The following is a 56,912-nucleotide window of genomic DNA, read 5'->3' as shown; positions in this document are numbered from 1 at the left end:
GATTGATCGTTTAAATGCGGAGTAAGAACGATTCCGCCAACAGTTTTTTCTTTGAAGAGCTAAGTATACAGTTTGAAGTTTTTATTTACTCGGGCTAGCGCCCTTTGGAATGCTCACCACAAAAAAAACACGCGAAAGACTGAAATCAGTTTCTCGCGTGCTTCACTAGTTAATTATCGTCTTTTTTCTCTACCGTAAACAATGGGCTTACGGATAGATTGTTATGAATCCGTTTCACAGCTTCACCCATCAATTCAGAACAGCTGATAATCTTCAGTTGTTTTGGATGACGTTCATCTGGTGTGAAAACCGAATCAGTAATACAAATTTCAGTAATTTCTGATTGATCTAAGCACTCCTTGGCAGGCGGTGACAACAGTCCGTGAGAAGCACAAGCGACAACATCCTTAGCACCAGCTTTTTTCAAGGTGCTGGCAGCTGTTTGGAAAACTTCACCCGTGTTTAAAATATCATCTACCATGATGCAGACCTTACCGACAACATCCCCAATCACATAACCGCTCTCAGGATTGCCTTCTTCGGTTTCATCGACAATGGCAATGGTTGTGTCTAAGTATTCCGACAAGCTGCGGGCTCTTTGTACACCACTGTTTTTCGGTGATACCACTACATAATCGTCCCCTACCATGTTTTTCTCACGATAATAATGAGCGAAAAGTGGCATCGTAAACAAATTGTCTACCGGAATATCGAAAAATCCTTGGACCTGAACAGTATGCAAATCTAATGTCAGCACGCGAGTCGCGCCGGCATCTGATAAAAGATTGGCGATTAATTTTGCCGTAATCGGCTCATGCGGCTTCGCTGTTCGGTCTTGTCGTGCATACCCATAATAAGGTAAGACTACGTTTACCGTTTTGGCACTTGCCCGCTTCATTGCATCGATCATAATCAGCAATTCCATGTAGTAGTCGTTCACTGGTTCGTTGGTGGCTTGTACTATATAAGTATCGTACCCCCGCACGGTTTCCTCTACGTTAATGGCAATTTCTCCATCGCTAAATTGTTTCACTGTACATTTTCCTAATGTTGTTCCACAAACAGCTGCAATCTTTTCTGCTAATGGCTGATTGCCATTCAAACCAAAGATTTTGTATTTATTTTCGCTATTCTGCTCAGTCATGGTGTCCCTCCAAGTTTTTTGTACCCCTAGTTTAACACAAGTTATTGTATTTTTTCTGTTTTTTAATTTTACGGAAAAGAAATTGTTCCATTTGCCCAATGTGCTGGAATAATTTTGTTATAACTCCCCCAATTGTCATGAATTTTATAAAAGCGTTTTCCATTACTTTTTTCCAAGAAACCATAGGCTACTACCCAATGATTGCCGTAGGTACTACCCAATAAACGCAAAATGCCGATCATCACTGGTTTTCCCTGTGAAATCCGCTTAGTGCTTCGTTGCCAGGCACCGGTAGTGGTAAAACGTACGCGAGCTTCCACCTGATATTTTTTCAAAAAACGATTTAAGCCAAAGCTGATTTGAGCTGGAACCGTTGGTAGATCAATCGGTTGAAGCATTGGCTTCATCGCAGCAATCAATGCCTGATTGTCAGTTGAACCTTTTTCTCGCAGGCTGGTGGGCAAAATAGCTTCATTTAGATAATCTTGATAATAGGCCAAAAGCACACTGCTGGCATAAGTACCGCACAAATAACCACTGGGAGTGCGCCAAGAGCGGTAAGTTTTGAAGCACTCTTCTGGTAATTCCACCCAAGAATCTAAAGGATACGTCATATTTTTGGCTCCTTAAGTTTTTTTGTTTTGAGTATTTGTCCTGTCTATATCATAATAGAAAGGAAAGAAAGGGGCACGTACTTTATGGACAAACTTATGATAAAAAAAGATTTATACGAAGCAGTCAATGGAAAATGGTTAGAAACGGCTGAAATACCGGCAGACAAACCGGCAACAGGCGGTTTTCAAGATTTGGTGGATGAGATCGATGACCTGTTAATCGCCGAAACGACAAAAATGGCAGAACAGCCAGACACCATTCCTAATGAGTTAATGAAGGAATACATCGCCTACTATCGCTTAGCCAGTGATTTTGACAAGCGGGATGCCGATGGGATGCAGCCGTTAAAACCGATTATGGAACGAATTGAACAACTGAATTCCTTTGAGGACTTGAATGGTCAATTGAAGGATTGGACACTTTCTGGTCTGCCTTTGCCATTTGGTTTGGATATCGATGCCGATATGAAAGATACGACTACGAATGCCATGTTTGCTGGGGTTCCTGGGTTGATCTTGCCGGATAAAACTTACTATGAAGAAGGTCATCCGCAAGCTGAGCAATTATTGGCAATTTTCAAAGATATGACTTTGCAGCTGTTTGATATGGCTGGCTATGATAAAGACGAAGCTGAACGGATTACTGATGAAGCCTTAGCTTTTGATCGTCTGCTGGCTCCCCATGTGAAAAGCGCTGAGGAAAATGCCGACTATAGCAAAATGTACAATCCACAAACCGCTGAAGAATTCGTCGCCCACAGCAGTCACATTCAAATGGATAAGCTAATTGAGGCGTTGATCGGTCAGTTGCCAGAAAAAATTATTGTGACCGAGCCTTTGTATTTTGATGAAATGGACAGCTTTGTCAATCCTGAAAACTTCTCTTTGATCAAAAGCTGGATGTTGGTCTTGAGTTTGAACTCTTTGACTGGTTACTTAAGTGAAGAAGCTCGCCAAGTCGGCGGCATCTACAATCGCGCCTTGTCTGGCGCAGCCGAAGCCCGTCCACAGAAAAAAGCCGCCTTCTACTTGGCATCTGGCCGTTTTGATCAAGTCGTCGGTGATTATTATGGCAAGAAATATTTTGGTGAACAAGCCAAAAATGACGTGAAGCAAATGGTGGAAACCATGATCGCCGTCTACCAAGACCGCTTGGCAAACAATACGTGGTTAAGCGAAGATACTCGAGAAAAAGCTATTCTAAAATTAAGCACATTAGGCATTCATGTGGGTTATCCTGATGAAATTCCGGCTTTGTATCGTAAGTTTAAAGTAACTCCTGCGGAAGATGGCGGGACTTTGTTGGATAATGCCTTAGCCTTTAGCCGAATGGGTCGTGAGGATCAATTTAAGAAATGGAACCAACCGGTGGATCGTGAAGAATGGGAAATGAGTGCAGACACCGTGAATGCTTATTATCACCCATTCCGTAATATCATTGTGTTCCCAGCAGCGATTTTACAGGCACCTTTCTACAGTCTGGAACAATCTAAGAGTGCTAACTACGGCGGGATTGGTGCAGTCATCGCCCATGAAATTTCCCACGCCTTTGATAACAATGGTTCACTATTTGATGAACTAGGAAACTTGAACAATTGGTGGACTGTTGAAGATCGCGAACACTTCCAGGAATTAGCAGATGCCATGATTGCGGAATTCGACGGCTTGAAAATCGCTGGCGGCAAAGTCAACGGCAAGCTGACTGTTTCCGAAAATATTGCCGATGCTGGGGGATTGAGTTGTGCCTTGGAAGCTGCCAAACGTGAGAAAGATGTCGATCTGGAAGCCTTTTTCGTTAACTGGGCTACCATCTGGCGCATGAAAGCTCGTCCTGAATATGCACAATTACTTTTGGCAGTCGATGTTCACGCACCAAACAAATTGAGAGCCAATGTTCAAGTACAAAATATCGATGAGTTTTACGAAACTTTTGGTGTGACTTCGGAGGATGAGATGTATCTGGCACCGGAGAAACGGGTAAGTATTTGGTAATTTAAAAGCTAGACAAAGCTAGTTTGGGAAGCTGGTCATCGATGATACAGTTAGGCAAACTACCAAAGTGCTGTTTTCTCACGTATCGAAAAGCACCGTCACTTTTATAATGAGTGATGGTGCTTTTCATTTACCATCTATCAAATTATTGGATCTAAATCCAGTTTGGACCCAATAATTTGATTTTAACAACCAAAAAACCAGCCAAGCCGAGCGCATAACAGCGCTCATCCTTAGCTGGGTTTCATCCGTTCAAATTAGTTTTTAGGTTTTTTAGAATCGATAGCGTATTGACGACGTCCGCCTGGTTTTGGTACCAAGTCGCCGATCATGTTGCCAAATCCGCCTTCAACGCGTAGTTCGTGACCGTTAGTGTAGTCAGAACGGTTGCTTGCCAAGTACAATACTGCGTTAGCGATGTCTTGTACTTCACCGATACGACGGTTAGCAGTCATTCTTCTACGGCCTTCTTCTACTTCTTCGTCTTCGTAGAATTTCGTTGATAATGGTGTTTTAACGAAACATGGTAATACGCAGTTACTACGTACGCCATATTGTCCCCACTCGCCAGCGATCATCTTAGACAGCATGTTTACGCCAGCTTTACTTGGGCTGTAAGCACCTGAGTAAGTTTCTGGGCTAAGAGAGGCGATAGTTGAAATGTGTACCATACGACCAGATTGTTGTTCGATCATTACACGGCCGATGCGTTGTGAAACTAAGAAGTAACCAGTTAAGTTTACATCGATGGTGCGTTTCCACTCATCCAATGCTAAGTCTTCTAATGGACTGAATGTTAAGATCGCAGCCGTTTGAACTAAAACGTCAATGCGGCCAAAGTCAGCTTTAACTGCTTTTGCTAATGCGTCTACTTGTTCTTCAACTGTTGAGTTGCATGAATAGCCTTTTGCTTCGATGCCGTAAGTGCTTGCTAATTCTTTTGCATAGCTTTGTGTTGCTTCTTCGTTTAAGTCAACTAAAGCTAATTTTGACCCTTGTTCCGCAAAGTCATTTGCGATTTTGCGTCCCATTCCGCCTAAAGCACCAGTGATGACTACTACGTCGCCAGCTAAATCTAACCAAGTTTTTTCCATTGTTTGATTTCCCCTTTGTTGTTATTCTCTATAACCTACTATACGTTACTTTAAGCAATTAAACTAATTGCTTTTTTCAATTGATTCATAGCTTCAAGTGATAAATCAGCCCACCCGCTTCAACAGCTGAGCGGCAAAATCTTCGCTAAATTCGGTATCAAAATTGTAGAGCAGCACGGAATTGAATAAAAGTGGTGAAAAGGTCAGCCCATAGATTTCTTTAACAAAAGCCGTAGCGGCAATCTCACTCAAGGCGTGAATTCGAGCTGTTTTTGAAAACGGACCAATTTTGTACTGAATATGTTTTTCTGTGGTATACAATTTATCACGGTTTTCCAAGTAATGAAACAATTCATGGGCCGATAAAATATCCGCAATCGAGGCCTGCGCCGTTAAAAACTGCAGGTCAACTTCGTGATCAATCAGCTTTTGTCCAGATTCGATCAGGGTTTCATTCAAGGTAATCCGATCCGGCAAACGAATCTCCGCCAAGGTGTAGGCATTCTTAGTCTTGTTGGAAGTTTCCTTCGTATAAACTACCTGAATACCTGCCTGTTGCAAAAATCCAGTCAGTGGTTTCCCTTTCAGAGGCTGAGCGGCCTGTTTACCGCAAGCAACGGCATTACGCAGCAGCTCGGCCTTCGCTTCTTCGGGAATCCTCCGATACAAATTGTCTTGTTTCAGCAAATAGCCCTCGTAAGATTCATCCGGCAACTTGCTTAATTTTAAAATCGTTTGGACAAATGTTTCTGTACTCACAGCTTTGCTCCTTAAAACAGCGTTCAAGCAGAAGGCTGTTTGAGTTATTACAAATCAACAAGCAGCGAAGCTTGAGCAATTGGTGCTCTCAAGCTTCGGCTAACTCTTATTTGAATCGGTTGGCGGCGATGATGATAATTTCATCCGTGCCAATAATTTCGCTCATTTCAATATCAATCAGCATGGTCAGCTGAGTGAAGTCAGTGCTGGTGAAATCAAGCAAACGTGGTCCCACACAGAAATAGAAATCGGGGCGGATAATCAGATCACTTTGATAGTTGGCCATTTCTTCCCACAATCTGGTAACAACTTCCAAATAGCTTTGAATCGTCGTTTTGACCACTTTAGCATGTTGGCGCTGTACTCGAATAAAGCCTTTTTTATCAATCACTCGTACTGCATTACCGGTTTTTGGTGAAGAAGCGCCAAAAATGTGAAACTGGTCGGTTTTGTCCACTAAACGTACTTCTTCAGCTGGCAAGCGGAAATCCTGAATAGCGATTTCATAAGCTTCTTCTTCTGAGGCAGCACTTTGTACTTCGGTTGCCTGAGCGGCGGTAGACCCCGATGCTCGGGCAGTGATTTTTTGAGTTTGCGGATCGATTTCAATGTGGACTTCCACACTGTCTTCCATTGCACCACTTTCGATGGCCATATTGATAACTTCTTGTTTGATTGATTGAATATCATTTTTGGTTGGGCTTGGAACAATCCGTTCTACCACGTCTTGCACGGCTGCCAAGGCAACCCCGATAGAAGAGATAACTTCGGCATTTTCTGGAATCTTGTAGTTCAAGTTCATTCGTTCGGCTGCGTGCTTGATTAGTGATGCAACACCACCGCCGACACCTACCAAGGTCATTTGGTTTGGTTCCAACTGGTATTTCTTGGCATAAGACTCGATTACTGGAACGATCTTGTCTACCGCTTTGCTTAAAATTTGGCGGGCCACTTCTTCTACTGACTGGCCTAAATAATCGGCTAGCGGCTGCATGGCTTTACGGGCTGACTCGACATTTCCGTAAGAGAAATCTTCTTCAGTTACATAGCCTAGAACATTAGCCGCACAGGAATTCGTAATAGTGATGGCTTTGCCGCTAGCTAAGCGAATCGCTACATAATCCTCAGGATCGCCTGGTTTTGGCGCAAACAATTCTAGTTTGGGATCAACGATTTCTTCTTCCGGTGTGTAAACGGCATATTCCAAGCCGGCAATATGGGCACTCCGCGGTCCCACATCTTTGACGCCGCTCTTAGTTACCCGGATCATACTACCGCCGGCAACTCCCAGAACACGTACATCCAATGAGTTTACATAGGTTTTATGACCAGAAATTTCAGAATAGTCAATCACTGGTCGTCCGTTTTTAATGACACCAAGGTTTGTAGAGGTTCCACCTACTTCAAAGTAAATCCCGTTTGAGGTGCGCAGATACATCAAGGCACCCATTACACTAGCTGCGGGACCGGAAAGCATCGTTAATACCGGACGTTTCTTCATTTCCACGACATCCATCAGACCGCCATCGCCACGCATGATCATCAATGGCACGTCAACCCCAGAAGAACGCACACTTTCTTCAGTTGAGTTAGCAGTTTCTAACATTTTCGGCAAAATAGAAGCATTGATAGTAGCTGTCCGCGTCCGGCGAGACAAGCCATATAGTTTGGTCATTTCCGAAGCAAGGGTCACTTGGACGCCTTTTTTCTTCGCTACTTCGGCAATTTTTTCTTCATAGGACAGGTTGTCTACCCCAAAGGCTGCAGAAGCAACTAGGACTTCCATGCCTTTAGACAGCAAGTCATCAATTGCTTTAGAAATCGTCTCTTCATCTAACTGCTTTTCGCTGATGAAGGTAGGGATAATGTGAATGCTGCGTCCAGTTCCAAGGTCGATATCCTTTAGATTCGTTTGAGCTTTGGCCAGCCAACCTTCAATCCCAGCTTTTGCAGTACTGATGATGCCGATTTTTGCTACATCACCTTCTAAAAGGGCATTGGTTGCTTGCGTGGTACTATGAGCAACGAATACCACTTCTTCAGGTGCAATATTGTATTCAGTTAAACATTTAAGAAAGGAATTGACGACGCCTTCTGCTACTCCTTGTTCACTGTCGTGAGTGGTTTTGACAGAAGATTTCCCGATAATTTCTTGGGTATCATTATCAATTGCTACGGCTTTTGTATGGGTTCCGCCTACGTCAATCCCTATTCGAACTCTTCGTTTCATTTAGAGATTCTCCTTCGTTTTTTAGATTTATAACGGATTGTTCAGGAAGAAATTGGCAAGCTCTAGAATCAGCGCCACTGTTGTTCCTGGAATCAATGCCACCTTCATATAATCAATTCCGTTGATCCGGTTGAAGCCAAGACCCCAAGCGTTCCAAGAAATCGTGATATCGAAATGGGCCATCCCAATCAATACCGAAGCAAATAACGGATACAAGAAGGTTGTCGGGTAGTTAGTGGTTTGACTCACCACAGCGAGTAACGCTGCCCCCGAACCAATTAGTGACAAAGGACCCTTGAACCAAGTCAATGGAGCCAAAATCCCAAACAAAATACATAAAGCTAAAGGAGCGGTAGGAATAACTCCGCCGATAACTACTTTGAAATAAGGAGCAGCAAAGAACGCTGCATCATTAAACATTGCCAGTGTGATCCAGAAAGCCACGAGCGAAGACGTATCCTTCACGCCTTCAGTGAAGATCCGAGAAACGGTCCGGCACAGTTCGCGGAACCCGCCTTTTAGTTCTCCGCACACTGCCAAAGCATACATACTAGATAAAATGAAGCAAAGAATAACCGGCAGATTGAAGACGATTACCCCAACAACTGGTAAAAACGGGGTGATCAATGAGATGCCAGGTGCATCCACTACTTCGGCACTTTTAGTTGCTGACCAAGCATAGGTCAAGCTTTCCATTCTCAGGTAAACCATCGCTGCTAGTGACACCACAATAATCATAGTGATAAAAGCCAAGATCCCAAACGGGAAGTAGTCGCTATACGCATATTCAGCTCCACCATTAGAATTCAAGAAAAAGGCAGAGTACTGCGCAAAGTTGATCGGGTTCAAGAACAACCCGGCTGCCACCGACCCGGTAAAGGAGAAGAAGGCAATTACCTTGGGAATCCCGATTGAAAACAGGATGGGCAGAATAATTACCGCAATAGCGATAACTGATCCGGCTCCGGTCATTGAAGTAAAGATAAACCCAGTAATCAAGTTAACGATTGCCAAAATAACTGCCGGATTGTCTCCTCCTAATTCCACACTCTTCCGAATGATGGTGGAAGCAATTCCAGTATCCAATAAAATTCGACCAAAGAAGGCTCCCAAGAAAATATTCATCAGTGAGGCTCCATATTTTTCTGGTGCTGTCTGATATACCGCTTTGAGCATATCATTAATAGTCATGCCGACAAAAGCTTCATTTGGTGAAATCAAATTTCCAATGATCGGCAAAAATGTCCAAATGGTGGCCATGATAAAGAAGCCTACCATTAAATTGTGTCCCTTAATACAGAAGATAACCATTCCGATGAAGGAACAGATTAACAAAATCCCAATTATAGCGTCCATTGGTCCCCTCCTACATTCCTTCGCATCTAGTTAGATACATAATTTTGAAAAGAAATTCCAAACAATAATACAACATCCCGATATATGAAAACAAGGAGGAGGCTAATTCTTAAGAAATTAGCCGTACCTCCATAAGGTTCATTCGATTAGTAATGATTAGTCCTTCATTTTAGCAAAGGCACTGTAACCAAAGATTTTGGTGTGCTGCATAATCAGGTAAGCCATCATTAAAATTTGTAGAACTGCCACACCAAGCAAAGCACCCATCATAACAGATACTGCTTGAGTTTCCCCAACTGAACGAGTCATGGAAGAAACGATGAATGGCAAGAATACTGTTGCTAGACTCATGAAAGTATAGTAGATACCAGTATTTCGTCCTTTAGGTCCTGGGCAGAAGTGCTGACGTACACTCAAACCAGTTTGCAATGCACCACCGGCTGCGAAGAAACCGATCATGGCAATCGCAATGTAGATAACAGCTGTTTGTCGAATCACTACTACCATTGCTAGAGCCACTGCAGTGAACACTGAGTTGATCAGCAATACTTTTACTGGATTCCATCTTAATTTACCCATCAAGATCGCCCAGAAAATAACCGCGATGATTGAACCGACTGTGTAGATTGAAGTCATACCAGCGGCTTGCATTTCAGTCAAACCAACGTTGTTGATACCGAAGGCTTTGGTATATTGTTGCGCACCGTACATGATAACCATACAAGTGAAGCCGTAAAGCATAGTGATGATGTTTACTAACAAGTTTGGTTTTGATAACATTTTTGCTTTGGCAGCATCGATTTCTGCTTGAACCGCGTTGCCTTGTTTGTTGTTGCTTTGACCTTTTGATTCTTTCATCATATCATCGTAAGCAAATGGTGAAATGATTGCCATGATTAGACATGCCACTGACAAGACTAATGGAATCATGATACTCATTGCTTGGTTGCCAGAATCTGCCAAGTTTACAACTGCTAATGGGTAAACCACACCAGCAATCGATACGAACAATTTGATACCTAGTAATGCCGATGCTGAGTACTTCGGTGCACTTTCTTGTGCAGCTGGGTACAAAGCCGCATCCCATAAACCAGAAGTTGCAATCCCAGAAAGGAAAGCTGCAACACCTGCGATGGTAACGGAAGTCGTTACAAGTAAGCCGCTAAAGAACATAATATATAAAATTGCACCTAAAATTGCCATTTTCTTACGACCGACTTTATCAGAGATTTCTCCTCCGATCCATACACTGACCAATTTACCAACACCATAAGCGGTGATGGCCAACGATACTGCTGCTGCACCTTCTGATGGGTCTGTATAGCCCCACTTAGTATAGAAATAAACTGAATTTTGACTTAGAATAATCGACTGCATCCCATGTGTAAAATAGCACAAATATACAGTGATTAAGGACAAAACGTACTTTTTCGCTCTCATTTAGACACTCCTCATTTTTTGTTTGGTCATTTTGACACCCACACACCGGTAGCAGGTCGGTGTGTGGGTGAATGTTTTTCTTTTTTACGCAGGTCTTACTGGTAGATCTTTCCCAGTGAAGATCTTGAATGCTGCTTTTCCTTGACCTAGCAACATACCAGATCCGCCAACTGTTTTACAGCCTTTTTCTTCGGCATCTTTTAACAATTGTGTTTTTGGTGGGTTATAGATCGCATCTGCAACAATTAGATTGTCGTGGAAGACGCTTGTGTCGCTGATTGGTGTGCGGGTTGAGCCTTCGCCCATCCCAACTACCGTACCATTAATTAATACATCCGCTTCAGCAACTTTTTCCTTCAATAAGTCTGCATCTGCTAAATCGTTAATTGTGATATCTAAATCTGGGTAATGCTCTTTCACACGTTCAACCGTACGTTCGCCGTTTGCGAAGAACGCATCTTTTAGATTGAAGATTGCAATAGAGGCTGCTTCTTCAATTGCTAATTGCACTTGGATCGCTGTAGCAGCGCCGCCTGTGCCTAAAACAACAAACTTTTTGCCTTTAGGATCAACATCGTGTGCCATTAAGTTGTCTACAAAGCCCATACCATCTGTGATGTGACCAGTTAATTTACCGTCTTCATTAACGAAAGTATTCACTGCACCAACCATTTGTGCTGCTGGAGATAACTCATCCATGTATTTAGCTGCTTCGCCTTTACATGGCATTGTTACATTCCCACCAGGCATACCGAATGTTTTCACTGCTTCAAAAGCTTTTGCAGTGCCGTCAACGTCAACATCAAATGCTAAGTACACAGCATCCATATCAAGTTGTTCAAACGCATAATTATACATCGCAGGTGAACCAGAGTGACCGACAGGACTACCGATTAAGCCGTATAACTTAGTTTTTCCAGAAATTCCTTCTAACATCTATACACATCCCTATTCATTTTATTAAAATTATACTACATTTCATATGAATATTTCACCTTAATTTTTGTTAATAAGAATTTTAATCTAACAATTCAGGCCAAGCTTGTTTGATTACGTCGATACTTGTGTCGTAATTCATTTGTGCTGCTTTTTGGTAGCCAAGCTCTAAGTTGTTGTCAGAGATAACTTCTGTTCCTACAACGCGAGGTTTAATTCCGTGTTCTTTCAAAGCTTTCAAGAAGCCAACTGTATCGCCCCATCCTGTTCCTGGGCATAGACGGTCATGCAATGATTCTTCACGTAAAATTGGTTTTGGATAAGGACGTTCTAATACGTCACAGATTTGAATTGATACCACTTTGTCAGCTGGAACACCTTTCAAATCTTCAGCAGTCATTTCTGCCCGTGCCCAATGCCAAGTATCTAAGATTAACATTCCGTTGTCACAGCCAGCGCCGTCAACGATTTCCCAAGCTCTCTTCAAATCTGGCACACCACTGTAAGGCATGAATTCTAAACCAATAACTAATTCTTTTGCCCGTTCACATAATTCTTTGAAGGCTTGGATTTGAACTTCTAATGAATCAGATTCCATTAATCCACAGTTGATATGACCTACGCCGAATAAGCGAGCCATGTGGTAAGTTGTTTGCTCTTTGAACTGTTGTAATAACGTGCTAGGTGCTTCAGCCGTTTTGTTTTGGTCAGTCCACATGGTAATATATTCAACTTCAGTGACTTTCATGTCATTTTCTTCTAAGATTTCTAGCATTCTTTCATCTGAGTAACCTTGTTTTACCGCTAGCATATAAGTTTCTGCCCGAATACCAATTCCGTCAAAGCCTGCCGCTTTCGCTGCTTTTACTCGTTCTTCAAAATCGATTTCCACGCCTAATGTAAATGAACTGATTGTCAAAGGTACTTTTCTCATTACTATTTCCTCCTAAAGTTTGTCTAAAGTTATTTTTTTCACATGAGCTGACAAATTCAGACTCATGGTTTGGACTATTTCGCCAAAAAAGCGGTTACTTAAATAAGAAACATTCCTGTTTTCAGTTAATTTCACGAAAATCAACATAATAATTAATGTTCCTTACTTCACAATCACTTTATGGATTTATTCTAACCTGTAATTTGTGAAATATCTAATTGGTTTTTGTCGAATAATCTATAGGTTTAGGAAATAGGTTTTGCTATAATGAAGAAAACTGCGCTTAGGGAGCTTGCAAATTATGAATTTACAACACTTAAAATATTTTGATGTCCTTGCCCGTGAACAGCATTACACCCGTTCAAGCAAACTGCTTAATGTCACTCAGCCCAGCTTAAGCAACGCCATCTCTTCTCTTGAAGCCGAACTTGGTGTTCCTCTGTTTGAAAAAAAAGGGCGGAATGTCGTCTTAACAAAGCCTGGGTTGATCTTTCATGATTATGTCAGCAAAACATTAAACATGTTAGATACGGGGATCGAAACCGTATCAAAAATCAGCAAAGGCAGCGGGTATATCAGCTTTGCCTTTTTACCTATATTAGGGACCCGTTACGCGCCCCGCTTTGCCAAGGGATTTATTGATGCCAATCCCGAAAAACAGATCGAATTTGACTTTCATTCTTCTGCCGGGATTACGAAGGAGATTATCGAGGGGATTAAAAGCATGAAGTACGACATTGGGATCTGTTCTTATTTGCCTAATGAACCTTTGATTGAATTTATTCCCGTAGCAAACCAAGAACTAGTAGTGATTACCCCTTTGGATCACCCATTGGCAAAATTTGATGAAATTAATTTGGAACAAACACAGCCTTTTCCGCAAATCGGCTTTAGCAAAAGCAGCGGTCTGCGAAGTATCGTCGACAGTGCGTTTAAGCGCAATAACTGTACCTACAATATTGTCTACGAAGTAACGGTGGATCAAGTCATTGCTGGTCTAGTCAGTCAAGGGTTTGGTATGGCAGTCGTACCAGATATGGGTGTGTTGGAATCTTTGCCGTTGAAGAAAATTCGTTTGAAGAATCTGAATTGGGAACGTTACTTTTACTTGGTAACCAACAAAGAAGCCTACCTGACACCTGTCGTTACTAACTTTAAAGAATATGTCCTTGCCCACTCTGATCCCCAGGAGACGATTTATTAAAAGAAAGGCTTGGCAAACTCGCTTAGCTTTGGAGCAATAAGACTAAAATTTTGATAAATGGCTTTTCACATTTCTCAAAATTTTCGCTTATTGTCGACAAAGCTAGTTTGTTAAGCCGGACATTGCTCAAACTGCTACATACAGATAAGCTCTTATCGTGACCCTTATCTATCTCTATCGCTACTTGTTTATCAGTAAAGATGAAATCTTGTTGTTATTAGTCGGGGTGAATCTATTGGTTTGTGCTGTTCGTTTTGGTTTTTATAAGTTTTCGAAATAGCTCATTAGAACCGCTTCCCAAACACGTCACTCACTGCTGGCAATACTAGATTGAGAAGTCGAATACCGTTAACGTCTGTGAAAACTTTATCCTTTTACAATAAAAAAAACGTGGGGGTTAATTTACCCTACGTTTTTTACGTGACTCCTTTTTCAACTACTTATTTTTTACTTGGAGTGTCCTTCATCCATTCAATTGGTATGTTTTGTTTTTCTAAACATTTAATAAATTTGGTCACATTTTCGCACATTTTATCAACAAAAAAGGCTTTTCTTTTTCTCCCTGCAACGTAGCATTTGAGGCCGCCTCTTGTCTGTTTCGCTCTAACCACTTTTGATAGTTTCCAATGTTTTTTGAAGATAAAGCATTTGATCACTGTAATATCATCGTCGTCAACAATTACATCCCAAATACCCGGTATCGGGGCGATCATTAATAAGCCCCCCAATGCAAACACTAAAACCACCATAAATATCAGATAGCCATCGATGACTTCTTCGGGAGATTGTATTCGAGCCAATAAAAAACAGCCTGCAAAAAATAATGTATAAAAGATCCCTATGATCATAAACTCCTTTGGTGCTCTGATAACATATTTTTTTGCAGAACTAGTTTCTCTTTGACGTACTCTATAGATCAGATAATCAATCGTCGCAGCTACTGCGGCTGAGATAATGCACACTGTTATCGTATCCATCCTGTCTCCCTCCTATTTTTTTAACTACTCCTAGTTCTGATCCTCATGGACGAAGCCCCCTTGAAGAGTATGCACCTTCACACTTCTATTTTACTAAGTTAATGGCAAAATAGAAAGTGCTGAAACGACTGCTTCATCAACTTTGGAACAAACTGCTAAAGACTTGTTTTCGGTAATCGTTATCCTTCACAAGAATAAGTTCAAATTAAAAAGTGGCAGTGACATAAAACGTCACAGCCACTGAAAACCGAATAATCGGTGTGACTGAAGTAGCTCTTTTACGAAATAAGCCGCATAATCGCAAAAATATGAGAAGCTATTTTCGGATTATGCGGCTTATTTCTCGGAGCTGAACACTTCTGTCACAACCTCTTTCTAGAATATTCGTCGGACTGTGAAGATTACCGAGCGTCGGTCTCCATTAGCTTCACAACCGTTTCGTATTGGTAATATTGCCGAGCCAGTTCTTTTTTGAAATTATTCGTCACCCGAATGAAGATCCCGTATGGCACATCACTTTCCCGATCCTTCTGGATGAACGGCTGCAATTCATTTAAGAACTCCTCCTGATCCTTCAAATGCTGGATCACATATATCTCCATTAAACTTGATGCATATTCCACTAAATAGTTTTCGTAGTAAATCTTCTCTAAAGGGACACCTTGTTGTAGATTCGTCTGAATGGACTCCATTAACAGCTGAATCAGTCGCTTTTCTTCATCCGACTGGCCTTCCACCTTCGCCAGCTGATCTACCAGCTCACTTTCTGATAAATGACTGTACTCTTTCGTCAGAATCGCGTTTGCCAGCAAGTCCACTAAATACAATGATCCATCCATCGCCTTCAGCAGCTCCTCGGCCACCGACTGAATTCGCTGCTGCTCGTCATATTCCTTCGCTAATTTCTGCCCATCACGCGCAATTTTCTCTGCCAACGGCAATAATCGTTGGGGTGTCGTTAAACTATTATACAAAAAACGGTTGGCTAAATTGCTAACCTTCATCTCAAATTGTGCTTGTTTATCCATTCTAAGCACCTCCTGCTCTTATTATAGTGAAGTTGGGCAGATTGGTGAAAGAATACGGCTTTTGGGTGGAAGTTGATAGGTTCTTTCTATTATATAGAGGAAGCAGGTGACGATTTTTGGGCTATGCCTTTCATACTTCTATCACCTATTAAGCAATTCTTTTCGATGTTGCGCTTTTTCTGTACGGGTAATTTTAGGTAAAGGACATGATTGTTCAAAGAATTTCCCTATAAGATCAGATTTATTTATCGCTTTCGGAAAAATTTGGCTTATTTTGCATATGTTTATTTGAACCGAATTTTGATAGAGGATGCAGTGCCATGGTATACTAATGGTGAAAAATTCTCTATCTATGGAAAGTAGAGGAGAATTAGATGAAAAACGTACCGAAAATATATCCAACTAACGATTTACTGTTCCGCAAGCTAATGACCAGTCAGGATTCCCCACACATTCTAAAGGCTTTTGTTCGAGATATTTTAGGCAAAGAGTTTAAGGCACTAATACCCAGAGAAACGTACCACATCGACAGTTACAAGAAATCTTTGAAAAAAACAAAGCTGCTACGTACAGAGGTTGATGTACTGGCAGTAACCGAAGATGGTAGTCAGGTAACGATTGAAATGCAGGTACATCCTCATTATTTCTTTGAAGAACGGGCGGTTTTCTATCTATCGAAGGTTTTTGCTTCCCCCTACGGAGACAAAAAGGTCAAGACTTATATTAAGAAGAATAATTATTCCGCCTTGTGCCCAGCTTATGGGATCAATATCCTTGGCTTTGATTTATTTGAAGAAGACGCAGATGCCATTCAGACCTTTAGTTTACGCAACGACAAGACCTACAAACCATTCTTGAATAAGCGGAAGCAGAGAATTTTGACGCTTTGTTTTTTCAGTTTGACAAACGTGAACCTTGAAAAATCCAGCGCTGCTTATCATTGGCAACGATTTTTCAATACTGGTGAAGTCAGTGATGACGCCCCCGATTATTTGAAAGAAGCACAACGGATTACAGATTATCATTCAATGGAAAGGGAGGAACAAACGATGATTATGAGAGTAGATAAGGCACAGGCGATTAAAGATGCAGAAATTGCTTATGCTTGGGAAGATGGGCTTGAAGAAGGCGCTGATATGAAAGCTGTAGAGATTGCTTTAAATATGTTAGAAGAAAAGGAACCGATTGAAAAAATCGTAAAATACACTAACTTAACTATTGAGCAAATAGAAGAGATTCGAACTACATTGGATTAACGTTGATTCTGAGTCTCGTTGATCAAGCGTGGAGGAAAACGATCAATGACTATCACAAGACGTCCCTAAAAAACAAACATCTATATATACCAAAACCGCCTGACCGATCTTAGTCTAGAATCGGCTAGGCGGTTACTTGTGCTGAGTTGAGATTTGCCTCGAGCTTCCTTCAGATTCCATGTCAACATGGAGGACACCCTTGTTTTTAGCTAGGTGGCTTCTACTGCTAGGAGGCACTCGGGACTTGAACTCACTAGAATTTGTCGATGCCGAGGGAACTAAAAAAGACCTCCCCAAGACGGAGAAGCCTTCACCATTTATTTGATTATGCGTCAATGCTAGGTGCTTTGCCAAGCTTAGCTTGCAGCATCCAGATTTTTTTCTCAACGTCTGTCTTAAACCCTGTGAAGATATCTTGGGTGCTGTCGTCGCCTTCTTCACCAGCTACATCGATACCTTTTTGGTAAAGATCTGCTAAGTAGCGGTAGTTCTTCACTAAGATTTCCATCCGTTCAGGAATCGTGCGGTCCCAGCTACCTACTTCATCTTGGATACCAGTGTGTTCTGCCCACTCTTTTAACGTCGAATAAGGAGAACCATCTAAGGTAATCAGGCGTTCAGAGATTACGTCTAGTTGATCATTGATTTCGTCCATATAATCGTCCATTAAAGGATGCAGCGATAAGAATTCTGGTCCTCGCATGTACCAATGGGTTTGGTGGATTACAGCACTCATTTGACTAAGATCGGCTACTAGTTGGTTTAGTACTTCTTTTGTTTTTCCATAGTTCATTATTAATCCCTCACTTCTTTTTGTCTACTCTATTAGTGTACGCTAAAGAAGCAGACTATGCAAGAATTATGATCAGTTAATAATAATTATAATCAGAAAAGTGAGCACGCCTCCCCAGAGAAGTGCCCTAATTTTCTGATTTAAATAGTAGAAAGGTTGCTATCAGCACCATATACGGCTTCCCAATCAGCAGTGAAATCATCGACTGCTTGGCCGATCGATGGCATGGCTAGCGCTTGTTGGATGATATCAACACCCATTGTAGCTGCTTGGCTGCCGCTTTCTAAGGCGGCGTTGACTTGACCAGCATTTTTGAAGCTAGCGGCAACGATTTTCGTTTCGCTGTTAGAGCGTTCGATCTCTTCAGCCATTTCAAAAATAGCTTCCCGCGGATCGATGCCCATATTTTCCATCCGATTAAAGTAAGGTGCAATATAATCAGCTCCGGCTGCAATCGCTAAGTATGCTTGAAACTTAGTATAAATTGCGGTAGCTGTTACGTTGATCCCACGACGTTTTAATTCTTTGATTACCTTTAGACCAACTTCGCTGACAGGCACTTTGATAAATACTTTTTGATCGATTTTAGCTAAAATAGTTTCAGCATCTTTGATCATGCCCTCATAATCTTTAGCAACAACTTGCACATGCAATGAACGACTTTCACCAATAATGCTGCGAATTTCTTTCATGTGGTCGAAGAATGCGACCTTGCCTTCTTTTTTCACAATCGATGGATTCGAAGTAACACCTGCTACCGGTAAAATCTCTACATATTTTTTGATATCGGCAATATTGGCAGTATCTAACATAAATTCCATGAATAAAACGCTCCTTTTTGTTTTTTCTATGGACTTAGCATAGCATCTGTTGGCAATCCGGACAGCAATTTTTCACCAAAAAATCTAAAAACCTTGCCGTATCACGTTTCTTTTTTTACAAAAAGATGGAAATATGCACATATGTGCGAATGTGATTTTCCTCAGTTTCTCACTAAGCTCTTACTAGATCCGCTCCCTTTGTTTCCCTATTTCCATAAAAACCCATTTACCACCTAACCAAAATTCGGTATCATTGAAGGAACTGGAGGGATGTTTCATGGCAGTAGAAGATGTTAAAGCTTATTTTTCCACTTATGGGATGGAAGATCGGGTGATTGAATTTGAGGTTTCCAGCGCTACCGTGGAATTGGCCGCTCAAGCGCTTAACTGTGCACCTGAGCGGATCGCTAAAACCTTATCCTTTCACTTAAAAAAAGCCGATCAAGCCATTTTGGTAGTAACCGCTGGCGATGCGAAAATAGACAATGCCAAATTCAAACAGGCGTTTAGTGAACGAGCATTGATGATAAAGCCTGATGAAGTAGAGGAAAAAATCGGGCATCCCATTGGCGGGGTCTGTCCGTTTGCGATTAAAGAAGGCGTTGCTGTCTATTTAGATGAATCCTTAAAACGCTTCGACACCGTTTTTCCAGCTTGCGGCGGTCCAAAAAGTGCGATTGAATTAACCATTTCCGAGTTAGAAGAGTATGCTAAAAGCAACAGCTGGGTTGATGTCTGTAAAGGTTGGGAATAAGTCAAGAAAGGCTGCACAAACTAGCATGGTACTTACGATGCTAGTTTGTGCAGCCGAAATTTTTGGTGCTGGTTTGCTAATCGTAGGAAATAGCTGCTTTAGTTACACCGATTATGCGGTTTTCAGCGGCTGTGACGGTTTGTGTCACAGCCACGCTTTTTTGCCCAACAAATTAAACAACCGCTTGTTCAATAACCTTGCAATCTTTTAAATACTCTTCAGCTAATGCCTTGATTTCCTGCTGCATCGCTTCAACATCCATCTTACTAAATACATAACCGATCACCACTGCCTGCGTAGTATCCTCACCAATCATCCCTCGAGTCGAATCGGACGTCGGGCTGCCAAAAGGACCTTCCCCGTCCGCCAGCACGAGCAGATTTTCAATGTTCACTGCTTTTTTACCGATTCCAGCATAGCTTTCACCCACTCCACCGACCGTTAAGGTAATCTCGTCACCAATTTTACCTAAATCATAGCTGCCAAAGGGCAATTTGTATAACAAAGAGAAGTAATTGTTCACATCAACTAGGTCATTGATTTGATACAAGCCTTTTTTCTGAATGACCCGACGCCACAAACTGTCCGAAGACGGACGGAAACGGGCTGGATCTTTGCCTAGTGCACGATAGGCTTTCTTGGTAGCAACCATTTTCTCATCGTCTTTGATCATTTCAATCGTATCCTCGGCTTCAATCTTCGCAATCAATGGATTCAGTAATTTTCCCCAAATATCCTCACTGTATTCGCTATTGGTAAACTCTACGACTGTATAGGCTAAAGAAATCCCTAGCTTCTTCAAGTTTTCTTCTACTACTAACTTCATCTATCTTCCTCCCTTTTCATTATATTCTAATTGTTTTAACAGAAAATAAAAACCCTTCTGCGTCATTTCCTGCATTTTTCGGTATAATGAAGAAAAAGGAGATGATTCGGATGAAACTGACTTACCATGGCCACTCTGTCGTTGCAATCGATTTAAATGATGGGCAAACGCTTTTGTTTGACCCTTTTATCACCGGAAATCCGGTCACTGATTTGAAAGCAGATGAGGTAAAAGCCGACTGGATACTCATCACCCACGGTCACGATGATCATGTAGGTGATATGGTACCAATAGCTCAGCGCAATGATGCAACGATCATTAGCATTGTCGAAGTAGCTGCGTTTGCTAGAAAAGAAGGCGCCACAAAAACCCACGGCATGAACATCGGCGGAAAATATGATTTCCCTTTCGGACGGGTAAAAATGGTCCACGCCCAGCACAGCTCAGGCTATGAAAAAGATGGCCAGATGATTTATATGGGTGAACCTGCCGGCTTTATTCTTCAAGCCGAAGGAAAGACCATTTATCACGCTGGTGATACCTCGAACTTCGGCGATATGGCTTTATTCGGGGAAGCCTACGCTATCGATGTTGCCTTCTTGCCAATTGGCGACAACTTCACTATGGGGCCATTAGAAGCAGCGAGTGCCGCCAAACGACTCAAAGCCAAACAGGTTGTGCCAATTCATTACAATACCTTCCCATTAATTAAACAAGACCCGCAAGAACTAGTTGACGCTCTACCAGCAGGTGTTGTTAAAGTAATGGCTGTCGGCGAATCATTGGAACTATAAATCAATCTTTCAGCTCAAAGGAATCGATCGTCTTTCCTTTGGGCTTATTTTTGGTTTAAGTAACTGGTCCGCAGTCGAAGACGTCCTCTAGTTTGTGACCTTGTTAATCAGCTATTTCTTTTTATTCCTTTTCAAACGGTTCAGCGCTTTTTTATTTTTCCGCTTGTCCATGGAAAAGCCGGCTAGTGGATTGTTGTTGGTATTTCGCTTCGGGAACCATTTGGATTTATTCTCCGGTGCAGGTTCCTCTAGGCTACTTTCGACGGGTTCCTCCGGTGGTGTATTGATAGTTGTAGTTGTGTTTTCCAAGCTTGATTGCGGGGACGAGTTAGCGGTAGGTTGCGTGCCTGACTCCTCGACCCCTACCACAATATCTTCCAAGCTAAAACTCTCCAGCACCGCTCCTTCCGGTAAGCTCGCCTGCAACATTGCCATCAAATCTTCCTCGGATAAACTGGCAACATCCAAGTCTTCGGGAATCATGATTTCTAATTGTTGGCGTTCGCCTAGTTGTTCGGATGGGTCGGTGGATGGGACTTCAGTAGCGGAATTAGCATACGCTTGACTACCTGCTAGTTGGGCTTCGATTGCGGCTGTCGCTTGGCGACCCACTGCTGGATAAGCATCTGACTGAACAGCTTGAGGGATCTCCTGAATTTGGTCAGACTCCGGCTGTGATACTTCAGCGACTTGAATAGCTTCCGGCTGATGCTCAACGGTTCCCTGACTGTCTTCTTCCCGCAAATCAAACAGCGGTGTCTCAATCGTTTCGACAAATTTGGCGCTGATTAATTTCTTAAATAGCCCCACCTCGTCTTTTTCAAATAAATTAAGGCGGACTAATTTTTCTAAGCTGGCACGGATTTCTTCGGCTGGTTTCTTTCGATCTGGATCTTTCACACGCAGGCTATGACAACGCCCCGCACTATTTTCAAATGTAGCACTTAAACTTAACATGTCTTCACTCGTTCCTTTCCTTTTCAAAATATCTATGTCAATTTGGTTGCGGTTTCATTTTAAGGTCTTCAAGGTACTGAAAAAGCTTCGGGACGTACCTGTTCAACTAGATCCCTTAATTGGGCAATTTTCTCAGCAATAAATTGTTTCACCGTAAATAAGCGGGACGTTAACTGCTTCCACTCTTTCGTGGCAAAATAATCTTGGAATAAATAATAATAGCGGCGTAATGCGCGCGTTGATTTAGTTTGCAGGAAGATGTAGTGGACTAGCTCCCTTAGTACGAAGCTAAAGTCGTCGGCGCTTAATTCATCGCGAATTTGAAGAGCGGCCAAATATTTAATCGTGTTGGTCGCATCGTGGGTTTCATCGTAGTAGGTACTGATACGGCTCTCCAACGTTACTCGCTGCAGCTTAAAAAGTTTCTGAAAATCTAACATATGCTCATTCAATTGACGTGCCTCCTTTTTTGAAATCGTTTTACTCGATTTGTCGCCTATAGGCTAAAGGATATTTCACTAAATGTCAATAGTATTTTAAGAATTTTTTCACGTTATTTAAAAGAACCGCATTAAATCAAGGCGGCTCATCATTATTTTTTTATTAATCTAAATTAATTTGTGCTAGAAAACCATCTCTCAGATCAGAGTAATAAAAAAAATACGTTAAATCCCACGCCGAATCCTGTATAATCTTATTTTTATAAAAACTATTTACAAACGAAATCGACAGGTGCTAAGTATAATAATATAGATATACCTGCTTTTTATAATTCACAGAATAACTATAATAGTTATATTATATAACGAAACACGTTATATAAAACCAATTTAAATAGTACACCTGTCGATAATTGTATCCACTTTTCCACGCCTACACTGTTTATTACCAACCTTGAAAAATTGTATTAACGTGCTTAATTAAGGCACTAATACTGTCTAATAGTCGTTACCTTCTTCTTGCTTAGCGCCTTAGTATACAACACCATCAGTGCCAAAGCGCCCAGTGCCACGATTAATTCAGTGATCGACATGGCAAACCACATAGCATCGCCGCCAAACAGCATCGGTAAAGCGAAAATCAGCGTACCGCTGATAGCAAAGCCACGGGCTAAAGAGACTGCGAAAGAGGCCACCGGTTTTAGCAAGCTTTGGAAATAATAGGTGGAAAAGACATTAAAGGGCATCAGCATAAATGACAGACAATAACGCCGGATAATGGTTGGTGCAACGGCCAGCACACTTTCGGTCGGTGCCATAAATACCCGAACAAAACCATTGGGAAACGCTAGTGTAGCCGCCGTCCAAACAATGCTGAAAAAGGCCACTGTCCACAGCGCATATTTCAAGGTTTCCTTAATCCGGCCCCACTCTTTAGCGCCGTAATTAATCGAAAGGATCGGTTGAGCCGCTTGCCCGACACTATAGGCACAGCATTGAACCACTGTACTAATGTTAACGATCACTCCATATACCGCTAGAGAGTCTGTTCCGGCATAACGAATAATTTGGCGATTGAAGAACATGGTCAAGATCCCCATCGCAATGTCAATAAAAAAGGTCGAGAAGCCGGTAGTCACAATTTGACGTGATTTTGGCATCAGGCCAGTGGGTTTCACCAATTTAAGGGTGTTCTTTTTGCTTTTAAAATGGAGCAGCATAATCAGCACGGATATAACTCCGCTAAGCCCAGTTGCTAGTCCGGCACCAAAAATCCCCATATCCAAGGTAAAGGTAAAGAAAATATCACCAACAATATTCACAACCCCCGAGATCAGCACGGCCATCGTAGCAAGTCCCGGGTTGTTGTCGTTTCGCAAAAAAGCCGCCAGCAGCTGACTAAAGGTGAAAAACGGGATCACGAATTTCAGCGGTTTTAAATAATTTAAGGCTAGCGGAAGCAGTGTTTCCTCTGCACCAAAGAGCATCAACAGCTGACGATCAAAAAATACGACTCCCAGCCAGCTGATTAACGCCAACACCGTTGTGCCAATCACAGCAGTGGTGAAGATGGCGTTGGCACTGTCATCTTTCTTGGCTTTGCCCTTGGCGGCGCTGTATAGCACCGAACCACCAATCCCCGTCAGCAGCCCCAAACTGAAAATGATATTCCAAATCGGCGCAAAAATCGCCAACGCCGCAGTCCCGCTTGGTCCTTCGTATTGCCCAACAACCACCATATCCACGATACTGTAGATCGAGGTAATCAAGGTACTGCCAAACGCAGCCGCCAAATACCTGAAATAAAGTGGACGTATTCTCTTTTGCAGCAATTCCATTTGTAAATCCTCCTTGATTGTAAGCTCCCAGCTTTGGCAAGCCGGATACCAGTCAGTAATAGCGAAAACCTTCTCTTTCTTTACGAAAAAAAGCCGGACAAGAAAACAGGAGTTTCACCTGTCAGCTTGTCCGGCTATCATTTCTAAGAATGAGCGCCTCCGCGTGTTCACTTAAACCTTAGAGCATATTTGGTTGAATGTCAATCGCTTGTTTGTTAATTTGCTAATCCTAGCCTGAAGGGTTAGCAGCAAATGCTGAAGAAGGCTGAATTAACGCTGCTTGTTCCCTTGAACTCTTTTTGAATGTTACTCGGTACTCATACATATTTTTACTAAATAATCACAGTACTTTTCAGAAAAAGGACAGAAATGATTGACAGTATATAGATGATCGTCTATATTATGTACATAGATGAACTTCTATATAAGGAGGAAAACAAATGAATTACGATGAAATGTCGGTCATGCTGAAAGCGCTGGCTGATCCTAAACGTTTGAAAATTATCGATATGCTGTCTTGCGGCAGCTTATGTGCGTGTGATATCTTGGCTCACTTTGACTTTACCCAGCCTACCCTTTCCCATCATATGAAGGTTTTGGAAAAAGCAGGTGTTGTCTTGGTAACGAAAGAAGGGCAATGGCACCACTATCAATTAACCGAAAGCTTTGTAGATAAATTTATGGGTTCTATGATGCAATTATTCTCGGATGAGGAAGATTGCGTTTGCCACAATAAAAACTGTAGTTGTAAAGGAGAAAAAAACGATGAAAAAATTGGAACTATTTGAGCCAGCAATGTGCTGCTCCACCGGTGTTTGCGGACCATCTGTTGATGAGGAATTATTGATGGTTACCTCAGTCTTCGAGACATTTGAGGGATTAGACTCGATTGAAGCATCACGTCACAACTTAACCAGTGACCCCGATGCCTTTGTTAACCACCCCACCATCTTGAAATTACTTCAAGAAAAGGGCAACGATATTTTACCGGTTACTCTCTTAGATGGTGAAGTTGTGAAAGAAGCTGCTTATCCTACTTTGGAAGAGTTCGGTAAATATGCAGAAGTGCAATTTGTTACACAAGCTGCCAACAATTCTGGCGGATGCTGCGGAGGCGAAGGCTGTTGCTAAACAGCCTTTTCCTAAGCCAAGATTTAAACAAGGAGGAAACAAAATGATTCAATACCTTCCCGAGCGCATGGGATTAACCAAATATTTGTTCTTTACCGGAAAAGGTGGCGTGGGTAAGACAACGACTGCGTGTGCCACTGCTACTTCTTTGGCTCAAGACAATAAAAAAGTTATGCTGGTAAGTACTGATCCGGCTTCTAATTTGCAGGACGTTTTTCAAACCACCTTAACGAACAAACCCACTCCGATTGAAGGAATCGACAATCTTCAAGTAGCTAACTTTGATCCGATTACGGCTGCGGCAGAATACAAAGAAAGTATCGTTGGTCCTTACCGGGGAATACTTCCAGACAGCGCGTTAGCGAACATGGAAGAGCAGCTATCTGGTTCCTGTACGGTAGAAATTGCGGCCTTTAACGAGTTTGCCAATTTTTTGACGGACCCTGAAGTTGCCGATCAGTTTGATTATGTCATTTTTGATACTGCACCAACTGGCCACACCTTGCGTATGTTACAGCTGCCTTCTGCTTGGAATAATTACCTAGATGAAAATACAACAGGTGTTTCTTGCTTAGGGCAATTATCAGGACTCGGCGATAAAAAAGATATGTACGAAAAAGCAGTAGAAACCTTAACGAACGCTGAACAAACAACCTTAATTCTCGTTACTCGCCCACAAAAAGCACCATTGATTGAAGCTGAGCGTGCTTCAGAAGAGCTGAGAAAATTAGGGATTCAAAATCAAAAATTGGTTGTGAATGGGTTGCTGGAAGTTCATGATGACGAAATTTCTCAACTTATCTATCAAGAACAGACCCATGATCTAGAAAATATGCCGGAACCACTAAAAGACTTTGATACCTTCTATATCCCACTACGGCCTTACAATGTGACGGGGATTGATAAGCTGCAAATTTTATTGAAGGATCAGCAGCCAGCCCTTGAGGAACAGACAAAGGAAGTGACTGATTTTCCTCATTTGGATAAGGTAGTTGAAGAATTTATCCGCACAAATAAAAAGATCATTTTTACCATGGGCAAAGGCGGCGTTGGCAAAACGACAGTTGCCATCAAAATTGCTAAAAAATTGGCTCAAGCTGGTAAAAAAGTACACCTGGCAACCACTGATCCAGCTGATCACTTGAATCTGTTTATCGCAGGAGACCTGCCTATCTCAGTTAGTCATATTGACGAAGAAAAGGAATTGGCTGATTACAAAGAAGAGGTTCTGTCAAAAGCACGAGCAACGATGAATGACGATGATGTGGCTTACGTGGAAGAAGATTTGCGCTCCCCTTGTACCCAAGAAATCGCAGTATTCCGGGCTTTTGCGGAAATTGTTGACAAGTCTGATGATGAGATTGTCGTGATTGATACAGCACCAACAGGTCATACCTTACTGTTGTTGGATTCGACTCAAAGCTATGCTCGGGAAGTGGAAAGAAGCTCTGGTGAAGTACCGGTTTCGATTCAAAAACTCTTGCCACGCCTGCAAAATTCTGATGATACGGAAGTGTTAATGGTGACCCTACCTGAAACAACGCCGGTTTATGAGTCGATGCGCTTGGATGAAGATTTAGATCGGGCAAAGATTTCCCATACTTGGTGGCTGGTTAACCAAAGCATGTATGCTGCCGATACGCAAAATGACGTCTTAAAGGCTCGTTCCTTCAATGAATTGGAGTGGATTGAAAAGGTAGCTGAGCTGTCTAACGGCAATTTCGCCGTGGAAGAATGGCAAGCCGATTTTAGCCCTGTTGGAGTATAAATTTTTTTGGCCGATACATAGATAATCATCTATGTATCGGTTGATAGTGATGGCTTTCATTTACTGAAGGTACAGGAAAAACAAGCCGTTTCGGAGGTGATACCGCGTGAAAAAGATTTATTTTCTATGTACCGGCAACTCCTGCCGCAGCAAAATGGCTGAGGGCTATGCTCATAAGCTCTTGCCAAAGAATCAATTTGAAATTAAAAGTGCCGGGATTGAAACCCACGGTCTGAACCCTAAAGCCGTGAAAGTAATGGCTGAAGATAGGGTGGATATTTCTGAACAAACCTCTGATCTACTTGATATGAGCTATTTCAACAAAGCTGATTTGATTGTTACTCTTTGCGGTGATGCCAAGGATAAGTGCCCGGTAATTCCTAAAGGCAAGGAGCATTTCCACTGGAATCTAAAATATCCTGCCAAAGCAACCGGAACAGAGGAAGAAATTTTGGCTGAATTTAGAACCGTTCGGGAGAATATCAAACAAAGGGTTCTTGCTTTGAAGAACCATAGCTGAACGAAATAGGCTGTATCAGCTGCTGAAGTTGATTCCTCTGAAACGATAATTATGGGGACAGTTCGACTTTTTTTAATGACGTCCAGCTGTTTATAAAATAGCCGTTAACCTGCTGACTTCCAATGTGATTTTGGGAGGGATTAGCAAGTTAACGGCTATTTTTGTGGTGTAATAATCAGTATATCCAGGACAATAAACTCCACTACTCCTCCTCATCCTCCAGTTTCTTTTCTAGACGTTTTTGACCATGTTCTTCTACAAGATAGACAGCTCCAAGGATGATCGAAGTGAAGATACGCGATGAAACAAAGGTGAAGATTGCAGCAGCAATAAAATTGAAGTCGTATCCTTTTCTAAAGGCTTTGAATAACCTGTACACAAGAACAGAACATAGATAAACCCATACTTTCGTGCTATAATAAATAGCAGATATTTAATGATTTAGCAAAACATCTCTCACACTCACTGTTGCAAAAAGCACCTTGAATAGTCGGTAAATACTGAGTGATCTATATAGAAAAGGGGTTGATAACTTTGACAACTGTTGAAATGAATCTAACAGACGACGAAAAGAAAACCTTAGATGAACTAGGCTTAACAGACGGCAACGAAATAAAAGCATTTCTCTTCTACAAAATAAACGAAGAAAATGTTTTACCAATTATTTCAAGTCCTAAAAAAACTAAAAGAGTAAGTCTAAAATCCAATGGTGATGGTTCGCTTATTCTTCCAGATGACGCCCCAGAACATGTTAAGGAGTGGGTTCGACACGGCTAATTATGACATTTACCTAGCTGCTGTCCGTTTTACAGATGATTCTGGAAAGAAAGATAGACCAGTGGTAATTTTTAAAATTTCTGATGAGTCTTTTGCATTGCTAGAGGTTCTTGGCGTGTATAGTTACAAAGAGAAATTTGATAAAGATTGGTACAAACAGAAACTTTATGAGATTCAAGACTGGAAAAAAGCAGGACTAAAAACTCGTTCTTTCGTTGACGTGAGCATCTTATTTGATGCTCCTCTTGCAGAGATTATGCAAAGTCAAAAGCTTGGTAAATTATCTCAGAATGACATAGCAGGCTTGATTAACAAATTCAATGAATACAACAAATAAGAATATTATTGCCATTTACGCCTTTGTGTTTTGTACAAAGGCGTTTTTCTTTCTATTTTTTCGCTTTACAGTTGCCTACCCCTGCTCCACCACGCCATCGCGAACAAAAATCATTCGATTTCCATACTGGGCGGCATCCTCTGAGTGAGTCACCATTAGGATGGTTTTTCCCTGTTCTTGATTGATTTTCTGCAGCAGGGTTAAGATTTCGGTGCCAGATTTGCTGTCGAGATTACCGGTTGGCTCGTCGGCAAAAATGATATCCGGATCGTTAATCAGCGCTCGGGCAATCGCTACCCGCTGCTGCTGGCCGCCGGAAAGTTCTCGCGGGGTATGCTTGCGCCGCTGGGTCAGCCCGACAATTTCCAGAATGTGATCCAGTTTTTCTTTGTAAGCCTTCATATCCTTGCCGTCTAATAACACCGGCAGCAGAATATTTTCCTCCACATTCAAATTAGGAATCAAGTTGTAAAACTGGAAGACAAAGCCGATACTGCGGCGGCGCAGTACGCTCATTTTTCCATCCTCCAGCCTCGAAATATCCCGACCATTTAGCAGCACAATTCCTTTAGTCGGCGCATCTAATCCGCTCAAAATATAGAGTAAGGTGCTTTTACCTGAGCCTGATGGCCCCATGATGGAGACAAATTCTCCCCGATCGATTTTCACTGACAGGTTCTTCAGCACAGTTGTATCCACCGTGCCTACCTGGTATTGTTTAGTAATATTTTGACCTTCTACGGCCACACGTCCATTATTTCTCGTCATATTCCTATCCTTTCTGTCCAATGCCTGTTGGATGTATTTCGGCTGGGTGCTTACTCAAATTTGATTTCCTCCACTAGTTTCATGGTGGCGCCTTTGACAATCGGTACTACTGAACCAATCAGCGTAATAACAATGCCCATCAAGGCGGCAAACAGGAAGGTGGATAATTCCAGCTGCGGCTCCATTGAAATTTTCGGTCCAGCTACGAGGAACACCGTTTTGATTTCCACATAGGATACCGCCACCGCCAGCAAAGCCCCCAACAACCCTACCGAAAAGCCTTCGATCATGGTCATTTTCAGGTTCTGGGCGTTGCTCAATCCCACCGATTTGTACATGGCAATGGCCCGTTTTTTCTGCAAATAATTAATCAGCAAATTATTGATGATCCCTACTGTTGCCAGCAGCAGGATAAACCAGGTCAGCTTTTGCATCGGTGAAAGGAAGGTGTTAATGGTCTCAGCGGCATCGTTGGTATATTCTTCCACCGTGCGGCTCCAATGTTGTTGATCCCCCAGCATGTCCCGAAGCTGAGTCATAACTGCCTCGGGATCGCCGGCTTTAAAGGCGAAGAATCCGTATTCTGTCGGGGAAAAATCAGCCTTGGCGTAGCTAGATGGGATCACCGCCGCCACATCATCGGCGCGGGACTGGAAGCTGCCGGCTACGGTATAGCTAAAAATTCCGTCCGGTCCGCTTAAATTCACGCTGTCGCCAATTTGCAGATTCAGCGCACTGATGACATCACGATTCAGCATGACGTTGCGCCCTTGATCAAATTGACTTTCCATGGTTGCCGACTCATCGCCGCTATAATTGATCCCCAGCATATCGTTGAACAAGGCAATATCATCGGTGGCCTCCATCCGTAGCGCTTGCCCGTTGACTTGAACGGTATCGTCCAGAACATATAAAGGAAGCACTTCGCTGACGGTATCCAGATTTCTGACTTCATCAATAAAGTCTTCATTCACCCTAGCATCGGAAAGACCATCCAGGCTGGCATCGCGGAAAACATCGCCGATATAAACATTCACAAAGTTCCCCACGGTACTGATCACGATAATGGCCGAGATACTGATGAACAGCAGGGTGATATTTTGATTGGTATTTTTATTGCCCCGCAGGTTGCGAGCAGCCAGCTTGCCGATATTGCCAAACAGCAGGCCGTACACCTTTTCCAAAATCTGCGACATAGCACTAATCAATAGCGGCACGATCAAAATCGCTCCCACCAGCAGCGTCAGTAAGGATAACCCGCCGGCCACCGTTACCATCTCCCCACTGGTAACCCTTGGCAAGATAATCGACACGATGAATAATAACAGACCGAACAACAGAATCTTTTGATTGGAAGGCGGCTTTTCCTCCACCGTTCCTAAGACCACGTCCTTCACCGGCAATTTGCTAGCCCGTTTCACCGGAATATAAGCACCCAAGACCGAAACGATGATGGCTACTCCGCAAGAAAAAATCACATTCAAAGGTGAAACCACCAACGGAATTTCAATCCCGTAAGAAGCCGTGTCACTCATACCATATAGAAGAAACTTCAGCGTCAGATAGCCCGCCGGAATCCCCAACAAGCTGCCGGACACACCGTAAACCAGACTTTCCGCCATCAAAATATTTCGGACAGTGCGTTGATCAGCGCCGATACTGCGAAAGGTGCCGATCGCTTTTAAGCGTTCCGAGGTGATAATTTTGTAGCTGGAATAAATAATAAAGCTGCTAATCGTTAAGGTAAAAAAGCTAATCAGATAAAAGGGCATCGATTTCTGCTGGGCGTTGACTGCCACCGCGGTTTCGTTATAGACCGCTGAAACTTGGTAAGCGTGAGCGCTCATTTTTTCGGTCAAGTCCGTCTGCAATTGATCGGCATCCGCACCGCTTTTTGGCACAATCAGGATTTCACTGTAGGCTTTGTCTGAACCAACAATTTCCGATAGCGTCTCAATAGGAATCACTGCGTTAAAACCTCGGGTGCTCCGCAGGAAAATCGTATCATAAGCACAAATGGCGGCAACTTCAAACTCGTGGTAGTCCTCGGCGATCTTCAGGCGAACCGTGTCCCCCACTTTGGTGCCGTACTTGCTGGCAAAACGATCCGGCACGGCGATTTTATTCCCACTGAAGCTGGATAAATCCCCACTTTGAACCCTAGGCGCGTTAATGGCTTCCACATCTGCCAGCTCGCCGGCGATCAGGTCGAAGTTTTCATAATAGCCGTCCTTGTCGTAAAGTCCATCGGCTTGAAGTAATCCGACAGCTTGTTGGATGCCCTCCACCTCCGGAATTTCAGCTTTGGTGATCCAGTTGCTTTCTGCGATATTGGTTACGGCAATCCGGGCTTTGCCAGCATAACCGATGGCCATTTTTCGCTGAGCACTTTCATAAGACGCGCCGATGCCAAAGGAAACAAACAGCAGTGTGGTGGATAAGGTCACCGACAGCAGCATGACCATGGTGCGTAATTTTCTTTCTTTAATACTGTTTAAGATGTATTTCAAAATAATTTTCACTTTTTCACCCCTCTATGGTTGAGTAATGCCCTGCTGGAGCGCATCCTCGATGGCTTTTTTTACGGTATCGCAGGTGAAGGTGGCGCCGCTGATGGTATCCACTTCCAGTGACTGGTCAGCTAGCACCGCCTCAGAAATCCGACGAGCTTGCGGCAGATAGGCCTCCTTGTGTTCCAAAATCTCAATGCTGATAATCTCGTAGTCTTCCACCTCCAGCTGAACTACTGCCAGCAGGATTTTATTTTGATAAATGCCGGTATAGGTTCCGTCTGCGACTGTGTTCAGGTCGATGTTTTCAATCTCTAAAGGTTGAGGACGGAGTAACAGCGCAAAAGCGAGACAGGTCAGGCTCAAAGTAAGACCCGCCGTTAGAACTAGTGGCCAAATTTTTCGTATCCTTTTCACCTTTTCACCTCCTCCAACACAAATAAGACTGTGAACTAAGCATACGTTCACAGCCTTAACCTGTCTTTCAGGCAACCTTAGTTTAACCTTAATTCGTTAATGGAAAATGGATGATGATGCGGGTACCTTTTCCTGGCACGCTTTCGACAACTAACGTGCCGTCATGAATCTCAATAATTTGTTTAGCAATCGCCATGCCCAGCCCGGTGCCGCCAGTATTTGCCGTGGTATTGGTTCCGCGATAGTAACGCTCAAACAGTCGGTCAATTTCCTCTGAAGTCATGCCTTTTCCATTGTCCTCGATAATCATGCGAATGTCGTCACCCAGCTGTAAGGAAACCTGAATCGCTGTCTCTGTGGGATTGTGGATCAAGGCATTGTAAAGCAGGTTATTGATGCCGCGTTTTAACAGCGTTGGGTCGAAACTAAATTCGATCGCTTCGCTATCTGTCTCAAAGCGGATCAGCCGGTCGGCATATTCATGATGATTCAGAACTTCAATCACCAGCTCCCTCAAAAACTGAGTCAGATTGACGGACTTCTTCTCCAGCGGCAGCATCTTGTTTTTCAGCTGATAGGTCAGCTTCAAATCGTTCACCAATTTCTCAGCGTAGGCAGTGTTTCGCAAAATGGTCTCACCATACTGGACCCGTTTTTCTGGTGTTAATACGTTTTCCGGGTCGGCCAAAAGCTCGCCGTAGCCGCGAATTGGTGACAGTGGGGTTTTTAGATCGTGGGTGATATTGGTGATCCATTCCTCCCGCATTTTTTCGTTTTGGACCAGCTCCCGATCGCCCTTTTGTAATTCACTATTCATCTCATTTAAGCTATCGTATACATCCTGAAACGGCCCATTTCCTTGGATCGGTTCATATAGGCGATAGGAAATTTGACCGATGGACTGGGTCATTTTTCCCATGTGGCGAATAATCCACACACCGAACACGCCGCCGATCACCAGCATCAAGAAACCTGCCGCCGTCATCAGCGGGATCACCAAACTCTTACCGCCGGAAAAACTATCTCCATCCACAAACATCGTGACTTTGGCGATATTCATGGGAAAGCCGATGAGATAGGTCCATTCGCCGTTGTTAGTAGTTACTTGGTTAGCACAAACAGTTTCCGCCGAGTTTTCTTCTCCTTGATAAAGAGATAAAACGTCCATCGGAGCATAGTGGCCCGCCTGCTCACCCGATGTGTTATTAGACATAATAACTGTCCCATTTTCGTCTAGCACCTGTAACCACAAGTGGTTCTCATTTAATTGCTGCAGACCGCTTTGATTAATCTGTGGAACATCGCCGTTAAGGTCAAAATAAGTCGAAAAATCGTCGGTAAACTCCTGGGGCCAGCTGCTTTTGACCGTGTTTCCGTTAGGATCAGTGGCGGTGATGACTTTAGCCAACAGTCCCAGTCCGATCAGGATCACTAGGATCGCTAAAATAAACAGCGTGCTGTAGAGCATCAGAATTGATTTGTAGCTGGATTTTTTCATATTCTACACCTGTTCCAGTTTGTAGCCTAGACCTTTGACCGTTGCGATCAGCTTTGGCTGGGAAGGATCATTTTCCAGCTTTTCCCGCAGGTGGCGAATATGCACCATCATGGTATTGTCCACTCCGCTGGCGTATTCTCCCCACACTTGTTCGTAGAGCCGTTCTTTGCTGATGATCTTCCCAACATTTTGCGCCATATATTCTAGTAGCTGATACTCACGGGCGGTCAAACTGATTTCTTGGTCGGCTTTGTAAACTCGCTGGCTGTCAGTATCGATCCGGATTGCGCCGATTTCGATGGTGGATTTTTGTTTATCCGCTTGTTCATAGGATTTTCGCCGCAGCTGCGCTTTAATTCGATAGGCAACTTCCTTGGGACTGAAAGGCTTGGTGACATAATCATCGCCACCAATACTCAAGCCTAGAAGCTTATCTACGTCGTCATTTTTTGAAGACAAAAACACAATAGGACAGTAGGAAATTTCCCGAATCTGTTTGCAGACCTCGATGCCATCGATTCCCGGCAACATAATATCCAACACCATTGCGTCCGGCTTCTCCTTACGACACAGCGCCACGGCCTGTTCACCGCTGGTCGCTTTTAGAATATTTTGATAACCCTCTTGGTGTAGAACATCCTCCAGTAGAGTCAAGATATCCTGTTCATCATCGACAATTAGGATTTTTTCTGGGTTTGTGGGCATGGTGCACCTCCTTTGATTCTGTTTTTATACGTAGGCAATTAAGGTAATGTTGTGCTCCCTTTGCCAGCTCAGTCGAACATCTCGAAACCCAGCTGCAAGTAATAGTTCCACTTGATGTTTTAGCGTACATGGTGTGTCAAAATGATAGTCTTCCTCTGACGACAAAGCTTGTTCACTTTTGAGGCGCTCGTATTCGGCAAAAAGCTGCTGCTCATAGTCGGACGCTTCCGGCAGGTCTATTTCTGAAAGGATGTAGTCATTTTCCACATAAACCCCCTGATCTGTCAATGCACTGAGGATTCGTTTGTATAAATCGATTTTTGCCGAGGGCTGATAATGATGCATTGTCATTGAAGAAATGACCGCATCAAATTTAGCTGCGCTAAAATCATAATCGAAGTAACTGATATTCAGCAGGGTTAGCTTTGAAATGGGATATTTTTCTTTTAGGATCGCCAGCATGTTCGCTGATACATCTAATCCGGTAATGTCAATCTCTGGGTGGCGCTGGTAAATTTCCTCTAACTCTAAACCCGTTCCAATTCCCAAGTCTAACAGCGTCTTCGTCTTTTCAGGAAGTGCCATAGCCAAACTCCGCTTGCTTTCTGTGCCGCCTTTTAGGTGAGATAGATGGACTTCTTCATAGATACTGCTCCTTGCATCGAAAAAATCAGCCATCGATTCCAGTTTTGTTTCTCGCATGAACCTTCCTCCTTAATCCGACAGTAAACATCTATTTCCATTCAAAAAAAACTTCATACATTCCACGAATATCTTTTTCAACCAAGCGCTTGGCCTGATCCGCAAAGCCCAGCTTAATCGCATTCAGAATACTGCGATGATTACGTGCTGACTTCACCAAAATCGGCTGCAGCTGCTCTTTACCAATCTGATCCAGCAGGCAATGGCGGTAATGCCTTAGGCGCAGCTCGATTGTCTCATACATCCTGGCAATATGGGGATTTTTGGTCGCCTCAATCAACAAATGATGAAATTCATGGTCACAATCGGCATAACGCCAGCTACCGTCATCCAGATCTACCTGCTCGTATTCCGCCGTCAGCTCTGCTAAACGTTTTAGTTGCTGCTCATTAATATTACTAGTGGCTAAAAAGACCGCATGCCCTTCAATCGCAATTCGCGCTTCACACAGTAACAGGCTTTCTTCCTTTTGCATACTGGAAACAGCATACAGCTTACCGGATTTCTCCACCAAAAGCTCTGCCAGCAGCTTGTCCAACGCCTTTCTAACTGGCGTTCGGCTGATGCCCAGTTCACTGGCAATTCGACTTTCGTTTAGTTTTTTCTTCGGCGTTAGATGTAAATGGATAATTTCTTCCCGTAAAAATAGGTACACCAGCTCGGTGATGGAGAAAAAAGGATGGGCTTTTTTGATTGCTTCAAATCGTTCGATGTTTACCATTGCTTTCACCTCAATTTCGTTGATTTAATTCTACCACGTAAAAAAGGCTTCGCAAACTTACTTCCGCTTAGTACCGACAAAGTTAGTTTGTGTAGCCGAATATCGTTAGCATTGCTGTAACACGATTGATGATTATGAAAAACTGATACTTTCTCCGGAGAAAGAGAACGCTTTCTTTATTGTTGTTAACTAGGCGAAATTCGCAGTTTTTGCATTTTTTTCGGACCAATTTCCTCTTAAATCTGGTGATACGGCCTTTTTTAGACACCTGATAAGCTTTTTCTTTACACTAAAGGTAACTAAATTATTGGAGGGTGATCATTATGGATACATCATTTCCGATCAAAGAAGTCAGAAAGCAATTTCCCGCTTTAGCCCGCACGCACAACAGCAAAACCGTCGCTTATTTCGATGGTCCCGGTGGCTCACAGTTTTTGGAAAGTGCCATTACCAAAATCAGCGATTATATGCGCCAAGGTGCGGCCAATCTCCACGGCAACTTTCCCACCAGTCACGAAACCGAAGCCCTGATCCAGCAAGCCAAAGAAGATATTGCCGCTTTGTTCAATGCCGATCCTACTGAAATTGCCTTTGGACCCAATGCCACGAACATGATGTTTCACGTCAGCCGCGCTTTGGCCCAACAATGGCAGGCTGGGGATGAGATTGTCCTGACCGAATTAGAACATCACTCGAATATCGATTCTTGGCGGCGCGCTGCCGAAGATCGCGGTGTCATCGTCAAGTATGTACCGTTAAACACTGAAACCCTTGAACTTGAGTTGGATACCTTAGATGAGCTGATTACGGAAAAAACTAAGCTGGTTGCTGTCGGTCATGCCTCCAACTGTGTCGGTACGATTACAGATATCCAGACTGTTTCCCAAAAAGCTAAAAAAGTCGGCGCACTAGTAGCCGTTGACGCCGTTCATAGTATTCCACATATGTATGTGGATATGCAGGAGCTGGGAATCGATATGTTGTTTTCTTCCGCTTACAAATTTTTCGCCGCTCACGTGGGGATGGCAGTGATTCGCAAAGACTTGTTTGAAAGCTTGGATATTTACAAGGTAGTACCAGCACCAAATAATGTGCCGGATCGTTTGGAAATGGGTACCCAAAATCACGAAGGCATCCCGGCAGTTTCTGCGGCGATTGCCTTTATCGCCAGCTTAGGCAGTGGCGAGACCTTGCAGGAACAACTAAAAAGCGGCTATCATACCATCGAAACGTACGAAAACCAGCTAGCCGAACGAATTCGTGAAGGATTGGCAGAGATTGATGGTCTTACGATCTATCAAAGCGACCAGCCGAAAACTCCGACAATTGCTTTTCGTGCCGAAGGAATCACCCCGAAAGATTTTTGTATTCGTATGTGTGAAGAGTATAGTGTTTTTATTGCGGAAGGTGATTTTTACGCTAGGACTTTAGTGGAACGCTTAGGGATCGATCAAACAGGCGGCTTCATTCGTGCCGGCATTGCCCCTTACAACACGATGGAGGAAGCCGAGCGCTTTATCACCGGTGTGAAGGAAATTATGGCTTCATTATAAAAAAGGAGAGTGTATCATGAGTAAACTTTGGCAACTGCTGGAGGATCTAAAATCTCCCAGCTATGAATGGGTGGATCTTAGCCATCCTGTGAACGAGCAGACCCCCCATTATTCCGGCTACAATACGTTGGAAATGTACGAAATATTTACTTATCAGGAGCATACTGTTTGTGCTAGCGAGTACAAGATCGTCAGCCAGTACGGCACCCATATTGATCCCCCTTCACATTTTGTCGAGGGCGGTCGAACCTTGGATCAGATTACCTTGCAAGAAATGGCCCTGCCTTTATGTGTCGTTGACCTAACAGAAAAAGTCGCAGCCGATCATGACTACGCTTTTACGGTAGCGGATTTGAAGTCGTGGGAAGCAAAACATGGACAATTCCCCGATGATTGCTTTGTAGCCATTCGGACTAATTGGTCCCATCGTGAGGGTGAAGCGTTCTTTAATCCAGATGAAACTGGCCAGCCTCACTATCCTGGCTGGTCCCAAGAAGCCTTAAAATTCTTGTGTGAAGAACGCAACATCACCGCCGTTGGACACGAAACTCCGGATACCGATGCGGCGATCGCTAACTTGATTGTTCCGTGGGCTGGTGAACGCTATTTGCTAGAACAGGATAAATACCAGATTGAGATGCTGCGGAATTTGGATAATTTGCCAGCAACGGGTGCGATTATTCTATGTAGTTTCCCGAATGTTACTGGGGCGCCTGGGTATACGGCACGGTGCGTGGCGGTTTATGAGAAGTAGGAAATAGCTAAATCGCGCCAACCTTAGAGTGAAAATCTAATGGTTCGCGCGATTTTTATATAGTCAACTATCGTTGAGATGTAAATCTGCTGATTTGTGAATTGTAGCGTTAGCCACAGCGCTTACTATTGCATCTGACGATAAAAAAGCCTTGCTTGGTACACATCATAGAGAGATGCGGCAAGACTCACTCGATTTTACTTAACAAGGACAGTCTAAATTATTCCATAATTCTATAAGTATTATTTCCATTTTCTTTTGCGAAGATCGTGTTTGAATACTATTGCAAAAATCAAGAGTAGTAGTCCCAAATTCAAAACTAGTCTTTTCTCCGCTGTTAAGAATCCGGCTAAAATTCCTATCACTAGAAGAATAAATATCTGTAAGTTTTTATCTTTTTTTAGTCTATCCATTTGTGATTCCTCCAATTTTCCGACTGTTTCTGTATTTGATAGCCAACTCTTCGTAAGGAGCATCAAATTTGCTAGCAACAGTAACCGATTGTGGGAAGCTTACTTTATTCTAGTATAATTCATTATCACGAAAAGGGTACTCTAAATTCTTATAAATTCATTATCTATTTCTTTTGCCATCAGATTTCTGGCGTGATCTAGTGTGGCTGCAATTCTGATGGAAAAGATAGCCAGTTTCTTTTTTGAGGTCCCCTATTGTTTTTACGCTATCAATGGAAAATTTACGAATATCAAACCTCGTCAATCCTTCTCGCCGACTGTCTGAACCTGCCTCGCCGGATTTCCCACCACAATTGCATGTGCTGGTACATCCTTAGTAACCACTGATCCGGCACCGACAACTGCGCCATCTCCGATAGTAATACCCGGCAGAATGATCGCACCTATCCCTATCCAGACATTTGCGCCAATCTTAACTGGCTGGCAGGTAGTGACATCTCTTTTTTGAGGGTCCAATTCATGATTGATGGTGGTAATACTGACGTTGGGGGCAATCAGGGTGTTTTCCCCGATCGTTATGCCACCTCGGTCCATGAAGGTACAATTGGTGTTGACAAAAATATTCTCGCCAAAAACAATATTTCGGCCGTAATCTGTGTGAAATGGTGCTAGGATGCGAACATTGGGAGCAAGCTTGCGCCCGGTCAATTTTTCTAAAAACTCTCTCGTTTGGTCTTCATCATGGTAAAGGCTGTTAAATGTGGCTAGCAGCTTCCAGTTTGCTTCTTGAATGTGTCTAATTTGCATGAATTCTGCTTCCTTTGAAGAAACCGGCATTCCACTAAGTTCTCGTTCAAAAATGGTTTTATCTGTTTCTATTTTTTTCATCACATCACCTGAGTCGTTGGACGAATCAGCATGTTGCTGACGGACATTCTTTCTGGTGTATCAATGGCGAAAACCACCGCTTCGGCAATATCAATCGTCCGCAAGCCGTTGGCAAGCTGATCTTGGTATAAGGCTTCGCCAGCTTCCTTGTCGGCAATTGTTTGGTACAATTCTGTTGCCACTGCTCCTGGTGAGATGATGGTGGATTTAATCATGTCTTCTCTATGCTCTTGACGCAAGCCTTCCATAATCGCCCGCACCGCAAACTTCGTGCCGCAATAAACCGCAGAATCAGGATAAACTACGTGTCCAGCAACTGAATCAGTGGCAATAACATGGCCGGATTTTTGTTTGATCATCACTGGCAGCACCGCCGCAATCCCGTTCAATACGCCCATAATATTGACATCTAACATTTGCTTCCACTCATCTAGGCGAGTTTCCTTCAATGCTGCTAACGGCATGATACCGGCATTGTTGTATAGCACATCCACACGGCCAAAGGTTTCCACTGCTGTGTCGATGACTTTTTGAACTTCTTCAAAGTTGGTCACATCTGCCTGCTGAACCATGATTTCATTATCAGGATATGCAGCTTTAATTTCTTCCAAACGATTCACCCGTCTTGCGGCAATCACTAATTTTGCGCCTTTTTCTGCCAACAGTTTGGCTGTAGCTTCACCAATTCCGCTGGATGCCCCCATAATTACGACAACTTTTTCTTCTAATGATCCCATGATCGATGCCTCCAGTTATAGTTAAAATTCTACTTTGACTCTCTCAAAGCTATGACCAAAGTGTAGTCTCGCCCCATAGAATTGTCTAATACTTATAATTCATAGTTAGTTATAGATAAAAGATATAACTAAAAAGACTCCCCATACTAGCTCTGGGAAGTCGAAGAGGATTGAAGTTTTTTCTGAATCGATTCTAAAAACAGATTCGCAGCTGGCGAGAACACTTGATATTTCTTCCAAATAACATACAGCTTGCACTCTACCTGCGGTTCAAGAGGTCTGAAAACTAGATCATTTTCCGTGGCCACATTGATCATTTTTTCAAATGCCAGCACATTGCCGAAACCTTCTCGTGCCATGATAAAAGCATTAAAGGGCAGCGAATAGGTCCCGACTATTTTCAATCGATCAAGAGTCTCGCCAAACCATTCGGCAAACTGGTTCTTGGAGATATCCGTTTGTATCGCTTGCTTAGAGACAATTAGCGGCAGATTGACAAGATCGCTAACAGCAATACTTTCTTTTTTGGCCAGCTCGCTATCCTTGTGCATCACGATACCCCAGACATCCGTTGCCGGAAAAGTTATATAGTTATACTTCGACAGATCGATCGGGTCCACCACAATGGCAAAATCATCCATCCCTCGATCCAAGCGCTCGGTAACATCAAAAGAATTGCCGCTAGTTAAGTGATACTTCATATCTGGGTATCGCTCCTTCAAATCCATCATGGAACAGGCAAAGTAGCGAAACGCATCGGTTTCCGCCGAGCCGATATAGACATCTCCACCGGATTCTTCATCTAAGTTTTCAAACTCCTGCTGGGTTTTCTCGAACAGCTCGATCAGATCCTCTGCTCGTTTACGCAGCAGCATGCCATCGTTAGTCAATTTGATACTATAATTGGTTCGGTTAAACAGCTTGCGTCCCAACTCCTCCTCCAAATTTTTCAATTGCTTGGATAAGGTTGGCTGAGAGACATGCAAAATCCTTGCAGCGCCGGTCATGCTACCTTCTCGAGCAACGGTCAAAAAATAATTTAAGACGCGAATATCCATCTCATCACGTTCCTTCTCTTTATATTACCGTCAGTATAGCAATCACAGATATAACTATCAAGCATAACTGGATATGATAAACAGGTATTGGTAATTACTAAACCTGTCCCTTACACTTATGGAAAGACTAGGCGAACTAGCAGATTTACTGCACACTAAAAATGGAGGAATCCCATGAAAAAATTATTCGTATTAACAATTGTAATACTTCTACTAACTTTGGCTGGCTGCAATCAATCAGAAAATCCATCTTCATCTAGCACGGGGCAAAATGAAACTGCCAATTCTGCATCCAACGGTACAGCGCAACCTAATCAAAGCGATAACGCCATGGCTTTTGATTTCGACAATCAACAAGTCACCTTAAACAGCGGCTACACTATGCCGATCAATGGCCTGGGAACCTACAGCTTAGAGGGCGAAGAAGCGGTTCAATCTGTCACGGCAGCTTTAGACAGCGGTGTGCGATTAATCGATACCGCTTATATTTACAGCAACGAAGAAAGTATCGGGGAAGCCATTAACCAATCCGATGTCCCCCGAGAAGAAATCTTTCTGATCACCAAGCTTTATCCTAGTCAGTTTGACGATGCCGAAGCCGCGATCGATCAGGCGTTGGAGCGGCTGAATCTGGACTATGTGGATATGATGCTCCTGCACCACCCCGGCAGCAACGATGTCGAGGCTTATCAAGCCATGGAACAAGCCGTCGCTGACGGAAAAATTCGCTCCATCGGCTTATCCAACTGGTACGTGGAAGAATTAGAGGAATTTTTGCCGCAGGTATCCATTACTCCGGCTTTGGTGCAAAACGAGGTTCATCCCTACTACCAGGAAAATGATGTGATTCCCTACATTCAAGATTTGAGCATTGTGGTACAAGGCTGGTATCCATTAGGTGGCCGCGGTCACACCAGAGAGTTGTTAGGCGACGAAGTGATTACTGAGATTGCCGATGTTCACGGAAAATCCGCAGCCCAAGTCATCTTGCGCTGGAATTTACAAAAAGGTGTCGTGGTTATCCCCGGCTCCAGTAACCCCGAGCATATCCTTGAAAACACCCAGCTATATGATTTTGAGCTAACGGATGAAGAAATGGCGGCGATCAATGCCTTGGATCGGAACGAAAAACATGATTGGTATTAGAGCTGGTAAGGAGAGCTGTTTATGACTGAAATAAACGATTGTATTGAGGAAATGAAAAACAATTTACTGGATGCCGGCTGCAGCGAAGCGTTCATTGACCAGTTTGTCCACTGCTTCCAACAAAGTAATCAACGAGATCAAGCCAAGCTGCTGAATCAGCACAAAAGGCAGCTGAACCAAGAGATTTTCCAGAAGCAAAAGCAAATTGACTGTTTGGACTACCTTTGTTTTAAGCTAAAATTATAGCAAAGGAGCTTTCCAAGACCCGAAAAAATACAACGAAATGATGTGAAAAAGATGAACTTAGTAAAAATCGCCGAAAAATCCGTCTTCCCCATCGGCTTTGGCACTTGGACCACCGGAGACGATGCCAGAAAGCGAAGCGAAGAAATCCGAGCCTTGCAAACGGGTATTGAACATGGCCTTCAAGTGATTGATACGGCCGAAATGTATGGACAAGGCAAAGCAGAAAAACTAGTAGCCGAAGCAATTGAGCCTTTCAAAAGAGAGAACCTTTTCCTGATCTCAAAGGTCTTGCCAGAAAATGCCTCCAAAGCGAAATTGGGCAAAAGTCTGGATAACAGCCTAAAACGCTTGAAAACTGATTATTTGGATCACTATTTATTGCACTGGCAAGGAAATATTCCCCTGCAGGAAACCGTCGAAGCACTGGATGCGGAGAAAAGAAAAGGCAAAATCCTTTCGTGGGGCGTTTCTAATTTGGATGCAGCGGATCTACAAAAAGTGCTAAACTTCAAAGAAGGCGCTGCTTGTGACTCCAATCAAGTCCGCTACAACTTAGGAGATCGGGGAATTGAGTATGATTTACTCCCTTTAATGAAAGAAAACAATATACCCCTGATTGCCTATGCCCCAGTTGCTAAAGGCGATAAATCAGGAAAGAACTTTTCCAATCAGCAGGAGCTTTTAGCGATTGCCGCAAATCATCAATGCACGATTTTCCAACTATTATTGGCTTGGTGCATTCGCGATGGTCATACCATCGCCATCCCACAATCTAGCAATCCGCAGCATGTGCTAGACAACGTAAAAGCGGCCGATATCCAGCTAAGCCGCTATGAACTAGCAGTTATTGATCAGCTTTACCCAGAACCTACTTCCAAACAACCGCTAGCCCTTTGGTAAACTACTTGCACAGATACAAAAAACCGAGGCCCGTCCATTTTAGACAGCCTCGGTTCATACTCTTACTTATTCAATTCATCCATTGTCTTGGTTTCGCCAAAGGTTTTAATCGACGTCATCCCCATCGCTTTCGCAATATCAATCGAGAAGCACACACCATTGCCAGGCTTAGATATTTTTATCCCCTTGCCGATAGTTTCCATGACATCAAGCTCTAACTCATCTGGTACTAAGGTCAATACAATATCCTTTTCCGGCTGAATGTCTAGGCCGAAAAATTTGCCAGTATCGTGTACCCCAGAACCACGACCATGCAAAATGGTACCGCCTACTGCTCCGGCTTCCTTTGAGAAATCAACGACATCCTGTCCCGTTCCTCCATCAACAATCGTTACAATCATTTTCAAGTCCAATGCCACTAATTTACTCATCTTCTTCTCCCTCACTATCCTGTATCGCCTGTCTAAACTTCCGATCACGATCATCTTTCATCTTATAAATATACCCTAAAACCAGCGTAGTTAAAATAGGGGTTAAGGCAATCATTGCCACCACACCAAATCCGTCGATCATCGGGTCGCGTCCTTCGATCTGGGCGGCAATTGAGACACACATAGCTAAAATAAAGGTGGAACACATTGGTCCAGTTGCAACCCCGCCATTATCAAAAGCCATCGCTAAGAACATTTTATCGACTTTCCGTCCAATAATAAAGACCAATAGGTATCCAGGAATCAAAAAGTAATACAACGAAAATCCTGCTAACAACCGCCACATGGATAAGCTAACGGCGATTCCGATCCCAATAGAAATGGACGCCAACAGCACATTCCCGCGAATTCGACCATCACTTTGCTCTTCTACTTGTTTGACCATGACATGGATCGCCGGTTCGGCAAAACCAACTAGAAAGCCCATCGCAAAGCCCAAAGGAATCAAAATCCAGTTATTGTCCATCGCCGCAATCGCAGTACCAAGGTGTTGACCAATCGGCAGATAAGCGATATTCACCCCGTGCAGGAATAAAATTAGCCCAATAGTAGTGATCAAAAAGCTCTTCATAATTGTTGCAAAACGTCGCTTCCGCAGCTTAAAACTGGTGGCATTCAACACCACAAAAATCAAAACAATCGGCGCAACGGACAAAATAACATCCCAAGTAACGCCATCGATTCCAGTAAGAATACCCTCAACTAGCTCGTTCATATCTAAGCTCATCGGAAGATCACTCCCAACAACATCACAGCCAAGACCGGACCAAGTGAGGACACGCCCACCATCCCGAAGCTGTCGTTTTCATGCTTGCCTTGTCGTACCATACTAGTTAACCCAGTGGCAAAAGATAAGATAAAAGGTACCGTAACTGGTCCAGTGGTTACGCCACCGGCATCAAAAGCAATTGGCATAAACTGTGGATCAGTGAAAAATGATGCCACTAAAATTGCCGCATAGCCCACCGCCATCATTTTTAAATATGAGAACTTAAAGACCATCCGCAACACGGCAAAGACTAGAAAGATTCCCGTTCCGACACTTACTACACCAATTAAAATCGAGCGAGGAATCGCTCCATCAGAAATTTCTCGAACCTGTTGTGCCAAGACCTGAACCGATGGCTCGGCAATCGTAATAACAATTCCAATAATAAAGGCAAGACTCACTAGCAAAGGTAAACTCCGCTTTTTAATTAAAAATTTCCCTAACAAATCGCCGACTTCCATCATGGAATAATCCGAGCCAAACAAAAACAAGGTCATTCCAATCATCATAATTCCAGCACCAACTAAAAACGTCAGCATTTCTTCCAATCCCAACGGTGCAAAAACCAGCGTCAGGATGATAATCAAAACAGTCATTGGCACAATCGCCATTACTACTTCTTTGAAGGTTTTCTTCATCTATCCACATTCCTCCTTACTAATACTAAACATATAATGGGGCATATCCATACCCCGATAGTGCTTCACATAACGTTTTTCCACGGTCATTCCATTGCGAATAGCCACATTCATCGAGGCCAAATTGGTATCCCTTACGGTAGAAATCAGTTCTGAAAAATCCTTCTCAGCAAAGCCCCATTCCTTCACTGCTTGAGCAGCTTCTATCGCATAGCCTTGATGCCAATGACTTTTTACTAAGTGATAACCAATTTCTGGATAAACAACCCAGTCTACAGTTTGCGGTGTGATGCCACATTCGCCAATAATTTCGTCAGTTTCTTTATGAACCATTGCCCACAGACCATAACCGTTTTTCCGATAAGAGTCCACGTTCCACTGCAGCCAGTTTGCGACTTCCTCATCAGAAAAGACATGCTCATACGCCCACATGACTTCAGCATCCTGTAAAAACCGCTTCAAATTAGGAAGATCTTCTTGCTTCCATTCTCTCAACAAGAGTCGTTTTGTCTCGATCATGTTGCACCTCCTACTTTATATTTTACCAGTAAACGTCCCGAAAACAAAAAGAAGATGGGTTTTCTGCCATTTTTCTTCAAAAAAATTATAGTTTTCAGTTAAAAATCATGAAAATTTAAGTAAAAAACGGATCATCCATTAGTCAGATGATCCGTTTTACCTTGCTATTCCATTTTCCCGACGACCTTCACCCGTAAGCGTGTTGCATTCTCCGGATGATAAGCCAGCGGGGTTTCTTCCACTTCTACCAGTTCAATTGTTTCTTTAATCGCACCGGCTAAAATGGCTTGTTGGGTTGCTTTTGCTTGAGCATCCACTAAGCTGTCCTTGCGAGCCATCTTGGTATAAATGTAAATTTGCTCGTATTGACCGCTGATTTGAGCAATCGAAGCCCCGATAGCATTAGCCACTCCGCCGTGTTCGTTGTAGTAAGCTTTGGCTACACCTTTTAAGTCTTCAGGAATAATGATCGCTCCGCCACCCACTAGGACTAGATCCACATCGCCTGAACTAGTTTTCATCTTGTCGATGGCTTCTTCGGTCATTTCCTTGATCCGCTGATACGCTTTTTCAGCAAATTCTTGTGAGATATCGGCGACTAAAGAAGCATCCCCCACCTCAGCTTTGCCTAATCGTACAGCGATATCAGTTGCGGTGATTTGATCGCCTCCAAAGACTTTGGCTTCTGTCGTGATCTTATACCCCACACTATCCGGTCCAACGGTTACTTGGCCGTCTTTTTCTCGCACGATACTGCCGCCACCTAAACCGATAGAAATAATATCCGGCATCCGGAAATTGGTACGAATGCCGCCTACATCCACTGCCAAAGAAGACTCTCGTGGAAAACCATCTGTTAAGACACCCAGATCCGAAGTTGTACCGCCCACATCTAAAACAATTGCATTTTTCAACTGTGCCAAGTAAGACGCACCCCGAATACTATTCGTCGGTCCACAAGCGATTGTTAAAATTGGGAACTGGCGAGCAAATTCAATGGACATCAAGGTACCATCATTTTGGCAAAGATAGACTTCGGCCGATTGAATACCTTCGCTTTTCAGCGCTCGCTCAAAGCCGTTACTGGTCATACTCATTACTTTATTCAAAGCCGCATTTAAAATGGTGGCATTTTCCCGTTCGATTAACCCCACTGATCCAATCGTTGCTGAACAAGAAACAGGAATGTTTTCTCCTAAGATTTCCTTCGACCACTCAGCCACTTGGAACTCCTGATCGTTCTTCAAGGAAGAAAAGACCCCAACGATTGCTAAGGACTCGATTTTCCCTTGCCATTTTTTCAAAGCTGACTTGACTTCGTCTTCATCTAATTCACTTAAAGTCTGTCCATCGTATTCGTAGCCGCCATGAAGTAGTTCATAATTTTCTCCAAGAGTTGCTACCATATCTTGTGGCCAAGCTGTGTATGGCTTCACCGAGCCAGTGGCAGGATAACCTAAGCGGATGACACCTACTTTGGATAATTTTTTCCGTTCAACAATCGCATTCGTACACTGAGTTGTCCCTAACATCGCATGACTAATGGTTGTCGGATCAATTTTTGATTCTGCCATCACTTTGTGCAACGCCTGCTCGATTCCAGTTTGAATATCTTCACTAGTAGGTACCTTCACACCATGAACGAGTGCTAAATTTTCGTCAATAATGACGGCATCTGTATTGGTGCCCCCCACATCGATTCCGATTCTATACATCTGCATTCCCTCCTTGTGCCAGCATTTCCTCCAATGGAACATAGTCTAAGTCATAGCCGAAATAGCGGGGACCGACTGTTTGAATACCTGATTCTGTACGCCATTTATTATCGCAAGGCAATGCAATTACGCGCACTCGCTTGCCGTATTTTAATGCTTCAGTAGTAACTGGCATTAAAGTTTCCAAATCCACCATACAAATTAAGTCAGGTGTCATCGCCATCGGCACGCCGTCTTTTTCAGCAATCAGGTTTTCATTCTGGAAGAAAATCTTCGTTTCTGAACCTAGGTCTTGGTTCAAGCCTTCAATCGTAGCCTCACCAAAGTTAAAACCGCCTTCTAATCGGCGAATCACATCGATAATTTTTCCTTCAAACAGTTGCGTACCGTTAATTAACTCTAGCAGACTCGATAATTTCGTGGCTTCATCCAAATCATTACTACGAATAATTTTTCCGATTTTTTCTGAGAAAGTTACGATATTGTGAATACCGTGATCTTTTAGCTGACGACCAGTAGATGGATACAAGCTGACTAAAGAGCTGGCACCCATTTCCACAGTTTGGACCCGTGCTAAGCGTTCGGTCCATTTATTACTGATGGTTTCCATGATGCCGATGTTGCCTTTTTCGTCGGTGATCGCCATTGGGGCTGCTGAAATACCACCTAAGTTAAAAGTCGTCATTTGCAGCTCAGGAAAGGCCCGACCCATACCATCGCAATCTACTAAAGGAATTTGCAGAGATGCCGCCACTACGATCGGAATCATCGAATTGACACCGCCGGCTTCCATAGGGAAAGTCCCAGCCACTTTTTCAACACCCATGTAACGTCCCAATTTTTCAAACACGCGGACAAATTCGTCTCCCTTGGGAAATTTTTCAATTAAAACCGATGGCGCCCCCATCATGGCTGATGGCAAGAAGAAATCTTCATCTGCCACGTCTTGCGGATTAACCATTTTCACTGGTCCAAATTCTTTGATCGCTGATAAGGCCATCATTTTCCCAATATAAGGATCCCCACCGCCACCAGTGCCTAAAAAGGCTGCTCCCACGGCGATATCTTCAATTGCTGCTTCATCTAAATAACGCATGCTTATTCCTCCATTTCACGAACTTGTACTGGTCGTTTCACAAATAACTTGTTCCCAATTAAATAGCAGATAAAGGATAAAACAATCCCAATCAACGGTTGATTTGGCAACTGCGGAAGACTCGGGAAGAAACTCAATATAACCGGTGTACTAGCTACCAACGCTCCAATTAACCAAGAACTGATACCTAACCAATTTACCCCCGCTACTGGTTGCCATTTTTCAGGATCACCCTTTTGCACGACCCAGTAAGAGGCAATCATCACTCCTGCTACAGCAGGCACCATTGCTGAGAGCACCGACATAATTGGTACAAAGTAATTCAAAATCCCTACAACTGCTAGTACCGTACCAATTCCACCGGCAACTGCTACCGCCATTTTTTCTTTCTCTTTAGAAATATTAAACACATTAATCATGGCTAAACCACCAGAAAAAGCATTCACCGCATTAGTGGTCCAAGTTGCCAGAGTCAAAGCGATTACTCCTAAGATCGGTGAGCCAATACCCATAAATACTTCCGCAATATCCGCTGTGCCCGCTGTTAATGTCAAAATTGCCCCGACACCAATCATTAATACCCCCGCAGGCAGAATTCCTAAAGTAGCAGCTTTAACAACATCTTTCCGTGAAGTACAATATTGTGAATAGTCGCCGGCAATAACCGCACCTAGCGCAAATGAGCCAATTGTAATTGCCAAGCCAGAAGCCATTGATACTTCGCCGCTTCCTTGGTAGCTAAGAATTTCGCCAGCTGCACTGTTGCTGATAGAGACAAACACGCCATAAATACAGGTAACTACCAATACCGGTACTGCCACATAATTTAAAATATTCAAAAACTTGATCCCATACAGAGCGGATACTAGCATGATGATCCCCCATAATAAGGAAGAAGCTTGAATCGGCAGATTAATCCCGTAAATTGCTAAAAAAGTCGTAAAAGCCTGGCCACAAACATTCGCCTGAATCCCAAACCAGCCAAGACAAGCAATCATCAAAATAATCGAGATAATTTTTTGCGAACCCGTTTTTCCAAAAACCTGAGCTGCCATGCTCACTGTTGGTCTATGTAAATCTGTCCCTTGCATACCTTGTAAGATCATAATAGTCACAACAATGCCGTAACCCACAAGTCCTACCAACAGACTTTGTAAAAAGGACATGCCTGAAACCAGCGTCCCACCAATCATTAAACTTGGTACACAAATCATCGCCCCAGCCCAAACAAACGCCAAACTCTGCCACGACTGAGTATTCTTCTCTTCATTCATGCCAATTCCCCCTTTGTATTGCTATCGATTATATAAGATAAATGGGGGCTACGTCTTTTGCCAAATGAAAAAGATATCGCCAATTTTTGTCTAAAATGAAAAAAATCTCATTTTATACTCATGAAAAACAAAAAAACATGAACAATTACCTAGGCTAAGGCTAAACTCAATTGAACTTTGACTAGTTTTGTCCTGGGCTGTCTCTATATTTTCTATTTAAAAACATGATCTGGTGATCCAGCTGCAAGTAGTACCAACTCTAAAATGTCATTATTAATCTGATACATTAATAACCAGTCACCTTCTGTATGTAACTCTATAAACTCCTTAAGTGGTCCTTTCAGCGTATGGTCTTTATATTTTCTCAGCAGTATGTCACTCTCTCTATTAACTAGATGTCCGATCACTTTTTCGATCTTATCCATTCTTGAAATGCTTTTTCTTTAGTGACGTATAATCACGCTTAAAAGTTGGCGTTCTGGTTATCCATAGTTCAACTAAATTTGGGAAGTCTAGCCTAGTAGACATTAAAATTAGGTTATTACCCCCAATTTTCGAAGTTTCTGGTATCGAAATTGGGATTAATCAACTAGAAAAATAGCTTGGTTACTTTTGACATCCTAACCATTGATTTCAAAAAAAGCCTGGACAGTTGTCCAGGCTGAGTGTTGAAAATCCCTTTTTCGTTAATTCATCTTATTATATTGCTTAATCACTTTTTGTAGTTTTTCCATTTCATCTTCTAAAGAACCACCATCGGCAACGTTCAATAGTGAATGGTCGGCTTGAGCTTCTAGCAAGAGTTTGCTGATGGTCTGCATCGCTGAACGTGTTGAATTTAACTGGATGATAATTTCGTCATACGGCTTTTCGGCGATAATCATCTTCTTGATGCCGCCAATTTGCCCTTCAATTCGATTGATCCGTTTGACTAGCGCATCTACTTGGTGGTCTGGTAAATGACTCATAATACAGTCTCCCTGCTTTGATTGGTTTGTTTATCTCGGTAGTTTCTTTCAAAGATAGCACGAGTCAGGACTTCCTGTAAACCATTCTTTGGCTAAAAATACGTCCGACCTAGCAAAATGCTTTTGACTCTTGACTAATCTCCGACTATTTTATATGCTTATTATACCACATACCCCCATAGGGCATAATGATAAAAAGCAGGTGATCAAAATGGCACCATCCTTGGAGAAAAGACTGTTGAATTTAGCGATTCCGTCAACAATCGAGAACCTTTTACAGACGCTAGTGGGCTTTGTCGACATATTGCTCGTATCGAAAATCGGCTTGCTAGCAGTAACCGCTGTCGGTGTAGCAAATTCGGTGCTAAATGTTTATTTGGCAATTTTTATCGCATTAGGTGTTGGCAGTTCTTCCTTGATCGCTCAGCATATCGGTGCCAAGGATTCGGCTAAAGCAACCTTGATTGCTAGGCAGTCAACAGTTTTAGCAATTTTGATCGGTGGTCTATTTGGGTTAGCTACTCTGCTTTTTGGCCGACCAATTTTGCAGCTGATGGGCGCTAGTGCCCAAGTGATGGATTATTCTCAAACCTTTTTCTTTGTGGTGGGAGGAACCTCGGTCTTTCTATCAGTGATGACTATTTTGGGCAGTACTTTACGAGCTACTGGCGATACCAAATCCCCTATGAAAATTAGTGTTGTGGTAAACTTGTTGAATGTCGGATTGGATTTCATTTTGATCTTTGGACTTGGGCCAATTCCGGCTTTGGGCATTTTAGGAACTGCTATCGGCACTAGTGTGTCACGGTTGCTGGGCTGTTTCCTGCTATTTAACAAAATCAAACAATCCCCTGTCGCTTTTACTTTAAAAGAGGTGGTCGCTGCAAGTAATTTTCGACCGCTAATTGACCTATCAATTCCAGCAGCCTTGGAACGCTTAGTGATGCGGGTGGGTCAAGTGCTGTACTTTGGTTTAATCGTAGCTATCGGTGCGAAGACTTTTGCGGCTCATTCAATTGCTGGAAATATCGAAAGCTTCGTCTACATGCCCGCTTATGGATTAGCAACCGCAGCTTCTACTTTAGTCGGCGTCAGTATTGGAGCGCAAAACTATCCTCAAGCCAAGCGAGTAGCTAACCTGGCAGTAAAATATGGCGTCATAACCCTGACGACTTTGGGACTGATATTATTTGTGGGTTCCCCTTATTTTGCTCGATTGTTTACCCAAGATGCGACAGCAATTTCTCAGATTGTAACAGCACTAAGAATTGATGCCTTTAACCAACCTGGCTTAGCCATTAGCTTAATTATGACAGGCGCCTTGCAAGGCATGGGTGATACTAAATCACCACTTTACAGCACAGCAGTTGGCATGTGGGGCTTGCGAATTATAGGTGTGATTGTTTTGGGCCAATACTTTGGTTTAGGCATTGCTGGAGTGTGGTTGTCCATCGGAATTGATCTGTACGTTCGCTCCCTTTATTTGTCCTATAAATTCAGGAAAAATCTGCGGCAGCTAAACCACAACACATCTAAAAAGCTACGCCTGAAGCATCAAGCATAGCTTTTTTTAATCTATTCTGGAATTTTCATTCGTTTCATGAAGAAATTCATTACTGGATTTGTTTTAAAGAAGGGTTGATTCTTGTCCAACGTACCAATCTTCTGCATTTCATCGTTTGTCAGTTCGAAATCAAAAATAGCTAGATTGGCTTTGATGTGTTCAGGATTGGTTGATTTAGGGATCGCAATATTTTTACTTTGGTAGTGCCAGCGTAAAATAACCTGGACTACGCTTTTCCCGTACTTTTTACCTAGTTCTAAAAACAGTGGCTCGTTTAATAATTTTTTGTTGCCATGGCCGATCGGATACCAGGCTTCTAAGCGGATGCCCTGCTGATCTATGAAAGCCTTTAGCTCTTTTTGTGCATGATACGGATGACATTCGACTTGATTCACTGCTGGTAAAATGTTTCCACGATCTATTACTTCTTGCAACTGCGAAATTGTAAAATTACTGACACCAATTCCTTTAACTTTCCCTCCAACGACGGCTTCCTCTAGCGCTCGCCAGCTACCAAGGTAATCGCCGATCGGTTGATGCAGCAACAACAAATCAATCGTTTCCATCTTCAATTTTCTAAGTGACTTATCGATTGCTTTCTGAGTCTTTTCGTAACCATAATCACTGACCCAAATTTTGGAAGTTACATTTATTTCATTGCGATCAATCCCCGACTGACGAATTGCTTTTCCCACAGCGACTTCATTTCCATAGGCGGCTGCGGTATCAATCATGCGATATCCACTGTCTAACGCAGCTTTGACACTGCGGATACATTCTTCTTGATTGACTATTTGATAAACCCCAAACCCGATTTCTGGTAAGAATAATGTGTTCTTTTGCATTAATAGTTCCTCCTTAATTCCTCTTATGCCTATTTGATCATTTACTGAGTGAAATTACAGCTCTTGATCAAAAAAAGGAAGAATTTGTTCCATTGCTTCAGTTACATAGGGTTCCAAATCATACATATCAAAATGTCTAGCTTCGTCTACCACGTACATTTGTTTTTCACTGGTTGCATTGTTGTATAAGGTTTCTGCTGCTGAACGACTCCATGCGTTCTCACCGGTGATTACCAAATACGGAACCGCTAGTTCATCAATACTTTCTGCTGGACTGTACCCCTCCCATGTCAGTTCACTCCAAGAGATTGCTCGGTTATCCCAATTATCGACTGCTCCCCGCTCATTATTGTAATAATATGCTGCACCTTCAGCAAAAGCCCGCGGCATTAAGTCTAAATAGGTTGGCTCACCCTCGCCAGCTTCGACTGCCTGTTGGTTTTCTTCTACCTCTTCGATAGGAATTTGAGCTGAATCCATCATGTTGGTGATCGCTGGAACGACTGAAACAACAGCTTTGATCCTAGGATCTTCAATCGCTGCCATCGGCATATAACTTCCAGAGCCACACATCCCCATACCACCAATCCGCTGGGCATCCACATAATCCAAGGTTTCCAAGTAGTTGACTACTGAACTGATGTCCTTATTGTGTAAGTAAGGGTCTTCTAGCTGTCTTGGCTCTCCTTCGCTCTCACCAAAATGAGAGAAATCAAACACTACAGAAATAATCCCCCGTTCCGCTAGTCGCTGAGCATAAATCGACTGAGCTTGCTCTTTTACAGAGAGCATGGGTCCAGTGACAACTACTGCGGGATACTGTTGCGTTTCGTCAAAATCAGCTGGGGTAAAGACTGTGGCCGCCATAGCTAACCCGGTTTCATTGGGAATGCTCACATCTTCAGTCCCAATATCAATTGTGTCATTATCAGCAACCGCTGCTCCTTCCGGTGTTCGGGTTCCGTTAAAATACCAGATACCAATTCCAGCGGCTGCTACAATAATCAGACCCAGAAGAACAATTCCGAATTTTTTTAGTTTTTTCATGCTAGATGCCTCCGATTCTTTAGTTTAATTAATGTAACACATGACTCAAAACAGTTAATAATTAATTCGTGTGTAAGCCATTGAAGCTAGCTTTAGCCCCGTCGCTTCTTTCGTGTATACTTCCGTGACCACAAAAGGATTTATCACTTTAGTACCACCAACTACTGCGGTTAGTTTTATTCTATTTAATAAGATGACAATGTTCTCGAACGCTTTCAATGTCTGTTCTTGAAACTCAATTGCTTGATAAACGAGACACTTTTGTTCAACAATGTCGATTTCACTGTTACGACTTAAGGTTATGCCCATGTGAACAAATACTGCCTCTTGATGAACCAGCTCTTTCAAGGCTTTTCTATCGGCATCCTTTAATACTTGCCAAATTTTACTTGATACTTCACTAGCATCCATCTATCATCCACTCTTTTCTATTTTTCCACCTTATTGCTCTTAATTCTGTTAAGCTGTTAATTAGAAGTTTACAACCTGCCGGGAAAAATTTACAATAGAGATTACACATGACACTATAACTTAGACACATAGTGAAGGAGCATCTTATGATTGAATTGAAACAATTGGAGCAGTTGGTGGCCATTGCAGAAGCTGGAACTCTCTCTAAAGCGGCTGAAGAACTCCACTTATCTCAACCTGCTTTAACCCGATCAATCCAACGTTTAGAGTCTACTTGGGGAGTGACCTTATTTGATCGTCAGAAAAATCGCATTCAATTAAACGAGACTGGTGAGTTGGCTGTGGCCTCTGCCAAACAGATCTTGGAAGATGTTGACCAGATGACGAACACCGTTCGGCTTTTTGAAAAAAGGCAACGATACCTCACCATCGGATCATGTGCCCCTGGACCTATTATTCGTGCCTATTCCTATCTAAAAAAGCAGTATCCAGATTTATCCATTGAGCATACACTGATTGAGTCAAAGGGCCTAGTTGCAGGTTTGAAAGAAGATCGGTTTCAACTGATTATTACTGATACGCCAATTGACGAACCTGATTTTCTTTGCCAAAAGCTCTGCACTGAAGAATTGTTTGTCGCTGTTGAATTTGACCACCCTTTAACTATTTATAAAGAAGGGCTCTATGCAAAAGATCTTGCTGGGCAAGTCATGTTACTGGTGAAGAATATTGGTATCTGGCACGAAGTTGTGCTCGCACAAATGCCCCAAACCAAATTTATTCCGCAAGAGGATGTAGCAGTTTTTAATGCCTTAGTAGCGTCTTCGTCCATACCATCTTTTGCTACTAATTTAACTTTGGAATACCAAAACGATCCCGATAATTTTGTGTATTTGCCGCTATTGGACCCGGAAATGCACATTACTTTTTACGCTTGTGTTCGAAAGATTCAGCGCGACTTCTTGCCACCTAGTAGTTAATTATACTGAGCCATAGATCTTCGGCATTGTTTAAATAAGCTTCATAGTTGTGATGCGTTGGTATTTTTTCGCAAAAAAAAAAGCCTCGACTTAAAAAGTCTAGACTTAGTTGGTGATCAAACAGTAAATCATGCAGGCCATGTAGCACTCATAACTTCCCGAAAAATGAGTCACGTCATACCCTAAAAGCTCACTGATTTTTTTGATGCGGTATTTAACTGTATTCTTATGGATGAACAACAGTTCACTGCACCGCTGAAAATCCGCACTTGAATCTAACAAAAAGCAGCACAAAGTAGTCATATACTCCTGATTATCAATAATCGGCTCTAATAGTGCCAGCCAGCCTTCCACTTGCTCTTCACCTGACTGGACCAGCTTAATCCCATAGGCAACTTGGCGCATCTCACTAATGGAAAAGTTCTTTCGTGCTTTAAAAACAGTCGGCACCTGACTGGCGACTTCATTCACCAGTTGATACGTATTGCGGACATCAGTAGTGTTACGCATTCTAGGGCATAGAACGATGCTTTCGATCTGCTCTTGATACTGAGTACTATTCATAAATTCATTACTTAGCTCGATCTCCGAATCGTTGTGACGATAATTACCTAACAGCACCACCAACTGGTTATCCACCACTTGAACAACACAGGTTTGATAATATTTTGCTACATGCTCCATTAGCTCTTCTTTAATCTCCTTTTCCTGCTGAAGATCGCTTAATTGCAACAGCCACATCATATTAATTCCTTTGACATCGACTGCCAGACTTTTCGCTAAACGGTACATTTTTTCACTTTCATCATTTAAAATTGCCTGCAACAAGGCATACTCACTGACTTCCCCGTGCTTTTTC

60 protein-coding genes and 1 pseudogene (2 of these 61 only partly in view) are annotated in these 56,912 nt (G+C 42.8%); 19 read left to right on the top strand and 42 right to left on the bottom strand.

Going from position 1 to position 56,912, the window contains the following annotated elements; genetic code table 11:
* Positions 1–25, top strand: partial view of a PucR family transcriptional regulator gene (locus tag IGI42_RS14830; RefSeq protein WP_438716641.1) — the 3' end only. The gene continues 1,148 nt to the left of window position 1, outside the view; 25 of the gene's 1,173 nt are visible here — the last part of the coding sequence; its start codon lies off the left edge, out of view; it ends in the stop codon at positions 23–25.
* A 144-nt stretch (positions 26–169) separates the two neighbouring features.
* Here IGI42_RS14830 and IGI42_RS14825 read toward each other — a convergent pair whose 3' ends face one another.
* Together IGI42_RS14825 and IGI42_RS14820 are read right to left on the bottom strand one after the other, a co-directional pair.
* On the bottom strand, positions 170–1,144 hold the full coding sequence (locus tag IGI42_RS14825) for a ribose-phosphate diphosphokinase (RefSeq protein WP_438716640.1): 975 nt from the start codon (positions 1,142–1,144) through the stop codon (positions 170–172).
* A 68-nt stretch (positions 1,145–1,212) separates the two neighbouring features.
* Entirely contained in the window at positions 1,213–1,758 is a 546-nt protein-coding gene (locus tag IGI42_RS14820; protein ID WP_438716639.1) for a hypothetical protein, read from the bottom strand.
* 84 nt (positions 1,759–1,842) lie between these two features.
* Between IGI42_RS14820 and IGI42_RS14815 the strand changes: the two genes are divergently transcribed.
* On the top strand, positions 1,843–3,750 hold the full coding sequence (locus IGI42_RS14815; protein ID WP_438716638.1) for a M13 family metallopeptidase: 1,908 nt from the start codon (positions 1,843–1,845) through the stop codon (positions 3,748–3,750).
* Positions 3,751–4,007: 257 nt separating this feature from the next.
* Here IGI42_RS14815 and IGI42_RS14810 read toward each other — a convergent pair whose 3' ends face one another.
* The 7 genes from IGI42_RS14810 to IGI42_RS14780 all read right to left on the bottom strand — a co-directional run bounded on the left by IGI42_RS14810 (position 4,008) and on the right by IGI42_RS14780 (position 12,499).
* Positions 4,008–4,844 (bottom strand): SDR family NAD(P)-dependent oxidoreductase, encoded by an 837-nt coding sequence (locus IGI42_RS14810; protein ID WP_438716637.1) that lies wholly within the window; start codon positions 4,842–4,844, stop codon positions 4,008–4,010.
* A gap of 105 nt (positions 4,845–4,949) precedes the next feature.
* Positions 4,950–5,603, bottom strand: coding sequence for a hypothetical protein (locus IGI42_RS14805; RefSeq protein ID WP_438716636.1), 654 nt, complete (start codon positions 5,601–5,603; stop codon positions 4,950–4,952).
* Between the two features lie 106 nt (positions 5,604–5,709).
* Positions 5,710–7,833, bottom strand: coding sequence for a hydantoinase/oxoprolinase family protein (locus tag IGI42_RS14800; RefSeq protein ID WP_438716635.1), 2,124 nt, complete (start codon positions 7,831–7,833; stop codon positions 5,710–5,712).
* 27 nt (positions 7,834–7,860) lie between these two features.
* Positions 7,861–9,189 carry a citrate transporter gene (locus IGI42_RS14795; protein WP_438716634.1) on the bottom strand — a complete coding sequence of 443 codons (1,329 nt, stop codon included), beginning with the start codon at positions 9,187–9,189 and terminating at the stop codon, positions 7,861–7,863.
* A gap of 156 nt (positions 9,190–9,345) precedes the next feature.
* Complete coding sequence (locus tag IGI42_RS14790) at positions 9,346–10,629, bottom strand: MFS transporter (protein WP_438716633.1); 1,284 nt, start codon at positions 10,627–10,629, stop codon at positions 9,346–9,348.
* 84 nt (positions 10,630–10,713) lie between these two features.
* On the bottom strand, positions 10,714–11,565 hold the full coding sequence (locus tag IGI42_RS14785; protein WP_438716632.1) for a shikimate dehydrogenase: 852 nt from the start codon (positions 11,563–11,565) through the stop codon (positions 10,714–10,716).
* A gap of 82 nt (positions 11,566–11,647) precedes the next feature.
* The gene (locus IGI42_RS14780; protein ID WP_438716631.1) at positions 11,648–12,499 is read right to left on the bottom strand and encodes a sugar phosphate isomerase/epimerase family protein; all 852 of its coding nucleotides are present in this window, start codon (positions 12,497–12,499) and stop codon (positions 11,648–11,650) included.
* 301 nt (positions 12,500–12,800) lie between these two features.
* Between IGI42_RS14780 and IGI42_RS14775 the strand changes: the two genes are divergently transcribed.
* Complete coding sequence (locus tag IGI42_RS14775; protein WP_438716630.1) at positions 12,801–13,703, top strand: LysR family transcriptional regulator; 903 nt, start codon at positions 12,801–12,803, stop codon at positions 13,701–13,703.
* Between the two features lie 440 nt (positions 13,704–14,143).
* On the opposite strand, the gene IGI42_RS14770 is transcribed toward IGI42_RS14775, so the two are convergent.
* Both IGI42_RS14770 and IGI42_RS14765 read right to left on the bottom strand, forming a co-directional pair.
* Positions 14,144–14,680: a DUF6560 family protein gene (locus tag IGI42_RS14770; RefSeq protein WP_438716629.1), complete on the bottom strand. Its 537-nt coding sequence runs from the start codon at positions 14,678–14,680 to the stop codon at positions 14,144–14,146.
* Positions 14,681–15,081: 401 nt separating this feature from the next.
* Positions 15,082–15,708 (bottom strand): hypothetical protein, encoded by a 627-nt coding sequence (locus IGI42_RS14765; RefSeq protein ID WP_438716628.1) that lies wholly within the window; start codon positions 15,706–15,708, stop codon positions 15,082–15,084.
* A gap of 374 nt (positions 15,709–16,082) precedes the next feature.
* Here IGI42_RS14765 and IGI42_RS14760 point away from each other — a divergent pair, with 374 nt between their 5' ends.
* Complete coding sequence (locus IGI42_RS14760) at positions 16,083–16,964, top strand: Rpn family recombination-promoting nuclease/putative transposase (protein WP_438716627.1); 882 nt, start codon at positions 16,083–16,085, stop codon at positions 16,962–16,964.
* Between the two features lie 325 nt (positions 16,965–17,289).
* Here IGI42_RS14760 and IGI42_RS14755 read toward each other — a convergent pair whose 3' ends face one another.
* Positions 17,290–17,757 carry a Dps family protein gene (locus tag IGI42_RS14755; RefSeq protein ID WP_438716626.1) on the bottom strand — a complete coding sequence of 156 codons (468 nt, stop codon included), beginning with the start codon at positions 17,755–17,757 and terminating at the stop codon, positions 17,290–17,292.
* Between the two features lie 140 nt (positions 17,758–17,897).
* Positions 17,898–18,578, bottom strand: a complete 681-nt coding sequence (locus tag IGI42_RS14750) for a fructose-6-phosphate aldolase (protein WP_438716625.1) — start codon at positions 18,576–18,578, stop codon at positions 17,898–17,900.
* 277 nt (positions 18,579–18,855) lie between these two features.
* On the opposite strand from IGI42_RS14750, the gene IGI42_RS14745 reads away from it, so the two are divergent.
* The gene (locus tag IGI42_RS14745) at positions 18,856–19,332 is read left to right on the top strand and encodes a YbaK/EbsC family protein (protein ID WP_438716624.1); all 477 of its coding nucleotides are present in this window, start codon (positions 18,856–18,858) and stop codon (positions 19,330–19,332) included.
* Positions 19,333–19,504: 172 nt separating this feature from the next.
* Here the strand turns inward: IGI42_RS14745 and IGI42_RS14740 are convergent, their stop codons facing one another.
* Positions 19,505–20,158 (bottom strand): B3/B4 domain-containing protein, encoded by a 654-nt coding sequence (locus tag IGI42_RS14740; RefSeq protein WP_438716623.1) that lies wholly within the window; start codon positions 20,156–20,158, stop codon positions 19,505–19,507.
* Positions 20,159–20,268: 110 nt separating this feature from the next.
* Between IGI42_RS14740 and IGI42_RS14735 the strand changes: the two genes are divergently transcribed.
* A complete protein-coding gene (locus tag IGI42_RS14735; protein ID WP_438716622.1) occupies positions 20,269–20,952 on the top strand; it encodes a metal-dependent hydrolase in 684 nt (227 codons plus the stop codon).
* Between the two features lie 111 nt (positions 20,953–21,063).
* On the opposite strand, the gene IGI42_RS14730 is transcribed toward IGI42_RS14735, so the two are convergent.
* The 3 genes from IGI42_RS14730 to IGI42_RS14720 all read right to left on the bottom strand — a co-directional run bounded on the left by IGI42_RS14730 (position 21,064) and on the right by IGI42_RS14720 (position 24,187).
* On the bottom strand, positions 21,064–21,909 hold the full coding sequence (locus IGI42_RS14730) for a DUF2922 domain-containing protein (protein ID WP_438716620.1): 846 nt from the start codon (positions 21,907–21,909) through the stop codon (positions 21,064–21,066).
* A 68-nt stretch (positions 21,910–21,977) separates the two neighbouring features.
* The gene (locus IGI42_RS14725; protein ID WP_438716619.1) at positions 21,978–22,361 is read right to left on the bottom strand and encodes a hypothetical protein; all 384 of its coding nucleotides are present in this window, start codon (positions 22,359–22,361) and stop codon (positions 21,978–21,980) included.
* 476 nt (positions 22,362–22,837) lie between these two features.
* Positions 22,838–24,187: an MATE family efflux transporter gene (locus IGI42_RS14720; RefSeq protein ID WP_438716618.1), complete on the bottom strand. Its 1,350-nt coding sequence runs from the start codon at positions 24,185–24,187 to the stop codon at positions 22,838–22,840.
* A 440-nt stretch (positions 24,188–24,627) separates the two neighbouring features.
* On the opposite strand from IGI42_RS14720, the gene IGI42_RS14715 reads away from it, so the two are divergent.
* From IGI42_RS14715 to arsC, 4 genes are all read left to right on the top strand, one after another.
* The gene (locus IGI42_RS14715) at positions 24,628–24,975 is read left to right on the top strand and encodes an ArsR/SmtB family transcription factor (RefSeq protein WP_438716617.1); all 348 of its coding nucleotides are present in this window, start codon (positions 24,628–24,630) and stop codon (positions 24,973–24,975) included.
* Positions 24,953–25,318, top strand: coding sequence for an arsenite efflux transporter metallochaperone ArsD (gene arsD, locus IGI42_RS14710; RefSeq protein WP_009931074.1), 366 nt, complete (start codon positions 24,953–24,955; stop codon positions 25,316–25,318). The genes IGI42_RS14715 and arsD overlap by 23 nt, the downstream gene beginning before the upstream one ends.
* A 43-nt stretch (positions 25,319–25,361) precedes the next feature.
* A complete protein-coding gene (gene arsA / locus IGI42_RS14705) occupies positions 25,362–27,086 on the top strand; it encodes an arsenical pump-driving ATPase (RefSeq protein ID WP_438716616.1) in 1,725 nt (574 codons plus the stop codon).
* 106 nt (positions 27,087–27,192) lie between these two features.
* Positions 27,193–27,606 (top strand): arsenate reductase (thioredoxin), encoded by a 414-nt coding sequence (arsC, locus tag IGI42_RS14700; protein WP_438716615.1) that lies wholly within the window; start codon positions 27,193–27,195, stop codon positions 27,604–27,606.
* A gap of 202 nt (positions 27,607–27,808) precedes the next feature.
* On the opposite strand, the gene IGI42_RS14695 is transcribed toward arsC, so the two are convergent.
* Complete coding sequence (locus IGI42_RS14695) at positions 27,809–27,985, bottom strand: DUF6773 family protein (protein ID WP_438716614.1); 177 nt, start codon at positions 27,983–27,985, stop codon at positions 27,809–27,811.
* Between the two features lie 155 nt (positions 27,986–28,140).
* Between IGI42_RS14695 and IGI42_RS14690 the strand changes: the two genes are divergently transcribed.
* Both IGI42_RS14690 and IGI42_RS14685 read left to right on the top strand, forming a co-directional pair.
* Complete coding sequence (locus IGI42_RS14690) at positions 28,141–28,383, top strand: hypothetical protein (protein WP_438716613.1); 243 nt, start codon at positions 28,141–28,143, stop codon at positions 28,381–28,383.
* 61 nt (positions 28,384–28,444) lie between these two features.
* Positions 28,445–28,720: a hypothetical protein gene (locus IGI42_RS14685; protein WP_438716612.1), complete on the top strand. Its 276-nt coding sequence runs from the start codon at positions 28,445–28,447 to the stop codon at positions 28,718–28,720.
* Positions 28,721–28,795: 75 nt separating this feature from the next.
* Here IGI42_RS14685 and IGI42_RS14680 read toward each other — a convergent pair whose 3' ends face one another.
* From IGI42_RS14680 to IGI42_RS14650, 7 genes are all read right to left on the bottom strand, one after another.
* On the bottom strand, positions 28,796–29,488 hold the full coding sequence (locus IGI42_RS14680; RefSeq protein WP_438716611.1) for an ABC transporter ATP-binding protein: 693 nt from the start codon (positions 29,486–29,488) through the stop codon (positions 28,796–28,798).
* A 50-nt stretch (positions 29,489–29,538) separates the two neighbouring features.
* Entirely contained in the window at positions 29,539–32,010 is a 2,472-nt protein-coding gene (locus tag IGI42_RS14675) for an ABC transporter permease (protein ID WP_438716610.1), read from the bottom strand.
* Positions 32,011–32,022: 12 nt separating this feature from the next.
* Positions 32,023–32,415: an FMN-binding protein gene (locus tag IGI42_RS14670; protein WP_438716609.1), complete on the bottom strand. Its 393-nt coding sequence runs from the start codon at positions 32,413–32,415 to the stop codon at positions 32,023–32,025.
* Positions 32,416–32,503: 88 nt separating this feature from the next.
* Positions 32,504–33,913 carry a sensor histidine kinase gene (locus IGI42_RS14665; protein WP_438716608.1) on the bottom strand — a complete coding sequence of 470 codons (1,410 nt, stop codon included), beginning with the start codon at positions 33,911–33,913 and terminating at the stop codon, positions 32,504–32,506.
* A gap of 3 nt (positions 33,914–33,916) precedes the next feature.
* Positions 33,917–34,618: a response regulator transcription factor gene (locus IGI42_RS14660; protein WP_438716607.1), complete on the bottom strand. Its 702-nt coding sequence runs from the start codon at positions 34,616–34,618 to the stop codon at positions 33,917–33,919.
* A gap of 24 nt (positions 34,619–34,642) precedes the next feature.
* Complete coding sequence (locus tag IGI42_RS14655; RefSeq protein WP_438716606.1) at positions 34,643–35,320, bottom strand: class I SAM-dependent methyltransferase; 678 nt, start codon at positions 35,318–35,320, stop codon at positions 34,643–34,645.
* A 31-nt stretch (positions 35,321–35,351) separates the two neighbouring features.
* Entirely contained in the window at positions 35,352–36,041 is a 690-nt protein-coding gene (locus tag IGI42_RS14650; RefSeq protein ID WP_438716605.1) for a GntR family transcriptional regulator, read from the bottom strand.
* Positions 36,042–36,364: 323 nt separating this feature from the next.
* On the opposite strand from IGI42_RS14650, the gene IGI42_RS14645 reads away from it, so the two are divergent.
* Positions 36,365–37,594, top strand: a complete 1,230-nt coding sequence (locus IGI42_RS14645; RefSeq protein WP_438716604.1) for a cysteine desulfurase-like protein — start codon at positions 36,365–36,367, stop codon at positions 37,592–37,594.
* Between the two features lie 16 nt (positions 37,595–37,610).
* Positions 37,611–38,348 carry a cyclase family protein gene (locus IGI42_RS14640; RefSeq protein ID WP_438716603.1) on the top strand — a complete coding sequence of 246 codons (738 nt, stop codon included), beginning with the start codon at positions 37,611–37,613 and terminating at the stop codon, positions 38,346–38,348.
* A gap of 242 nt (positions 38,349–38,590) precedes the next feature.
* Here the strand turns inward: IGI42_RS14640 and IGI42_RS14635 are convergent, their stop codons facing one another.
* The 4 genes and pseudogenes from IGI42_RS14635 to IGI42_RS14620 form a co-directional block, all read right to left on the bottom strand.
* Positions 38,591–38,761 (bottom strand): hypothetical protein, encoded by a 171-nt coding sequence (locus IGI42_RS14635; RefSeq protein ID WP_438716602.1) that lies wholly within the window; start codon positions 38,759–38,761, stop codon positions 38,591–38,593.
* 321 nt (positions 38,762–39,082) lie between these two features.
* Positions 39,083–39,232: pseudogene (locus IGI42_RS14630) on the bottom strand (DapH/DapD/GlmU-related protein); the annotation flags it as partial.
* Between the two features lie 416 nt (positions 39,233–39,648).
* Positions 39,649–40,386, bottom strand: a complete 738-nt coding sequence (locus tag IGI42_RS14625; RefSeq protein ID WP_438716601.1) for an SDR family oxidoreductase — start codon at positions 40,384–40,386, stop codon at positions 39,649–39,651.
* 146 nt (positions 40,387–40,532) lie between these two features.
* Positions 40,533–41,444 (bottom strand): LysR family transcriptional regulator, encoded by a 912-nt coding sequence (locus IGI42_RS14620; RefSeq protein ID WP_438716600.1) that lies wholly within the window; start codon positions 41,442–41,444, stop codon positions 40,533–40,535.
* Between the two features lie 174 nt (positions 41,445–41,618).
* Between IGI42_RS14620 and IGI42_RS14615 the strand changes: the two genes are divergently transcribed.
* From IGI42_RS14615 to IGI42_RS14605, 3 genes are read left to right on the top strand one after another with little or no spacing between them, the layout of a single operon-like run.
* Positions 41,619–42,590 carry an aldo/keto reductase gene (locus IGI42_RS14615; protein ID WP_438716599.1) on the top strand — a complete coding sequence of 324 codons (972 nt, stop codon included), beginning with the start codon at positions 41,619–41,621 and terminating at the stop codon, positions 42,588–42,590.
* 21 nt (positions 42,591–42,611) lie between these two features.
* Positions 42,612–42,836 carry a hypothetical protein gene (locus IGI42_RS14610; protein ID WP_438716598.1) on the top strand — a complete coding sequence of 75 codons (225 nt, stop codon included), beginning with the start codon at positions 42,612–42,614 and terminating at the stop codon, positions 42,834–42,836.
* A 51-nt stretch (positions 42,837–42,887) separates the two neighbouring features.
* A complete protein-coding gene (locus tag IGI42_RS14605) occupies positions 42,888–43,736 on the top strand; it encodes an aldo/keto reductase (protein ID WP_438716596.1) in 849 nt (282 codons plus the stop codon).
* A 62-nt stretch (positions 43,737–43,798) separates the two neighbouring features.
* On the opposite strand, the gene IGI42_RS14600 is transcribed toward IGI42_RS14605, so the two are convergent.
* The 9 genes from IGI42_RS14600 to IGI42_RS14560 form a co-directional block, all read right to left on the bottom strand.
* A complete protein-coding gene (locus IGI42_RS14600) occupies positions 43,799–44,167 on the bottom strand; it encodes a P-II family nitrogen regulator (protein ID WP_438716595.1) in 369 nt (122 codons plus the stop codon).
* Positions 44,160–44,942, bottom strand: a complete 783-nt coding sequence (locus tag IGI42_RS14595) for a DUF1538 domain-containing protein (RefSeq protein ID WP_438717055.1) — start codon at positions 44,940–44,942, stop codon at positions 44,160–44,162. The genes IGI42_RS14600 and IGI42_RS14595 overlap by 8 nt, the downstream gene beginning before the upstream one ends.
* 8 nt (positions 44,943–44,950) lie before the next feature.
* Positions 44,951–45,634 carry a DUF1538 domain-containing protein gene (locus IGI42_RS14590; RefSeq protein WP_438716594.1) on the bottom strand — a complete coding sequence of 228 codons (684 nt, stop codon included), beginning with the start codon at positions 45,632–45,634 and terminating at the stop codon, positions 44,951–44,953.
* A complete protein-coding gene (locus IGI42_RS14585; protein ID WP_438716593.1) occupies positions 45,635–46,153 on the bottom strand; it encodes a GNAT family N-acetyltransferase in 519 nt (172 codons plus the stop codon).
* A gap of 164 nt (positions 46,154–46,317) precedes the next feature.
* A complete protein-coding gene (locus IGI42_RS14580) occupies positions 46,318–47,868 on the bottom strand; it encodes a hydantoinase/oxoprolinase N-terminal domain-containing protein (RefSeq protein ID WP_438716592.1) in 1,551 nt (516 codons plus the stop codon).
* Positions 47,861–48,964: a DUF917 domain-containing protein gene (locus tag IGI42_RS14575; protein ID WP_438716591.1), complete on the bottom strand. Its 1,104-nt coding sequence runs from the start codon at positions 48,962–48,964 to the stop codon at positions 47,861–47,863. The genes IGI42_RS14580 and IGI42_RS14575 overlap by 8 nt, the downstream gene beginning before the upstream one ends.
* A gap of 2 nt (positions 48,965–48,966) precedes the next feature.
* Positions 48,967–50,238, bottom strand: a complete 1,272-nt coding sequence (locus IGI42_RS14570; RefSeq protein ID WP_438716590.1) for a cytosine permease — start codon at positions 50,236–50,238, stop codon at positions 48,967–48,969.
* Between the two features lie 212 nt (positions 50,239–50,450).
* A complete protein-coding gene (locus IGI42_RS14565; protein WP_438716589.1) occupies positions 50,451–50,663 on the bottom strand; it encodes a type II toxin-antitoxin system RelE/ParE family toxin in 213 nt (70 codons plus the stop codon).
* A gap of 261 nt (positions 50,664–50,924) precedes the next feature.
* A complete protein-coding gene (locus IGI42_RS14560) occupies positions 50,925–51,206 on the bottom strand; it encodes a metal-sensitive transcriptional regulator (RefSeq protein WP_438716588.1) in 282 nt (93 codons plus the stop codon).
* A gap of 154 nt (positions 51,207–51,360) precedes the next feature.
* On the opposite strand from IGI42_RS14560, the gene IGI42_RS14555 reads away from it, so the two are divergent.
* Positions 51,361–52,770, top strand: a complete 1,410-nt coding sequence (locus IGI42_RS14555; protein ID WP_438716587.1) for an MATE family efflux transporter — start codon at positions 51,361–51,363, stop codon at positions 52,768–52,770.
* Between the two features lie 11 nt (positions 52,771–52,781).
* On the opposite strand, the gene IGI42_RS14550 is transcribed toward IGI42_RS14555, so the two are convergent.
* The 3 genes from IGI42_RS14550 to IGI42_RS14540 are packed head-to-tail and all read right to left on the bottom strand — an operon-like array spanning position 52,782 to position 55,073.
* On the bottom strand, positions 52,782–53,615 hold the full coding sequence (locus IGI42_RS14550; protein ID WP_438716586.1) for an aldo/keto reductase: 834 nt from the start codon (positions 53,613–53,615) through the stop codon (positions 52,782–52,784).
* A 54-nt stretch (positions 53,616–53,669) separates the two neighbouring features.
* Complete coding sequence (locus tag IGI42_RS14545) at positions 53,670–54,662, bottom strand: alpha/beta hydrolase (RefSeq protein WP_438716585.1); 993 nt, start codon at positions 54,660–54,662, stop codon at positions 53,670–53,672.
* A gap of 54 nt (positions 54,663–54,716) precedes the next feature.
* Complete coding sequence (locus IGI42_RS14540) at positions 54,717–55,073, bottom strand: nuclear transport factor 2 family protein (RefSeq protein ID WP_438716584.1); 357 nt, start codon at positions 55,071–55,073, stop codon at positions 54,717–54,719.
* A 146-nt stretch (positions 55,074–55,219) separates the two neighbouring features.
* Here IGI42_RS14540 and IGI42_RS14535 point away from each other — a divergent pair, with 146 nt between their 5' ends.
* Positions 55,220–56,053, top strand: a complete 834-nt coding sequence (locus IGI42_RS14535; RefSeq protein ID WP_438716583.1) for a LysR family transcriptional regulator — start codon at positions 55,220–55,222, stop codon at positions 56,051–56,053.
* A gap of 105 nt (positions 56,054–56,158) precedes the next feature.
* Here IGI42_RS14535 and IGI42_RS14530 read toward each other — a convergent pair whose 3' ends face one another.
* A protein-coding gene (locus IGI42_RS14530; protein ID WP_438716582.1) for a PucR family transcriptional regulator crosses the window boundary here: on the bottom strand, positions 56,159–56,912 show its end. The gene runs 809 nt beyond the window's last position; 754 of the gene's 1,563 nt are visible here — the last part of the coding sequence; its start codon lies off the right edge, out of view; its stop codon occupies positions 56,159–56,161.

The organism is Enterococcus sp. AZ109 (assembly GCF_051714625.1).
In the GTDB taxonomy this organism is placed as follows: Bacteria; Bacillota; Bacilli; order Lactobacillales; family Enterococcaceae; genus Enterococcus_A.
Note: the sequence above shows the minus strand (reverse complement) of the source record. Positions and strands in the feature narration are given on the sequence as shown.

What these genes read in the sequence shown, in the direction of transcription:
- IGI42_RS14640 (WP_438716603.1), top strand. Translation starts at nt 37,611, where the DNA reads ATGAGTAAACTTTGGCAACTGCTGGAGGATCTAAAATCTCCCAGCTAT.
- IGI42_RS14580 (WP_438716592.1), bottom strand. Translation starts at nt 47,868, where the DNA reads ATGTATAGAATCGGAATCGATGTGGGGGGCACCAATACAGATGCCGTC.
- IGI42_RS14760 (WP_438716627.1), top strand. Translation starts at nt 16,083, where the DNA reads ATGAAAAACGTACCGAAAATATATCCAACTAACGATTTACTGTTCCGC.
- IGI42_RS14565 (WP_438716589.1), bottom strand. Translation starts at nt 50,663, where the DNA reads ATGGATAAGATCGAAAAAGTGATCGGACATCTAGTTAATAGAGAGAGT.
- IGI42_RS14770 (WP_438716629.1), bottom strand. Translation starts at nt 14,680, where the DNA reads ATGGATACGATAACAGTGTGCATTATCTCAGCCGCAGTAGCTGCGACG.
- IGI42_RS14820 (WP_438716639.1), bottom strand. Translation starts at nt 1,758, where the DNA reads ATGACGTATCCTTTAGATTCTTGGGTGGAATTACCAGAAGAGTGCTTC.
- IGI42_RS14790 (WP_438716633.1), bottom strand. Translation starts at nt 10,629, where the DNA reads ATGAGAGCGAAAAAGTACGTTTTGTCCTTAATCACTGTATATTTGTGC.
- IGI42_RS14600 (WP_438716595.1), bottom strand. Translation starts at nt 44,167, where the DNA reads ATGAGTAAATTAGTGGCATTGGACTTGAAAATGATTGTAACGATTGTT.
- IGI42_RS14680 (WP_438716611.1), bottom strand. Translation starts at nt 29,488, where the DNA reads ATGACGAGAAATAATGGACGTGTGGCCGTAGAAGGTCAAAATATTACT.
- arsD (WP_009931074.1), top strand. Translation starts at nt 24,953, where the DNA reads ATGAAAAAATTGGAACTATTTGAGCCAGCAATGTGCTGCTCCACCGGT.
- IGI42_RS14765 (WP_438716628.1), bottom strand. Translation starts at nt 15,708, where the DNA reads ATGGATAAACAAGCACAATTTGAGATGAAGGTTAGCAATTTAGCCAAC.
- IGI42_RS14730 (WP_438716620.1), bottom strand. Translation starts at nt 21,909, where the DNA reads ATGTTAAGTTTAAGTGCTACATTTGAAAATAGTGCGGGGCGTTGTCAT.
- IGI42_RS14750 (WP_438716625.1), bottom strand. Translation starts at nt 18,578, where the DNA reads ATGGAATTTATGTTAGATACTGCCAATATTGCCGATATCAAAAAATAT.
- IGI42_RS14555 (WP_438716587.1), top strand. Translation starts at nt 51,361, where the DNA reads ATGCTTATTATACCACATACCCCCATAGGGCATAATGATAAAAAGCAG.
- IGI42_RS14745 (WP_438716624.1), top strand. Translation starts at nt 18,856, where the DNA reads ATGGCAGTAGAAGATGTTAAAGCTTATTTTTCCACTTATGGGATGGAA.
- IGI42_RS14570 (WP_438716590.1), bottom strand. Translation starts at nt 50,238, where the DNA reads ATGAATGAAGAGAAGAATACTCAGTCGTGGCAGAGTTTGGCGTTTGTT.
- IGI42_RS14620 (WP_438716600.1), bottom strand. Translation starts at nt 41,444, where the DNA reads ATGGATATTCGCGTCTTAAATTATTTTTTGACCGTTGCTCGAGAAGGT.
- IGI42_RS14595 (WP_438717055.1), bottom strand. Translation starts at nt 44,942, where the DNA reads ATGAACGAGCTAGTTGAGGGTATTCTTACTGGAATCGATGGCGTTACT.
- IGI42_RS14560 (WP_438716588.1), bottom strand. Translation starts at nt 51,206, where the DNA reads ATGAGTCATTTACCAGACCACCAAGTAGATGCGCTAGTCAAACGGATC.
- IGI42_RS14645 (WP_438716604.1), top strand. Translation starts at nt 36,365, where the DNA reads ATGGATACATCATTTCCGATCAAAGAAGTCAGAAAGCAATTTCCCGCT.
- arsA (WP_438716616.1), top strand. Translation starts at nt 25,362, where the DNA reads ATGATTCAATACCTTCCCGAGCGCATGGGATTAACCAAATATTTGTTC.
- IGI42_RS14715 (WP_438716617.1), top strand. Translation starts at nt 24,628, where the DNA reads ATGAATTACGATGAAATGTCGGTCATGCTGAAAGCGCTGGCTGATCCT.
- IGI42_RS14810 (WP_438716637.1), bottom strand. Translation starts at nt 4,844, where the DNA reads ATGGAAAAAACTTGGTTAGATTTAGCTGGCGACGTAGTAGTCATCACT.
- IGI42_RS14545 (WP_438716585.1), bottom strand. Translation starts at nt 54,662, where the DNA reads ATGAAAAAACTAAAAAAATTCGGAATTGTTCTTCTGGGTCTGATTATT.
- IGI42_RS14780 (WP_438716631.1), bottom strand. Translation starts at nt 12,499, where the DNA reads ATGAGAAAAGTACCTTTGACAATCAGTTCATTTACATTAGGCGTGGAA.
- IGI42_RS14815 (WP_438716638.1), top strand. Translation starts at nt 1,843, where the DNA reads ATGGACAAACTTATGATAAAAAAAGATTTATACGAAGCAGTCAATGGA.
- IGI42_RS14590 (WP_438716594.1), bottom strand. Translation starts at nt 45,634, where the DNA reads ATGAAGAAAACCTTCAAAGAAGTAGTAATGGCGATTGTGCCAATGACT.
- IGI42_RS14610 (WP_438716598.1), top strand. Translation starts at nt 42,612, where the DNA reads ATGACTGAAATAAACGATTGTATTGAGGAAATGAAAAACAATTTACTG.
- IGI42_RS14740 (WP_438716623.1), bottom strand. Translation starts at nt 20,158, where the DNA reads ATGAAGTTAGTAGTAGAAGAAAACTTGAAGAAGCTAGGGATTTCTTTA.
- IGI42_RS14540 (WP_438716584.1), bottom strand. Translation starts at nt 55,073, where the DNA reads ATGGATGCTAGTGAAGTATCAAGTAAAATTTGGCAAGTATTAAAGGAT.
- IGI42_RS14665 (WP_438716608.1), bottom strand. Translation starts at nt 33,913, where the DNA reads ATGAAAAAATCCAGCTACAAATCAATTCTGATGCTCTACAGCACGCTG.
- IGI42_RS14585 (WP_438716593.1), bottom strand. Translation starts at nt 46,153, where the DNA reads ATGATCGAGACAAAACGACTCTTGTTGAGAGAATGGAAGCAAGAAGAT.
- IGI42_RS14535 (WP_438716583.1), top strand. Translation starts at nt 55,220, where the DNA reads ATGATTGAATTGAAACAATTGGAGCAGTTGGTGGCCATTGCAGAAGCT.
- IGI42_RS14660 (WP_438716607.1), bottom strand. Translation starts at nt 34,618, where the DNA reads ATGCCCACAAACCCAGAAAAAATCCTAATTGTCGATGATGAACAGGAT.
- IGI42_RS14550 (WP_438716586.1), bottom strand. Translation starts at nt 53,615, where the DNA reads ATGCAAAAGAACACATTATTCTTACCAGAAATCGGGTTTGGGGTTTAT.
- IGI42_RS14575 (WP_438716591.1), bottom strand. Translation starts at nt 48,964, where the DNA reads ATGCGTTATTTAGATGAAGCAGCAATTGAAGATATCGCCGTGGGAGCA.
- IGI42_RS14720 (WP_438716618.1), bottom strand. Translation starts at nt 24,187, where the DNA reads ATGGAATTGCTGCAAAAGAGAATACGTCCACTTTATTTCAGGTATTTG.
- IGI42_RS14825 (WP_438716640.1), bottom strand. Translation starts at nt 1,144, where the DNA reads ATGACTGAGCAGAATAGCGAAAATAAATACAAAATCTTTGGTTTGAAT.
- IGI42_RS14650 (WP_438716605.1), bottom strand. Translation starts at nt 36,041, where the DNA reads ATGGTAAACATCGAACGATTTGAAGCAATCAAAAAAGCCCATCCTTTT.
- IGI42_RS14625 (WP_438716601.1), bottom strand. Translation starts at nt 40,386, where the DNA reads ATGGGATCATTAGAAGAAAAAGTTGTCGTAATTATGGGGGCATCCAGC.
- IGI42_RS14795 (WP_438716634.1), bottom strand. Translation starts at nt 9,189, where the DNA reads ATGGACGCTATAATTGGGATTTTGTTAATCTGTTCCTTCATCGGAATG.
- IGI42_RS14605 (WP_438716596.1), top strand. Translation starts at nt 42,888, where the DNA reads ATGAACTTAGTAAAAATCGCCGAAAAATCCGTCTTCCCCATCGGCTTT.
- IGI42_RS14775 (WP_438716630.1), top strand. Translation starts at nt 12,801, where the DNA reads ATGAATTTACAACACTTAAAATATTTTGATGTCCTTGCCCGTGAACAG.
- IGI42_RS14615 (WP_438716599.1), top strand. Translation starts at nt 41,619, where the DNA reads ATGAAAAAATTATTCGTATTAACAATTGTAATACTTCTACTAACTTTG.
- IGI42_RS14755 (WP_438716626.1), bottom strand. Translation starts at nt 17,757, where the DNA reads ATGAACTATGGAAAAACAAAAGAAGTACTAAACCAACTAGTAGCCGAT.
- IGI42_RS14735 (WP_438716622.1), top strand. Translation starts at nt 20,269, where the DNA reads ATGAAACTGACTTACCATGGCCACTCTGTCGTTGCAATCGATTTAAAT.
- IGI42_RS14785 (WP_438716632.1), bottom strand. Translation starts at nt 11,565, where the DNA reads ATGTTAGAAGGAATTTCTGGAAAAACTAAGTTATACGGCTTAATCGGT.
- IGI42_RS14655 (WP_438716606.1), bottom strand. Translation starts at nt 35,320, where the DNA reads ATGCGAGAAACAAAACTGGAATCGATGGCTGATTTTTTCGATGCAAGG.
- IGI42_RS14635 (WP_438716602.1), bottom strand. Translation starts at nt 38,761, where the DNA reads ATGGATAGACTAAAAAAAGATAAAAACTTACAGATATTTATTCTTCTA.
- IGI42_RS14800 (WP_438716635.1), bottom strand. Translation starts at nt 7,833, where the DNA reads ATGAAACGAAGAGTTCGAATAGGGATTGACGTAGGCGGAACCCATACA.